Raw genomic sequence first — 42,740 nt, forward strand, 5'->3', positions numbered from 1 at the left:
CCCAGCACGAAGGTCGCGAGGAGGAAGGCCGGTCCGCCGAGTTCCGCGGGCCGCCGCTTGAGCAGGGCGCTGTAGGACGCGAAGCAGACGGCCGCCGCCACGATCCACAGGTCGTCGGCGGCGAAGTCGGCCGCCGCGGAGCCCCTGCCGACCAGCAGCACCACTCCGGCGCAGGCGATCAGCAGGCCGGCCACCCGGCGCGGGCCGAGCCGGGCGCCGCCGAGGCGCTCGTACACCGCCATGAGGACGGGCGCGGCGGCCATGACCATGCCCATGGTCCCGGCGGAGGTGGTCATGCCGGCCTGGTTGACGAGGGTGTTGTAGACGGTGACGCCGAGCAGCGCGGCGAGCGTCACGAAGCCGATGTGCCGGCGCAGGAGGCGGCGCTGGCGCCAGGCCGCGCCGGCGGCGAAGGGGGCGGCGGCGAGGAGGGCGACGATCCAGCGCCAGAAGGCGGCCTGGACCGGTGGCACGGAGTCGTGCAGGGCCCGGGAGGTGACGAAGCTGCCGGACCAGACGACCGTCGCGACGCCCGCGAGGAGGAGACCGAGGCCGGACACCTGCCCCGCCCTCTTCGCGGTCGCCGTCCGCGCGGAATCGGATCGGACACGGTCCACAACTGCCACGGGGATCCCTTCTCCTGCGCGCTTTCCGGCGCGTCCTGTGCGGTCGCCCTACCGTCGCACCGGCGATCCCTCCAGGTCCATCGAAACTTTCTGAGCATTCCTTTCAGCCGAGCTGAACATAGGACGGGGCCGCGGGGTCCACTGGCCGGCCAGCGTCGCACCGAAGGCGATCACCATCCCGAGCAGCTGCACCGGGCCCAGCGCCTGGCCGAGCAGCACCCAGCCGAGCACGGCGGCCGTGAGGGGCGAGAGCGGGCCGAGGAGCGTCACGGCGGTCGCCGTCAGCCGCTCGATCCCGCGGAACCACAGCCAGTACGCGACGGCGGTGTTGGCGAGTGCGAGGTAGGCGTAGCCGGCGGCGGCCCGTGCGTCGAGGGCCGGCGGCGCGCCCTCCACCAGCAGGGCGACGGGAGCGATCAGCAGACCCCCGGCACTCAGCTGCCAGCCGGTCATGGCCAGCGGGCCGACCCCCTGGGGGCGGCCCCACCGCTTGGTCAGCACCGTGCCCGCCGACATCGACGCGGCGGAGGCGAGCCCCGCGAGCACGCCGACGAGGTCGAAGGCGGCGCCGGCCTTCAGGACGACGAGGCTCACGCCGAAGGCGGCGGCGACGGCGGCGAGCAGCGACCGCACGGTGGGCCGCTCGCCCAGCAGGAGCGCGGCGAGCCCGACGACGAACAGCGGGCCGACCGAGCCGACGACGGCGGCGACCCCGCCCGGAAGGCGGTAGGCGGCGAGGAACAGCAGCGGGAAGAACGCCCCGATGTTCAGGGCCCCGAGCGCCGCCGACTTCCACCACCACACCCCGCGCGGCAGCGTCCGGGTGAGCGCCAGCAGCGCCAGACCGGCGGGCAGTGCCCGCATCAGCCCGGTGAACAGCGGCCGGTCGGGCGGCAGCAGCTCGGTGGCGACGACATAGGTGGAACCCCAGGAAACGGGGGCCAGTGCGGTCAGGGTGACGACGGCGGCCTTGCGGGACATCGGTGGTTTCCCCCCTCGATTGGCTCAGCGCTAAGTAGCTTAGTCCTAAGCTACTTACTTGCAAGCAACTTTTTTGATCCGCTCCGCCGGTGAAGGGAAACTGCGGCCATGACCTCGACACCCCGCCCCGAGCCCCGCCTCCGGGAACAGGACCCGGCCGCCCAGCACCCGGCCGCACCGGGGCCGGCCGCGCCGGATCCGGTCGACGCGATCATCGCGCAGTGGGCGGTGGTACGCCCCGACCTCGACACCGTGCCGATGGCCGTCTTCGGGCGCATCTACCGGCTCGCCCACACGATGGGGACCCGTATGGAGAAGGCGTACGCGCCCTACGGCATCGCTCGTGGCGAGTTCGACGTCCTGGGGACACTGCGACGGTCGGGAGAGCCGTACACGCTGTCGCCGCGGGAGCTGTCGGCGACGCTGATGCTGACGACCGGAGGCATGACCGGTCGCCTGGACAAACTGGAGCGGGCCGGACTGCTGTTCCGCAGCCCCGACCCCCACGACCGCCGCGGGCTGCGGGTGACGCTCACCGAGCGGGGCCGCGAGCTGGTGGACGAGGCCGTGGCGGCCGGGCTCGCGGTGCAGCGTGCGGCCCTGGAGGCGGCGGCCCTGGACGAGACGGAGGCGCAGCAGTTGTCGGCCCTGCTGCGCAAGCTCCTCACGGCCACCGGCGCGTAGCCCCCCCGGCGTGCGGCCTGCGGCGTGGGGCGCCCGGTGTGCAGCACCCGGGGGGGCGCCCGGCGTGCGGCCTGCGGCGTGCGGCGCCCGGCATGGGGCGCCCGGCGTGGAGTCCGGACGGACGCCGCGAGGGGTGGAACGCACATAGGCGCCGCACAGCGGCATCCCGCTGTGCAGCGCCTACGGAAGAGAAGGCGGTGCGGTCCCTAGCTCTGCTTCCTCGACTTGTCGAGCACCATCACGAGCCCGGCGATGACCAGGAACAGCAGGATGGGGGCACCCACGAACAGGCCCAGCGTGTCGATCACGCTCAGGCCGCTGCCCGGGTCGTCACCGTCGTCCCGGACGAGCGCGAGCGCGGGGGACGACATGAGCAGCATCATCAGCGTCGTACCGGCCGCGACGGCGCCGGCGCGCAGGGCGTTCTTCTTGTCCACGGTGCCAACCTAGCGAACGCCTAACGACGCCGCGCGCCCGGGGGTCCCATAGGGGGCTCCGCCTCCGGTGCCGCCGCCGGTGCCGGTGCCGGTTCGGCCGGCCCCGCGGGGGCCCGCATCTCCGCCATCAGGGCGTGCAGCCGGGGCGAGGAGGCCAGTTCCTCCAGGCTGACCGGCCGGCCCTCGGCGTCGGCGACGGGCAGCCGCCAGTTCGGGTACTGGTCCCAGGTGCCGGGCAGGTTCTGCGGGCGGCGGTCGCCCACCGCGTCGGGCAGCCACACCCCGGCCATCCGCGCGGGCGTGCGCCGCAGGAAGCGGTAGAAGGCGCGGATCTCCGCCTCCTCGTCGCGCGGGCCACCGGCCGGCAGGAGCCGCAGCTCCTCCAGGTAGGCCAGCCACTCGGCGGCGTCCGTCGCGTCCTCGGCCCGCTCCTGCTCCAGCGGCCGGGTGAGCAGGCCCAGCCGGTGGCGCAGCTCGACGTGCTCCCCGGTCAGACGGGCGGCCGTGGACGGCAGGTCGTGCGTCGTGGCGGTGGCCACGCAGTCGGCGCGCCAGGTCTCCGGGGGCAGCGGCCTGCGGTCGCCCTCCCAGTCGCGTTCGAACCACAGCACGGACGTGCCGAGGACACCGCGGCGCTGGAGGGCCTCCCGCACGCCGGGCTCCACCGTCCCGAGGTCCTCGCCGATCACCACGGCACCGGCGCGGTGGGCCTCCAGGGCGAGGACGGCGAGCATGGCGTCGGCGTCGTACCGGACGTAGGTCCCCTCGGTGGGCTCACGGCCCTCGGGCACCCACCACAGCCGGAACAGGCCCATCACGTGGTCGATGCGCAGGGCGCCCGCGTGCCGCAGCAGCCCGCGCAGCACGTCCCGGTAGGGGGTGTAGCCGGAGGCGGCGAGCGCGTCGGGCCGCCAGGGCGGCAGGCCCCAGTCCTGGCCGCGCGCGTTGAACGCGTCCGGCGGGGCGCCCACCGACATGCCGGCGGCGAACGCGTCCGCCTGCGCCCAGGCGTCCGCGCCGTCCGGGTGCACGCCGACCGCGAGGTCGTGGACGATCCCGACGTCCATGCCCGCCTCCCGGGCGGCCCGCGCGGCGGCGCCGAGCTGCTCGTCGGTGAGCCAGGCGAGCCGGCAGTGGAAGTCGATCCGGTCGGCGAGCTCCTCGCGCTCGCGCGCGGTGGCGGCGGACCGCGGGTCGCGCAGGTCCCGGGGCCACTGGGAGCGGTCGGAGCCGTACCGCTCGACCAGGGCGCACCAGGTGGCGTGGTCCTCCAGCGCCTGCCCCTGCGCGGCGCGGAAGCCCCGCAGGGAGGCGTGGCGGCCGGGGCCGAGCGGCACGGCGCACAGCAGCTCCAGGGCGCGGCGCTTGAGCACCCACACCGCGTCCCGGTCGATCAGCTCACCCTTGCGGAGCACCTTCTCGCGCAGCTCGCCGGCGCGGGCGACGAGCGCGTCGAGCTCGGCGCGGCCCTCGGCCGTCAGGTGGGCGGGCGCGTACGCGTACTCGGGGACGTCCTCGACGCGCAGGTGCACGGGGTCGGGGAAGCGCCGGGAGGAGGGCCGGTACGGGGAGGGGTCGGTGGGGGTGCCGGGCACGGCCGCGTGCAGCGGGTTGACCTGCACGAACCCGGCGCCGAGCGCCCGCCCGGCCCAGTCCGCCAGCTCGCGCAGGTCGCCCAGGTCGCCCATGCCCCAGGAGCGGGAGGACAGCAGCGAGTACAGCTGCACCAGGAGGCCGAAGCCGCGCGCGGGGGGCTGCGGCACGCGCGCGGGGGCCACGACGAGCGTGCAGTGCGCGGTGCGCCCGTCGCCCGCCCGCGCCTGCAGCCGGTGGACCCCGAGCGGCAGCGCCCCCCAGTCGCCCGGCTCCCGGGTGGTGCCGTCCTCGGTGGTGAGCCGCAGGGCGGTGCCCGGCGGGAGGGCCACGAGGGGGCGCGGCAGGCGCGGTGCGGCGTCCTTCCACAGCACCAGCGTCGGCGGGAGCAGCCGCCGTGCGCACGTCTCCTCGACGGCCGCCAGGGAGGCGCGGATCGCCTCCGGGGTGGTGGCATCGACGTCCAGGGCGGCGAGCACCTCGACCACCGTGGCGTCGGGGACCGGGACGGTGACGCCCGCGGACGGGGAGTACGCGGTGGCGACACCGTGCAGCGCGGCGAGCCGGGCAAGGGTCATTCAGGCTCCTGGGGACTCCGGTCCGCCGGCCGTGCGGTGCGCGGTCGGCTCGCTGGTGAGGGGGGTGAAGTCGGTGAGGGCGGGTTCGCTGGTCAGCGGGGTGGCGTCGGCGAGCGGCGGCTCGCTGGTGAGGGGCGTGGAGCCGGCGAACGGCGGCTCGCTCATGAGGGGACCGGCGGGAGCGGGTGCCGGGCCCGGGACCTGTTTGGAGAGGGCGGACATCAGGAGCTGGGCGGACGCGGCCACGGTGGCCTCCTCGGGGGGTGCGTGCGGTGCGGGCACGGGGCACCGCTGAACAGGGGACACAGCAGCCCTACCCAGCGCACGCCGTCGCATCCGTCCTACGTGGCGTGCGTCACAGGGCGCGTGGGGGGCGGGAGTTGGGCCTCCGCTCGTACCCCGGTAGGCAAATACGACACAACGGCCACGCACATTGACACCTCCGGCGAGGGGGTGGTGGGCTCGAAACCGTCCGGTTCAGCCACCGGCCAAGCTACTCGCGGAACGACGAAAGACGAGGGGAGACGCGCGTGCAGTTCGGGCGCAGGAAGCGGACCGCCACCGCCGTCGCGGTCGCCGTGATCAGTGGCCTGCTGGGCGGCGCCCCGGGTGCGCTCGCCGCCCCCGGCGACCCCGGCTCCCCCTCCGCCGCCGTGCCCGACCCCGGCCGCACGGGCGCGCGGCCGCCCGCCGTGTGGCCGCGCCCCCAGTCCCTGCGCCCGGCCGGCGCCGCGATACCGCTCGGCGAGGACGTGACCGTCGTCGTGGGCGAGGGCGCGGATCCGTACGCCGTGCGGGCCGTCGAGGACGTGCTGCGCGGGGCGGGCGTGCGGACGGTCCGCACCGGGCCGGACGTCGCCGGCCCCGGACCGGTTGTGCTGATGGGCGGACCCGGCGCGCAGAACGCGCTGCGCGCCCTGCGCGCGCCCGAACGCGCCGACCTGCCGTCCGGCGGCTACCGCATCGCGACCGGCCGCCACGGCGGCCGGGACACCGTCGCCCTGGACGGCGTCGGCGAGGACGGCCTCTTCCACGCCGTCCAGACGCTGCGGCAGCTGGTGACGACGACCGCGGCAGGCCGCCGGGCCGTGCCGGGCGTCATGGTGCGCGACTGGCCGGGCACCGCCGTACGCGGCATGGCGGAAGGTTTCTACGGACAGCCCTGGAGCCACGCGCAGCGCCTCGCGCAGCTCGACTTCATGGGCCGCACCAAGCAGAACCGGTACCTCTACGCGCCCGGCGACGACCCGTACCGCCAGGCGCAGTGGCGCGACGCCTACCCCGCGGCGCAGCGCGCCGAGTTCCGCGAGCTGGCCGAGCGCGCCCGCCGCAACCACGTGACGCTGGCCTGGGCGGTGGCTCCCGCGCAGTCGATGTGCCTGGCCTCCGAGGACGACGTCAAGGCGCTCAAGCGCAAGGTCGACGCGATGTACGCGCTCGGGGTGCGCGCCTTCCAGCTCCAGTTCCAGGACGCCAGTTACGACGAGTGGCACTGCTCCCGGGACGCCGACACCTTCGGCTCCGGCCCCGCGTCCGCCGCCCGGGCGCACGCGCGCGTGGCGACCGAACTGGCGCGCCACCTCGCCGTCCGGCACCCGGACGCCGAGCCGCTGTCGCTGATGCCGACCGAGTACTACCAGGACGGCGCCACCGAGTACCGCTCGGCCCTCGCCGCCGAGCTGGACCCGCGCGTGCAGGTCGCGTGGACGGGCGTCGGGGTCGTGCCGCGCACCATCACCGGCGGCGAACTGGCCGGTGCGCGCGACGCGTTCAAGCACCACCCGCTGGTCACCATGGACAACTACCCGGTCAACGACTACGCGCAGGACCGTATCTTCCTCGGCCCGTACACCGGGCGGGAGCCGGCCGTCGCGGCCGGGTCGGCGGTGCTGCTGGCCAACGCCATGGAGCAGGCCGCCGCCTCCCGCATCCCGCTCTTCACCGCCGCCGACTTCGCCTGGAACCCCAAGGGCTACCGCGCCCAGGAGTCGTGGCGGGCGGCGATCGACGACCTGGCGGGCGGTGACGCGCGCACCCGCGAGGCGCTCGCCGCCCTCGCCGGGAACGACGCCTCCTCCATCCTCAGCCCGGAGGAGTCCGCCTACCTGCGCCCGCTGCTCAGCGCCTTCTGGCGTACGCGCGCCACCCCGGACGCGGCGGCCCGGGACCGGGCCGCCCGGGAGCTGCGCGCCGCCTTCACGGTGATGCGCGAGGCCCCGCAGCGGCTGGCGGGCGCGGCGGAGGGCCGGCTGGACGACGAGGTACGGCCCTGGCTGGAGCAGCTCGCGCGCTACGGCCGCGCCGGAGAGGCCGCCGTGGATATGCTCCAGGCCCAGTCGCGGGGCGACGGCGCGGCCGCGTGGCGCGCCTCCCTGGAGCTGGAACCGCTGCGCACGGCGCTGCGGGCCGGTGGCGTGAAGGTGGGCCGCGGGGTGCTGGACCCGTTCCTGGAGCGGGCCGTCACGGAAGGGGCGGCGTGGACGGGGGCGTCACGCGACGCGGGCGGCGCCCGGCGCGCGCCGACGGCGTACACGGTGCAGTTGGACCGGCCGCGGCCCCTGGAGGCGGTGACCGCGATGGCGGTGCCCGCGACGGGCGGGCCGGCGGACGGCAGCGTCGAGGTGCACGTACCGGGCGAGGGCTGGCGGCGGCTGGGCGCCCTGTCCCCCACGGGCTGGACGCAGGCCGCGGCACGGGGCCTGCGCGCGGACGCCGTCCGCGTCACCTGGACCGGCGCTCCCGTGGACGTCCGGGCCCTGGTTCCGTGGTTCGCCGACGAGCCGCAGGCCCGGCTGGAGCTCGGGCGCACGGAGACGGACGCGGTGATCGGCGGCGCGCCGCAGCGGGTGGACGTCGTGCTGTCGGCGCAGCGCCCGGGCGAGGTGCGCGGCGCGCTCACGGCCAGGGCCCCCAAGGGCCTGAAGGTCACCGTCCCTAAGCGGACGACCGTCCCGCGCGGTACGGCGGCCACCGTCCCGGTCGCGATCACCGTCCCGAAGGGCACCCCCGCGGGCGAGTACCGCGTAACGCTGGCCTTCGCCGGCGAGGAGCGCACCCTGACCGTGCGCGCCTACCCGGCGACCGGCGGTCCCGACCTGGCCCGTACGGCGACGGCGTCCTCCTCCGGCGACGAGACCCCCGACTTCCCGGCGGCGGCCGCGAACGACGGCGACCCGGCGAGCCGCTGGTCGTCGCCCGCGGAGGACGGCGCCTGGTGGCAGGCGGAGCTGCCGCGGCCCGCCCGCCTCGGCCAGGTGGTGCTGCACTGGCAGGACGCGTACGCGGCGAAGTACCGCATCCAGGTGTCGGCGGACGGCCGCACCTGGCGCACGGCGGCGACGGTGCGGGACGGCAAGGGAGGTCGCGAGGCGGTCCGCATGGACGCCCCGGCCACCCGGTTCCTGCGCGTGCAGGGCGACGAGCGCGCGACGCGGTTCGGCATCTCGCTCCACGGGGTGGAGGCGTACGCGGTCGCTCCGTAGCCGCGGATACGGCGTGGGGCCCGGGTCACGGGCCCGTCCGCCGGAGCGAGCACGGCCGGGACCACGGCGGGCGGTCCCGTGCGGGGTCCGGGCCCGGGGCAACGCAAAGGCCCGGACCGTGGGCATCAGGCGGAGATGCCGTCGATCCGGGCCATGGCGTCGTCCGCGCCGTACGGCTGCAGGTAGGGCAGCCAGCGCGGGTCCCTATGACCGGTCCCGATGATGCGCCAGGCCAGGCCGGAGGGCGGGGCGGGTTGCTGGTGGAGCCGCCAGCCGAGCTCCCGCAGGTGCCGGTCGGCCTTGACGTGGTTGCAGCGCCGGCAGGCGGCCACCACGTTCTCCCAGGCGTGCTGTCCGCCGCGGCTGCGCGGGATGACGTGGTCGACGCTGGTTGCGACGCCACCGCAGTACATGCAACGCCCTCCGTCGCGGGCGAAGAGGGCCTTGCGGGTCAGAGGAACGGGCCCCCGGTAGGGGACCCGAACGAACCGCTTGAGGCGGACGACGCTGGGTGCCGCGATGGCACGGGTCGCGCTGTGCATGAAGGCGCCGGACTCCTCGAGGCATATGGCCTTGTTCTCGAGGACGAGGACGAGCGCGCGGCGGAGCGGTACGACGCCGAGGGGCTCGTACGACGCGTTGAGGACCAGGACATGCGGCACGGATGCCTCCTTGTACGCCGGCGGCGCGTGGCTCGCGCCGGGACGATCTGCTCTCAGTCTCTCCTCATGCCAGGTCGAAGCGCCACCACGTACCGGTAACGGGCTCGGAGTGTTTTCGACCACACCCTCTTGTCATCCCCAGGTGAGACGTACCTCTCCCTCGAACATGGCAACGAACCCCCCTCGTTGTCCCGTTAGATTGTTTTGTCTGCTCTTCACGCCTGGAGGTACCCCACCGTGCACTGGTCCGCCGTACTGGCTGCCGACCCCACCCCCGCGCCGGTGTCGCTCGACGAGGCTGCGAAGCAGGCCAACGAGGCCGCGGGCTGGGTCGAGGAGAATTGGTCCACCTGGCTGAACACCGGACTGCGCATCCTGCTGATCCTGGTGGTCGCCTTCGTCCTGCGGATGCTGGTCCGCCGGGCGCTGACGAAGCTCATAGAGCGCATGAACCGCAGCGCCCAGGCGGTCGAGGGCACGGCCCTCGGCGGCCTGCTGGTCAACGCGGAGCGCCGCCGGCAGCGCTCGGAGGCGATCGGCTCGGTCCTGAGGTCGGTGGCGTCGTTCCTGATCCTCGGCACGGCGGGGCTGATGATCCTCGGGGCCTTCAACATCGATCTGGCCCCGCTGCTCGCCTCGGCGGGTGTGGCGGGTGTCGCGATCGGCTTCGGCGCGCGGAACCTGGTCACGGACTTCCTGTCCGGCGTCTTCATGATCCTGGAGGACCAGTACGGCGTCGGGGACTCCGTCGACGCGGGCGTCGCCTCCGGCGAGGTGATCGAGGTGGGCCTGCGGGTGACGAAGCTGCGCGGCGACAACGGTGAGATCTGGTACGTCCGCAACGGCGAGATCAAGCGGATCGGCAACCTGAGCCAGGGCTGGTCGACGGCGACGGTCGACGTCACGGTGCGCCCCTCGGAGGACCTGGACCACATCCGCGCGGTGATCACCGCGGCGGGCGAGGCCATGGCCAAGGAGGAGCCCTGGAACGAGCGCCTGTGGGGCCCGGTCGAGGTCCTGGGCCTCAACGAGGTGCTGCTCGACTCGATGACGGTCCGGCTCTCGGCCAAGACCATGCCGGGCAAGTCCCTGGGCGTGGAGCGCGAGCTGCGCTGGCGCATCAAGCGGGCCTTCGACGAGGAGGGCATCCGGATCGTGGGCGGCCTGCCGCAGCAGGCCGACGACGAGCCGAAGCCGGACCCGACGGCGGGCATGGCGGCGCCGTCGGCCTTCGCCAGCACGACCTCGCCGCAGTCGGCGGCGGCGACCCCCCTGACCCCGACGGCCCCGGCCCCGGCCCCGGCTCCGGCTCAGCAGCCGGCGCCGAACCTGACGAAGTGAACCAGTGCCCCCGCCGTGACGGCGGGGGCACCGCCGTGTCAGGCCTCGGGAGTCACGACCTGCTGGAACACCTCGTTGGCGGTCATCGCTCCGGTCCACACGCGCAGCGACTTCAGCGCGCCGGGGAGGAAGCCGCCGGAGGCGACGCCGCCGGCGGTCAGTTCGCCGGTGCCCTGCCGCGACCGGTTTACACCGGACCAGCCGTGGGTGACGTCCCAGAAGCCGGCGTACAGCGCGAGCTGTCCCGTGCCGGATCCCTTCTCCTGGCTGCTCCACGGCTGGTGGGCGTCGAAGACGCCGGTGAGGTCCACCCAGGCGTCGGTCCGGGCCGGCTCGCTGCCGGAGACGGTCACCTCGACCGGTGTGCCGTCCCCTGCGAGGGCCGCTCGGGAGAACTCCCACACGTAGGCACCGGGGCCGTGCTTGCGGATCCACAGCGCCCACGAGTGACCGGCCCCCGCGCGCTGCCCGGCGACCAGCGCCCGGTAGCCGTCCGGCTTGGCCTCCAGCGCGGCGCCGTCCACCCGCACGCGTGCGGAGACGGTGAACGAGCCGGTCTCGTCCACGACCGGGCCGCTGCCCGCCGCGTGACCGCTCGTACCGTCCAGGGCGAGTGAGCCGTCCTCCGCCCGGAAGGCCGCACCCGTCGGCGAGAGCCTCATGTCGCGGGCCGGGTAGGGGGACACCTCCCGGAGCCGTGAGCCGCCGGACGCGGCCGCGTCCCAGTGGGCCACCAGCGGGGTGGCCGGGCTCCCGCTGTCGGTGACCTGCGCTTCGGCGCGGACGCCGCGCTCGGTGCGCGCCCACTGGGTGACGGCCACCTCGTCGACGCGCCCGCGGAAGTGGTCACGGAACGCGCCGGCGGTGCGGGACCGCCCGAACTGGAGTCCCCCCGTGGCGCGCCACGGCCGGTACGACGGCGCGGCCTCCGCGGCGACCACCGGCCGCCCCTGGGGCCGGCCGTTGACGAACAGCTGCACGGTGTCGTTGGACGGGTCGCTGTCGTACTTGGTGTCGAACACCCCCGCGAGATGGGTCCAGACGCGGACCGGCGGGCTCGACGCCTCACCCAGCGACCGGATGTGCGCGGTGCCGGCCTCGTCCCGGGCGCCGCGCCGGAAGGCCCACTTCTTCTCCGCCGCGGAGTAGTGGAGGGCGAAGGCGGCCTCCTGCTCACCCGGCGCGGACAGCACGACCCGGTCGGCGCGGGTGTCGGTGAGGTAGGCCCACGCGGAGACGGTGAACGACTCGGCGGTGTCGAGCACGGGCCGTTCGGTGGCCGCGTACTCCTGCGGCTTGCGGGGGTCCCTGCTGTCGAGCAGCAGCGACCTGTCCTGCTCGCCGCCGCGTGCGAGCGGCGACCAACCGCTGCCGTCGGTGTGCAGCGTTGCGTCGTCGGGTTCGCCGACGGGCGCGGAGTCCTTGGCCACGGTGGCGGCCGGGTCGGCCAGGCCGTCGTCGAAGCGCCATCGGCCGGCGTCCTCGATCCGGTTCACCTTGAACCGGAACTCGGCCGGTGCGCTCCAGCGGTCGCCCCGGTCCTTGGCCCGCACGGACAGGATGTGCACGCCGTCGGTCTCCGGGATCACCTCGGACGAGACGGCCTCCGCCGCACCGATGTCCCGGGCCGGCGCTCCGAGGAGCTGGAACCGGTAACCGGTGACGTCCGTGTCGGCCGGGTCCGGCGCGAAGGAGAAGCGGCCGGGCATCCCGGGCCCGCCCGCTCCGGCGCACGGGTCGGCGGCACATTCGCCGTACGGCCCCAAGGACGTGATCCGCGGTGCCTTGGGCACGGGATCGTCCCCGCTCTCCGCGTACACCGGGCCCGCCCCGCCGGCGATCAGCGCCATGCTCGTCACGCCGACCGTCAGCCGACGTCTGCCTCGTGCCCCGCTGCCTGGTGTGCCGCTTCCGCGGCCGTACGACATGCCGAACGGCATGGATACCCCCCACGTTTGCTGCATGTCTGATGGGCGGAACGTACACAAGTTCAAGACCCGGGGGCCATCGAGATCCACACCCGGGTGACCGGCGATGGCTTGTTCTCGGCCACCCGGCCGGCGACAGGCCACGGCTGGCGCACCACCCTTGACGCCCACCCCGCCTCCCCCATACCTTCTGCCCACCACAACTGGAAACTTTCCTAACAGTGCCTCACAGCCCCGGACCGGAAGGCAGGTGCACCCCATCGTGGTCGGAGCCGGCGGGACGACGCCCCCCAGCGGCGGGAGTGCGGGCGGGAGCAGCAGGGGTCCCGTCGGCGGCACCCCCGGGACCCCCCGCGTCCTGCGGGCCATGAACGACCGGGCCGCGCTCGATCTGCTGCTGGAGCACGGGCCCCTCTCCCGCACCCGGATCGGCAAGCTCACCGGGCTGTCGAAGCCCACCGCCTCGCAGTTGCTCGCGCGGCTGGAGGCGGCCGGGCTGGTCGTGGCCACCGGGACCACCGAGGGGCGGCCCGGGCCCAACGCGCAGTTGTACGCCGTCGACGCGCGGGCCGCGTACGCCGCCGGGATGGACGTGGACCCGCGCCGCATCCGCGCCGCCGTCGCCGATGTGACCGGGGCGGTCGTCGGTGAGTTCGAGCTGGCCACCCCCAAGCGGCCCGCCGGGGACGTGGTGCGCCAGGTGAGCGAGGCGCTCGACGGGGCCGTGAAGGCGGCCGGTCTCACCCGGGCGGACGTCCACCGGCTGGTGATCGGGACGCCCGGCGCCTTCGACCCCGGCACGGGACGGCTCCGGTACGCGAGCCACCTGCCCGGCTGGCACTCCCCCACCCTCCTGGAGGAACTGGCCGCCGCGCTGCCGATGCCGGTCGAGTACGAGAACGACGTCAACCTCGTCGCGGTGGCCGAGCAGCGCCTCGGAGCCGCCCGCGGGCACGGCGACTTCGTCCTGCTGTGGAACGAGGAGGGCCTCGGCGCCGCGCTCGTGCTGGGCGGGCGGCTGCACCGCGGGTTCACCGGCGGCGCGGGCGAGGTCGGCTTCCTGCCCGTCCCCGGCGCCCCCCTGGTGCGCCAGGTCACCAAGGCGAACAGCGGTGGCTTCCAGGAGCTCGCCGGCGCCCAGGTGCTGCCCCGCCTCGCCCGCGCCTGCGGCATCGAGGACGTGCCGCGCGGCACGTACGCGGAGGTCGCCGCCGCCCTGCTGGAGCGCGCCGCGCACCGCGACGACGCCCCGTACACCCGGCTCCTCGACGCCTACGCGACCGCCCTCGCCACCGGTCTCGCCTCGCTCGTCGCGGTCCTCGACCCCGAACTCGTGGTGCTGTCCGGCGCGCTGATCACTGCCGGCGGCGAGGCGCTGCGCGAGCGCGTGCAGGCCGAGCTGGGCGAGCTGGCCGCCGCCCGGCCGCGGCTCGTCGTCGGCGGCGTACGGCACCACCCCGTGCTCCGCGGTGCGCTGGAGAGCGCGCTGGCCGCGACCCGGGACGAAGTCTTCGACACCTCTCGTTGAGCCCACACCCAGGGAGACGCCCCATGGCCCGCACAGCCGCCGCGCTCGCCGCGGCCGCCGCCTTAGCCCTGCTCACCTCCGCCTGTACCGGTTCCGCCGGGGCCGGGGCCGACGACGATCCGAACGCCCGGGTGACGCTGACCTTCTGGCACGGCTGGTCGGCGCCGAACGAGGTGAAGGCGGTCGACGCCGCCGTCGAGCGGTTCGAGGACGCCCACCCGAACATCACGGTGAGGGCCGTCCCGAACATCACCGACGACAAGATCCAGCAGGCGCTGCGGGCCGGCGGCTCCGGCGCCCCGGACGTCGTGTCGTCGTTCACCACGGACAACGTGGGCAAGTTCTGCTCCTCGGGCGCCTTCGCCGACCTGAAGCCGTTCATCGGCACGTCGGGGATCGACCTGGAGAAGACGTTCGCCAAGCCCCGCCTGGACTACACGCAGTTCGAGGGCAAGCGCTGCGCGCTGCCGCTGCTGGGGGACGCGTACGGGCTCTACTACAACAAGGACGCCTTCGCGGAAGCGGGCATCGAGGCGCCGCCGCGGACCTGGAGCGAGTTCGACGAGGCGGCCGAGAGGCTGACGAAGGAGAAGGGCGACTCCTACGAGCAGCTCGGCTTCATGCCGAACTTCCACGGCTACGAGTCGACGCCGGGGCACCTGGTCGCCCAGTGGAGCCCGGCGTACTTCGACCGGGACGGGAAGTCGAACATCGCGAAGGACCCCGCCTTCGCCGCCATGTTCACCTGGCAGAAGAAGCTGATCGACAGGCTGGGCGGCTTCGAGAAGCTGGAGAGGTACCGCAGCACCTTCGGTGACGAGTGGGGCGCCAAGCACCCCTTCCACACGGGCCAGGTGGCGATGCAGCTCGACGGCGAGTGGCGGCTCGGCATGACCGCCGACGCCAAGGTGCCCTTCGAGGTCGGCGTCGCCCCGCTGCCCGTCCCCGACGACCAGGCCGCCGAGTACGGCAAGGGCTACCTGTCGGGCACGATCGTCGGCATCGCCTCCACCAGCAGGAAGCAGAACGCGGCGTGGGAGCTGGTGAAGTACCTGACGACCGACACGGACGCGGTCGTCGACTTCGCCAACGAGCTGCGCAACGTGCCGTCCACGCACGACGCGCTCGCCTCGCCGGAGCTCAGGCTGGACCCGCGCTTCAAGACCTTCCTGGACATCGCCCGGCACCCGGGGTCCAACACCACCCCGGCCTCCGTCAACGGCGGCGCGTACCAGGTGACGCTGCAGGAGTTCGGCTACCTGTACGAGTCCGGCCGGGAGAAGGACCTGAAGGCGGGGCTGGAGCGGACCGCCCGGCAGATCGACACGGACATCGAGAAGGCCGGGTGACCACGCGCACGCTGCGGGCGAAGCGCACGCGCGGGGCGCTGCGCACCGTCGCCTTCCTCTCCCCCTGGCTGGTCGGCTTCGGCGTCCTCTTCGCGTATCCGCTGGTGTCGACCGTGTACTTCTCCTTCATGAGGTACGACGGGTTCCGGGCGCCCGTGTTCGCCGGGCTGGAGAACTGGACGTACGTCTTCTCCGGCTATCCGGCCTTCTGGCCGGCCCTGCGGAACACGCTGTGGCTGGTGGTCGTCATGGTCGCCTGCCGGGTGGTGTTCGGCCTCGGGGTCGGGCTCCTCGTCACGAGGATCAAGGCGGGCGCCGGCGTCTTCCGGACGCTGTTCTACCTGCCGTACCTGGCCCCGCCCGTCGCCGCCACGCTCGGCTTCGTCTTCCTCCTCAACCCCGGTACGGGCCCGGTGAACGCGATCCTCGCCGACGTGGGCCTGCCGGCTCCCGGCTGGTTCACCGATCCCGCGTGGTCCAAGCCCGCGCTGACGGTGCTCGCGGTGTGGGGCGTCGGCGACCTGATGGTGATCTTCATGGCCGCCCTGCTCGACGTACCGAAGGAGCAGTACGAGGCCGCGGAGCTGGACGGTGCCTCGGCCGTGCAGCGCTTCCGGTACGTGACCCTGCCCAACATCGCGCCGATCGTGATGTTCGCCGTGGTCACCGGGGTCATCCAGACCATGCAGTACTACACGCAGCCCCTGGTGGCCGGGAAGGTCGCCTCCGGCATCATCGGCAACAGCGGCCAGCAGTTCGAGCCGGGGTACCCGGAGAAGTCGACGCTGACCCTGCCGCAGCTCGTGTACAACCTGGGCTTCCAGCGCTTCGACTACGGATCGGCGTGCGTCGTCGCCCTGGTGCTGTTCGCCCTCGCCATGGCCTGCACGGCGCTGCTGATGCGGCGGCGCGGCGGGCTCGTACGGGCAGGTGACTGACCGCCATGACGTACCTGCGGGACACCCCGCCGAAAGCCGGACCGCCGGGCGCCGCACGGCCGAAGGCCGCGCACACCGCGCGCGGCGCCCGCCGCAGAGCGGTGCTGCACTGGATCGGTGTGCACGCGCTGGGTGTCGCGGCCGCGCTGTTCTTCGTGCTGCCGTTCGTCTTCCTCTTCCTCACCTCGCTGATGAGCGACAGCCAAGCGCTCACCCGCGACCTCGTCCCGGACACCTGGGAGTGGGGCAACTACGCACGGGTGTGGGAGACGCCCGGGTTCCTGACCTGGTGGCGCAACACCCTGCTGTACGCCGGGCTGGGGACGGTGCTGACGGTCGTCTCGTCCGTCCCCGTCGCGTACGCGCTCGCCAAGTTCCGCTTCCGGGGACAGCGGCTGGCGCTGATGCTGGTGATCTCGATGATGATGCTGCCGCCGCAGGTGGTCGTCATCCCGATGTACCTGTTCTGGGCCCGGCAGATGGACCTGTCGGGCAGTCTGTGGCCGCTGATCGTCCCGATGGCGTTCGGGGACGCCTTCTCCGTCTTCCTGCTGCGGCAGTTCCTGCTCACCATCCCGGACGAGTACCTGGACGCGGCGCGGGTCGACGGCTGCGGCGAACTGCGGACACTCGTCCGGGTGGTTCTTCCGATGGCGAAGCCGGGTATCGCCGCGGTCGCGCTGTTCCAGTTCTTCTACGCCTGGAACGACTACTTCGGGCCGCAGATCTACGCGTCGGAGAATTCGGCCGCCTGGACGCTGAGTTACGGCCTGGAGTCCTTCAAGGGGGCGCACCACACCGACTGGAACCTGACCATGGCCGCGACCGTCCTGGTGATGGCCCCGGTCATCCTCGTCTTCTTCTTCGCCCAGAAGGCATTCGTCGAGGGCGTCACGCTGACCGGAGTGAAGGGCTGAGCCGATCATGAAACTGGCCGTAGTGGGGGGCGGGTCGACGTACACGCCCGAGCTGGTCGACGGGTTCGCGCGGCTGCGCGACACCCTTCCGATCAGCGAACTGGTGCTCGTCGACCCCGGGGCCGAGCGCCTGGAGGCCGTCGGCGGGCTGGCCCGCCGGATCTTCGCCAGGCAGGGGCACGACGGGGTCATCACGACCACCTCCGACCTGGACGCGGGCGTCGACGGCGCCGGCGCCGTCCTGCTGCAGCTGCGCGTCGGCGGCCAGGCGGCCCGGGAGCGGGACGAGACCTGGCCGCTGGAGTGCGGCTGCGTCGGGCAGGAGACGACGGGCGCCGGCGGTCTCGCGAAGGCGCTGCGCACGGTCCCGGTGGTGCTGGACATCGCCGAGCGCGTACGCCGCGCCAGCCCGGAGGCGTGGATCGTCGACTTCACCAATCCGGTCGGGATCGTGACGCGGGCGCTGCTCCGGGCCGGACACAAGGCGGTGGGCCTGTGCAACGTGGCCATCGGCTTCCAGCGGAGGTTCGCCGCGCTGCTCGGCGTCGCCCCCGGGGCCGTGCACCTGGACCACGTGGGGCTGAACCACCTGACCTGGGAGCGCGCGGTGCGGCTCGGCGGGCCGGACGGCGAGGACGTGCTGCCCGAGCTGCTCGCCCGGCACGGGGACGCCATCGCCGGCGACCTGCGGCTGCCACGGGCCGTGCTGGACCGGCTGGGGGTCGTGCCCTCCTACTACCTGCGCTACTTCTACGCACACGACGAGGTCGTGCGGGAGCTGGGCACCAAGCCCTCGCGGGCGGCGGAGGTCGCCGCGATGGAGCGGGAGCTGCTGGAGATGTACCGCGACCCGGCGCTGGACGAGAAGCCGGAGCTGCTGGCCCGGCGCGGCGGGGCCTTCTACTCGGAGGCGGCGGTGGACCTGGCGGCGGCGCTGCTCGGGTCCGGTGCCGGCTCGGGAGCCGGGGCCGGGGCAGGCTCCGGCGGACCGCGGGTGCAGGTGGTCAACACGTACAACGACGGGACGCTGCCGTTCCTGCCGGACGACGCGGTCGTCGAGGTGCAGGCGGCGGTGGACGGCGGCGGCCCGGTGCCGCTGGCGGTGCGGGAACCGGACCCGCTGTACGCCGGGCTGATCGCGCACGTCGCGGCGTACGAGGACCTGGCGCTCCAGGCCGCCCTGCACGGGGGCCGCGACCGGGTGTTCAAGGCGCTGCTCGCCCACCCCCTGGTGGGGCAGTACGCGCTCGCCGAGGGGCTGACGGACCGGCTGATCGCGCACAACCGGGAGCACCTGGCGTGGGCGTGAACCCCGGCGCCGCGCTCGTGCTGGCCATCGACGCGGGCAACAGCAAGACGGACGTCGCCGTGGTCCGGGCGCACGACGGGGCGGTGCTCGGCGCGGCGCGCGGCGGGGGTTTCCAGCCCCCGGTGACCGGGGTGGAGGCCGCGGTCGACGTGCTGGCGGCGGCGGTCGCCGCGGCGGCCGCCGCCGCGGGGCTGGACGGACCGCCGTACGCCGCGCACGTGTCCGCCTGCCTCGCCAACGCCGACCTGCCCGTGGAGGAGCGGGAGCTGGCGGACGCGGTACGGGCGCGGGGCTGGGCCGGCTCCGTCGCGGTCCGCAACGACACCTTCGCCCTCCTGCGGGCGGGGGTGGAGGAGCCCCGGGGCGTGGCCGTGGTCTGCGGGGCCGGCATCAACTGCGTGGGCATGCGGCCGGACGGGCGCACCGCGCGCTTCCCCGCGCTCGGCAGGATCTCCGGGGACTGGGGCGGCGGCAGCGGTCTCGCCGAGGAGGCGCTGTGGTGGGCGGCCCGCGCGGAGGACGGGCGCGGGGAGCCGACGGAGCTGGCGCGCACGCTGCCCGCGCACTTCGGGCTCGACTCGATGTACGCCCTCATCGAGGCGCTGCACCGGGGGCGCATCCCGGCCGGGCGGCGCCACGAGCTGACGCCGGTGCTGTTCGCGACGAGCGCGGCGGGGGACCCCGTCGCCGGCGCGCTGGTGGAGCGGCTCGCACAGGAGGTCGTCGCGATGGCGTCGGTGGCGCTGTCCCGGCTGGACCTGCTCGACGAGGAGGTGCCGGTGGTGCTGGGCGGCAGCGTGCTGGCGGCCCGGCACGACCAGCTGAACCCCCTGATCGCCGAACTGCTCGCGGCCCGGGCCCCGAAGGCGGTCACGGCCGTCGTGGCCGAACCGCCGGTGCTGGGCGCCGGTCTGCTGGGGCTGGACGACCTGGGCGCGCCGGCCCGCGCCCGGACGGGACTGCGGGCGTACTACGCGGGGAGGTGACCGGCGGGGCGCGGTGCCGGAACGGGAACCGCAGCGGGCCGGGCGGCGTATTCAGAGGGGGATCGAATGCGGGTACGACCGGGCGTTCAGCACGATAGGAACAAGATCGAGTCAAGCCTGGTGTGAATGTCGGCCCCTCCGGCCATACTGCGGGCAGCGACCGAGGGGGAGGTCACGTGACATACGCACCGGATGTGCCGAACGGGCCGCCGAACGGGCCGGGCGGGGCGCCGTCGCCGGCGGGACCGCCGCCCGTGCCGTCGCAGTCCGTTCCGCCGGTGTCCGTGCTGCCGCCGTCCGCTCCGCCGGTGGCGGTCGCGCCCGCGGCACCGGTGCCGGTGCCCGTGCCCTCCGCGCGCGGCGCGTGGGCCGAGGGGCGGGCCCGGCTGCGCGCCGCCGCCACGACCGAGCCGGGCCGGCTCCAGATCATCGGGGCCGTACTGGCGCTGCTGGTCGTGGTGTTCGGTGCCGTCACCGCCCTGGAGGTGGCGGACCGGGCCGCCGCGGCCGACGACGTGGTGAGCCGCAGCCAGCCGCTGAGCGCCGACGCCGCGGACATCTACCGCTCGCTCGCCGACGCCGACACGGCGGCCGCCAGCGGCTTCCTGGCGGGCGCCCAGGAGCCGACCGGGGTGCGCGAGCGGTACGCGTCGGACATCGCGACGGCGTCGAGGCTGCTCGTCAAGGCCGCGGCGAACACCGAGGGTTCGAGCCGGTCGGCGCGCGAGATCGCCGCCCTCAACGAGGCGCTGCCGCGCTACACGGGTCTGGTGGAGCGCGCCCGCGCCGCGAACCGGCAGGGCCTGCCGCTCGGCGGCGCGTACCTGCGGTACGCCAACCAGCAGATGACGTCCGAGATGCTGCCCGCCGCCGAGCGCCTGTACGCGGCCGAGACGGCGCGGCTCGCGCAGGACGACCGGGACGCCCGTGCCTGGCCGTTGATCTCCCTCACGGTGGGCATCCTGGTCATCGGGGCGCTCGCCTGGGCGCAGCGGCGCACCTACCTGCGGACGAACCGGGTCTTCAACCACGGCCTGCTCGCCGCGACCGCCGCGTCCGTGGTGGTCCTGCTGTGGCTGGCGGCGGGGCACACGCTGGCACGCGGTCAGCTCGCGGACGCCACCCGCCACGGCCAGGATTCGCTCCAGGTGCTGAACGAGGCGCGGATCAACTCCCTCAAGGCGCGCGCCAACGAGAACCTGACCCTGGTCGCGCGGGGCGCCGTGCTGACCGAGGACGGCAAGGACAAGTACGAGACCGACTACGGAACGGGCATGGACCGGCTCGGCTCGGCGCTCGCCCGGGCCGGCCGGCTCGCCGACGACACCGCGGGCCGCAAGCCGGTCCAGGACGCGGTGCAGCGGGTCGGGGAGTGGCGGGAGCGGCACGCGGCGGCACGCGCGACGGACGACGCCGGCGACTACGAAGGCGCGCTGGCCGGGGTCATCGGCGACGAGGGCTCGACCGGCCGGTCCTTCGACGAGGTGGACGCGGCGCTGAAGCAGGCGCTGGACCACGAGCAGGGCGAGTTCACCCGCGCCGCCGAGGACGGCCGCGGCGCGCTGGCCGGACTGCCGGCCGGAGCGGCGGCGCTGGCCGTCCTCGGGGCGGTGGGGGCCATCATGGGCATCAACCGCAGGCTGTCGGAGTACCGGTGAGGGTGAGGGGAGGCAGGATGAGGAACCTCGGCGAGGGGGCGGCCCGCACCCCGGGCGGGCCGGCGGCCGGCGGACCGGCCGCGGACGCCACCGCCACCGCCACCGCCGGCACTTCCGGCGCACGGCACGCGGACACGGACGCCGCCGCTACCGCTTCCGGCGCACGGCACGCGGCCGCGGCCGCGGCCGACGGCGCGGGGCACGGCCCCCCGGGGGCGCGCGGGCGCGGACCGGGGCGCAGGGCTCACGGTGGTGTGCGAGCCGTCGGCCGGCGGGCCGCAGGCCGGCTGCGCGGCTGGGGCGGTGTCGCCGCGATGGCCGCCGCGTGCGGTCTGACCGCCGCGCTCACCCTGGTGCCGCTGTCGCGGGGCACCGGCCTCGGCTCCTCCGCGGTGTCCGGTGCGAGCGGGGCCCTGACGGCCCGGGCGGACACCTGCAAGGACCCGGAGGCCTCCCTGCGGCCGTCGCCGGCCGGCGGGCCCTCCATCGACGCCATCAAGGCGCGCGGCAAGCTCGTCGTCGGCGTCGACCAGAACAGCTACCGGTGGGGCTACCGCAACCCCGCCACCGGCACGCTGGAAGGCTTCGACATCGACCTCGCCCGCGCGATCGCCGCCGACATCCTGGGCAGCCGGGACGCGGTCATCTTCCGGGCGATCCCCACCAACCAGCGGATCGCCGCGCTGGAGAGCGAGAAGGTCGACCTCGTCGTCCGCACGATGACGATCAACTGCAAGCGCATCCAGCAGGTGGCCTTCTCCACCGCCTACTTCCAGGCCGGCCAGCAGGTCCTCGCTCCGAAGGACTCCCCGGTCACCGGCTACAACGCCACCCTGTCCGGCAAGCGGGTCTGCTCGGCGGAGGGCTCCACGGCCTACGAGGCACTGGCGAAGAAGTCGTACGGCGCCACGTTCCGGGACGAGGACGACGGCAGAGCGGACGACAAGGACCGGTACACCGTGCCCAACCAGCTGGACTGCCTGGTCCGGCTGCAGATGGGCGAGGTGGACGCGATCGTGACGGACAACGCCCTGGCGGCCGGGCAGGCCGCGCAGGACCCGGCCGTCGAGCTGAAGGGCCGGCCGTTCACCACCGAGTACTACGGCGTGGCCGCCAAGCTCGGCAAGGACGACCTGGTGCGGCGGGTCAACCAGGTGCTCGTCGAGTACCGCAAGGGCGCCTGGACGCAGGCGTACGAGAAGTGGCTGAGCGCCGACCTGCCCGGGATAGCCGGGCCCCCGGCACCGAAGTACCGGGCGAGCTGACCGACATGGGCACGAGGCGGAGAGGTGATCGATGGGCGTCACGGGACCCCCTGGTCCGGTGATGGACCGGGACGAGGTGGACCGTGCGCTGGCGCGGCTCGGGGCGGAGCACAAGGCGGTCGAGGACTCGCTGCTCGCCCTGCAGGACCACGCGGGCCGCAGGCTCCTCGAAGGCGCCGAGCTGACCGGCACGACCAAGGACCGCTGGGCCGACACCGAGCGGACGATCAGCCTGCTGTGGACGTACTTCGACGCGTACACCGCCGCCCTGGAGGAGGCGCGTGAGGTACGGGCGCGGCGGCGCTGGCCCGGCCGGGACGAGCTGGCCGAGCTGACGGAGCGGCTGCGCGGCGAGAGCGTGACGGTCTCCGGCACCACCACGCTCGCCGAGCGCTTCACGCTCGCGGGACTGCTCGACCGGATGAACGAGCTGTACGCGCGGTCGCTCGACATGGTGGTGACGGCGGACGCGGTGTGGTCCGCGCTGCCCGCGCGGATAGACCTCCTGGCGGCCGAGCTGAACCGCACCCGGTCGCTGGCCCACTCGGTGGGCGTACGGCCCGGCGAGCACCCGGCCGGTGACGACCTGGAGGCCATCACGCACGAGCTGACCGTGCTGCGGTCCCAGGTCGTGACGGACCCGCTGGCGTTCTGGCGGCCGGCCGCGGGCAGTTCGGCCCCCGGGGGCGGACGGCCGGACACCGACCGGTACGACCGGGCGGCCAGGGCGCTGGAGGACGTACGGCGGGAGATCGAGGCGGTGCTCCAGGTCCGGCAGGACTCGGAGGCGCGGCTGCTGCGGCTGCGGGACGTGCTGTCGCGCGCGGACCGCACGCTCGCGGAGGCGCGGGCGGCGCGGGGCGAGGTGCTGGCGAAGATCGCCGCCTCGGAGGTGCCGGCGGTCAGCGGCCCGCCGACGGCGCTGCAGGAGCGGCTGGCGACGGCCGCCGAGTACCGGCGCCACGCCCGGTGGCACCGGCTGTCGCCGCTGCTGGAGGCGCTGGAGCAGGAGGCCGAGGAGGAACTGCTGCGGGCGCGCGAGTCGTTGACGGCCGTCACCGCGCCGCTCGCGGTCCGCGCGGAGCTGCGCGGCCGGCTGGACGCGTACAAGGCCAAGGTCGCCCGGCACGGCATGGCGGAGGACCCGCTGCTGATCGAGCGGTACGACGCGGCGCGCCGGATGCTGTGGAGCGCGCCGTGCGACCTGCGGGCCGCCGAGCAGGCGGTCCTGCGCTACCAGCAGGCCGCCGCCGAAGTCCTGTCGGGGGCCGGTCCGGTGGACCGTAGGGGGAGCCAGTGAAGGCGTGTCAGCGGCCCGGCTGCGAGGGCTCGTACGAGGATGTGGGCGGCGGCCGGCTGTACTGCGACACCTGCGGGCTCGCGCCCGTGGTCTCCCCGTCGGGTTCCGCCCCGTCCGGGCGGGGCCGGGAGTCCGGGGACGGTTCGGTGTCGTCGCCGCCGACCGGCGTGGCAGCCGGTGGCAGGGGCTCCGGCAGCAGCTCCCGCTCGTCGTCCCGGTCGTCGCGGTCCTCCCGCTCGTCGCGGCGGTCGGTGTCGGGACGGCTGTCGCGTTCGCTGTCGGGCGGTGCGGAGTCGACCGGCCGGTCGGTGTCGGTGCGCAGCTCCGGCTCGTCCACGGGCGGGTCCGGGCGCAACAGGCTGGGTGCGGGACTGGTCTCGGTCCCGGCCGTGCCGCGCCCCGACCCGCGCTCGGTGGTGATGGAGAGCCCGGAGGTCCCGGAGCGCAAGCGGTTCTGCTCGCGGTCGGACTGCGGGGCGCCGGTGGGGCGGGCGCGCGGCGACCGGCCGGGGCGTACGGAGGGCTTCTGCACCAAGTGCGGTCACCCGTACTCGTTCGTACCGAAGCTGCGGGCCGGTGACGTCGTGCACGGGCAGTACGAGGTGGCGGGCTGCCTGGCCCACGGCGGTCTGGGCTGGATCTACCTGGCCGTGGACCGGGCGGTCTCCGACCGGTGGGTGGTGCTCAAGGGCCTGCTGGACACCGGTGACCAGGACGCGATGGCCGCGGCGATATCGGAGCGGCGGTTCCTCGCGGAGATCGAGCACTCCAACATCGTCCGCATCTACAACTTCGTGGAGCACCTGGACCAGCGCACGGGTTCGCTGGACGGGTACATCGTCATGGAGTACGTGGGCGGCAAGTCGCTCAAGGACATCGCCAACGAGCGGCGCGGCCCCGACGGCAGGCGGGACCCGCTGCCGGTGGAGCAGGCGTGCGCGTACGGCATCGAGGCGCTGGAGGCGCTGGGGCACCTGCACAGCCGGAACCTGCTGTACTGCGACTTCAAGGTCGACAACGCGATCCAGACCGAGGACCAGCTCAAGCTCATAGACATGGGCGCGGTGCGCCGGATGGACGACGGGGAGTCGGCCATCTACGGCACGGTCGGCTACCAGGCGCCGGAGGTCGCGGAGGCCGGCCCGTCGGTGGCGTCCGACCTGTACACGGTGGCGCGGACGCTGGCGGTGCTGACGTTCGACTTCCAGGGCTACACGAACGTGTTCGTGGACGCGCTGCCGGACCCGGACCACATCGAGGTGTTCCGGCGGTACGAGTCCTTCTACCGGCTGCTGGTGCGGGCGACCGACCCGGACCCGGCGCGCCGGTTCGCCTCCGCGCAGGAGATGGCGGAGCAGCTGACCGGTGTGCTGCGCGAGGTCGTCGCGCTCCAGACGGGCCGGCCGCGGCCCGCGCTGTCGACGCTGTTCGGCCCGGAGCTGCGGGTGACGGACACGGAGCTGTTCGCGGAACCGGACGGCGAGGTGTCGGCGCTGGGTGTACGGGAGGCGCCCCGCGGCCTGTTCGGCGGTCGCAAGCGGCCGGCGGCGCAGGCCGCGGCGCCGGCGCAGGTCCCGCCGCAGGCCGCGGCCCGGGCTGCGGTGCCGGCGCACATCCCGGCGCAGGCGGCCGCGGTGCCGGCGCAGTGGGCCGGGCCCGGGGCGGATCCTGGCGCGGGCCGTCCCGACGCGCCCCTGCTCGGCGCGCTGGACGTGCGGGCCACCGCGCTCGCGCTGCCCGTGCCGCACGTGGACCCCGGCGACCCGAACGCCGGTTTCCTGGCCGGTCTGATGGCCGCCGGGCCGGCCGAGCTGATCGCCGCCCTGCGCACCGCCCCCGCGACCTCGGTGGAACTGCGGTTGCGGGAGTTGCGGGCGCTGCTGGAGACGGACCGGCCGGACGCGGCACGCCGCGCCCTGGAGGAGCTGGAGGGCCGCCACCCGGACGACTGGCGGGTGGTCTGGTACCGCGGCGTCGCCTCGCTCGCGACGGGGGACGACGCGAACGCGGCGCTGTCCTTCGACGCGGTCTACGACGCGTTCCCCGGCGAGCCGGCGCCCAAGCTGGCGCTGGGCGTGTGCGCCGAGGTCCTGGGCCAGCTGGACAACGCCGCCGAGTACTACCGCCTGGTGTGGACGACCGACCCGAGCTACGTGAGCGCCGCGTTCGGCCTGGCCAGGGTGCAACTGGCCACGGGCGACCGCGTGGGGGCCGTACGGACCCTGGAATCCGTGCCGGAGGCGTCCATCCACTACACGGCGGCGCGTGTCGCGGCCGTACGGGCCCGTCTGCGCCGCCGGTCCCCCCGTGACGCGCTGCTCGGCGACCTGGCGGCGGCGGCCGAGCAGGTGTCCGCGCTGCGGCAGTTCGGGCTGGACGCGGTGCGCCGGGAGCGGTTGGCTACGGAGGTGCTGGGTACGGCGCTGGACTGGGTGCTCTCCGGGAGCCCCGGTGCCGGCCCCGCACCGACGTCGTTGCTGGGCAGCGAACTGGACGAGCGCGGGCTGCGCTTCGGACTGGAACGCTCGTACCGGGTGCTGGCCCGGCTCGCTCAGCGCGGCGAGGAAAGGATCGAGATGGTGGAGCGGGCGAACCGCTTCCGCCCCCGGACATGGGTGTGATTGATGTCGCAGATGCACCAGCTGTCCGCCTGCCCCGGCTGCGAGGAGCCGCTGGAGTCGGGTGACCTGTTCTGCGGGGCGTGCGGGTACGACCTGTCCGCCGTCCCGGAACCGCCCCAGGACGAGCCGACCATGGTGATGGGTTCACCGGTGGCGGGCACGGCCTGGCCGGCGGAGCCGCAGGAGGCCGGGCAGCCGCCGATACGGTTCGACGAACGCGTCCGGGACGACGCGGACTTCCCGCTGCCGGCCCCGGCGCCGCCCTCCGCGCCGCCCTCGGCACCGCCCGTCGCGGCGCAGCCGCCCGTGCCGCCGCCCGCCGCGCAGCCGCCCGTGCCCCCGCCGCCCACCGTGCCGCCGGTCGCGAGCGGGGCCCCGGAGGCGCCCGCACCGCCTGCCGCACCTGCCGCGCCCGCGCCGCCCGCCGCGCCCGATCCGCGGACCGTCGACCACGCCCACACCTCGCCCGCCGGCACCAAGGTGTGCGTCGCATGCCGCGCCGGGCACGTCGACCCCGACGGCTACTGCGAGAACTGCGGCCATGCTCAGCCGCGGGAGCGCGACCACATGGAGGAGGAGCTCGGGGCGGTGGCCGCCGTGAGCGACCGCGGGCTGCGCCACCACCGCAACGAGGACGCGTTCGCCGTGTCGTCGACGGCGCTGCCGGACGGCTCCCCCGCCGTCGTCGCGATCGTGTGCGACGGCGTGTCCTCCGCGACCCGCCCCGACGAGGCGTCGGCGGCCGCGGCGGCCGCCGCCAACGAGGCGTTGCTCCGGTCGCTGCCCCGCGGTACGCAGCCCCAGCAGGCGATGCACGACGCGATCGTCGCGGCCTCCGACGCGGTCAACGCCCTCGCGGAGAGCGACGGCGGGCCCGGTGGCATGGAGCACGACCCGCACCGCCACCGCAACGCCCCGGCGTGCACGCTGGTCGGCGCGGTCGTGGCCGGCGGCCTGCTCGTCGTGGGCTGGGTCGGGGACAGCCGCGCCTACTGGGTCCCCGATGACCGCACCGGCCCCCCGGCCCGGCTCACCGAGGACGACTCGTGGGCCGCCCAGATGGTGGCGGCGGGCCTGATGAACGAAGCGGAGGCCTACGCGGACGAGCGGGCGCACGCCATCACCGGCTGGCTGGGCGCGGACGCGTACGAACTGGAGCCGCACACCGCCGCCTTCAAGCCGGACCGGCCCGGAGTGGTCGTGGTCTGCACGGACGGGCTGTGGAACTACGCGGAGGCGGCGGAGGAGATGGCCCGGGCCGTGCCGCCGGACGCGGCTCGGCGCCCGCTGCACGGCGCGCAGGTCCTGGTCGGTCATGCGCTCGACGGCGGCGGCCACGACAACGTAACAGTGGCGGTACTGCCGTTCGCCGTGGCACCGCAAGGGGCAGGATCGGCCTGAATCGACCCGCCTGTCCCATCCGTCTGATGTCAGTGGTGGCCCAAGGAGCCGATGGAATGGCGAACTTCTCCAAGTCGAACGTGCCGCAGTTCTCGGTGGACGTCTACCAGAACGAGTACCTGCCGGAGGGCGGGCGTGAGGTGAACGCGATCGTCACGGTCACCTCGACCGGCGGCGGCACCAGCGGCGGCGTGCCGCTGGGCGGGGCGCCGGCGTCGCCCGCGTCCGTACCGGGAGGGCCCACGGCCGCGGCCGTGGTGGTGATGGTCGACTGCTCGGGGTCGATGGACTATCCGCCGACGAAGATGCGCAACGCGCGCGATGCCACGGCCGCCGCGATCGACACGCTGCGCGACGGGGTCGCCTTCGCGGTCGTCGCCGGTACGCATGTGGCGGACGAGGTGTATCCGGGCGGCGGTCGGCTGGCCACCGCCGACGCCCGGACCCGCGCGGAGGCCAAGCAGGCGCTGCGCAGACTGAGCGCCGGCGGCGGCACGGCCATCGGCACCTGGCTGAAACTGGCCGACCGGCTGCTCGGCTCGGCCGAGGTGCCGATCCGCCACGGCATCCTGCTGACGGACGGCCGCAACGAACACGAGTCGCCCGAGGACCTGCGCGCCGCTCTCGACGCCTGTGCCGGCCGCTTCACCTGCGACGCCCGCGGCGTGGGTACCGACTGGGAGGTCAAGGAGGTCACCGGCATCGCGTCGGCGCTGCTCGGCACGGCCGACATCGTCGCCGATCCGGCGGGCCTGGCCGCCGACTTCACGCGGATGATGGAGAACGCGATGGGCAAGGAGGTCGCGGACGTCAGCCTGCGGCTGTGGACGCCCGTCGGCACGGAGATCGTCTTCGTGAAGCAGGTGGCGCCGACCGTGGAGGACCTGACGGACCGGCGTACGGAGGCGGGGCCGCGCGCCGGGGACTACCCCACCGGCTCATGGGGGGACGAGTCCCGCGACTACCACGTATGCGTGCGCGTGCCGGAGGCCGGAATCGGACAGGAGATGCTGGCGGCCCGGGTCTCGCTGATCCTGCCGGACCCGGCGGGCGGCGCACCGCGGACCCTGTCGCAGGGGCTGGTACGGGCCGTGTGGACGGACGACATGGCGGCGTCGACGTCGATCAACCCGCAGGTGGCGCACTACACGGGACAGGCGGAACTGGCACAGGTCATCCAGCAGGGGTTGAATGCCCGCAAGTCTGGAGATTTCGACGGCGCGACGGCGAAACTCGGCCGTGCCGTACAGCTGGCGGCGGCCTCCGGCAACGCGGACACTGCGAAACTGCTTGCGAAGGTGGTGGACGTGGTCGATGCGGCGACGGGTACTGTGCGACTGAAGGCGAAGGTCGCGGAGGCGGACGAGATGACGCTCGAGACGCGCTCCACCAAGACGGTTCGCGTGAAGAAGTAGGTCACGATCTGCACGGCCTGCGGGCCGGATGAGGAGAGGGGGAAGCGCCGACATGCCGACCTGCCCGAACGGACACCAGTCGGGTTCCGACGACTGGTGCGAGGTCTGCGGCCACCGCATGTCCGGGGCGGGCGCACCTGCGGGTGCCGTTCCGCCGCCTCCCCCGCCCCCGCCGCCCGGCTACGGCTATCCGGGGCCGGGCGGACCCGGGCGCCCCGGGGGGCCCGCCGGTGACCCGAACGCCACCGCCCAGGCGGAGCTGTGCCCGCAGTGCCGTACTCCGCGCGAGCACATGGCCCCGTTCTGCGAGGAGTGCCGCTGGAACTTCCTCACCAACACGGCGACCTCGTACACGCCGGTCGCCCCGCCGCCGGGACCGGGCCGCTCCGGTGGTCCGGGCGGTCCTGGTGGACCCGGTGCTCCCGGTGGGCCCGGCAGCTTCGGCGGTCCGGGTGGTCCCGGCGGTCCGGCCGGTCCGGCCGGTCCCCAGGGGCCCGTCGCCCCGCCGCCGGGGCTCAACCTGCCGCCCGGCTTCCAGTCCCAGCAGCCTCCCCGGCCGCCGGACGCGTTCGAGTACCAGAGCTCCCGCCCGTCGCAGGTGAACCGCCCGGCCGAACCGCTCACGCCCGAGCCGCAGGGCCACCAGGGTCCGCCGCCGGCTCCGCAGGCGTTCCAGCCGGGTCCGCCGCCGCCCCCGCAGGCGTTCCGGCAGCCCGGCCCCCCGCCGCCCGCGCCGCAGCCGCCGGCACCGGGAACGGGGCCGCAGCCGACCGGTGGTGGCGACGACTGGATGCTGCCGCCGCCCTCGCAGACGCACTCCGCGCCTGCGCAGGCTCCGCAGCACCCCCAGCACCCGCAGTCACACCAGCCGCCTCAGCAGCGCCAGCCCGGCCCGCCGCCGCAGCACCATCAGCCCGGCCCGCCGCAGCAGCACCATCAGCAGCCGCAGGCGCCCGCGAGCTGGACGGCCACGGTCGGCCCCGACCGCGAGTACTTCATGGCGATGATGCAGCGCAGCGGCCCCGAGGCCGCGGGTCTCAACCTGCCCGCGTACTCGCCGGAGCAGCGGCTGACGCTGTCCGGCAACCAGATCACCATCGGCCGTCGCCGGCACTCCACGGGCGAGTCCCCCGACATCGACCTCTCGGTCCCGCCGGAGGACCCGGGCGTGTCGCACCAGCACGCGGTGCTGGTGCAGCAGCCGGACGGCTCCTGGGCCGTGGTCGACCAGAACTCGACCAACGGCACCACGCTCAACGGCGGCGAGGACCCGATCCAGCCCTACGTGCCGGTCCCCCTGAAGGACGGGGACCGGGTGCACGTCGGCGCCTGGACGACGATCACGGTCCGGCGCGGCTAGGGTCTTCCGTTCGGATCAGGCCGGCCGCGGGCCCGGCAGGATCCGGGCGAGAGGTCCTCGGGACCGGCCGGGCCGGTCATGACCGCTGCTCGTGAGGCGCAAGCGATCCGAGGGGCCAGAGGTAGGGCCCCTCGGGTTCGTCCAGCCACGCCCACTGCCGCTCGCCGCTGACCGTCACCCCGTAGCGCTCCCGTGCGGGCCGCTCCTCCCGCTGCCAGAGCGCGTACGCCTCCTGCGGCTCCAGGGTGCCCGCCGTCAGCGCCAGCAGGAAGCGGAAGAGGTCGTCCTCGGCCGCGCGCCGGGGCAGCCCGCCGGTGTGCACCGGCATCCGGCCGGCGCCCACCGCGCCGCGCAGCGGTACGAAGTACGCCGAGGTGTGCAGGAACCGTCCCTCGGCGTGCCCGGCGTCCCGTACCCGCAGCGCGATCACGCCGGTGGCCAGCGGCGTCAGGATGCGCGCTCCCGGACGGCATTGTTCGAGCCACGCGGGCGGTACGGACGGCACGGCGCAGGTCGCGATGATCCGGTCGAACGGTGCCCGCCGCGGGCAGCCCCGGGCCCCGTCGTTCGTCACCACGGTGGGGCGGCGGCCGGCCGCCGCGAGATGGGCGCGGGCGGCCTCGGTGATGTCCTCGTCCAGGTCGACGGTGGTCACCCGCTCGTCGCCCAGCCGGTGCGCGAGCAGCGCCGCGTTGTAACCCGTGCCGGCCCCGATCTCCAGGACGCGGTCCCCGTCCCGGACGTCCAGGGCCTCCAGCATGGAGGCCATCAGCGAGGGCTGGCTGGCCGACGAGACCAGGTCCCCGTTGCGCACCCGGGTGGCGAGCGGCCGGTCCTCGTACGCCCCCGCCAGCCAGCGCTCGCGCCGGGCGGGGTCGGGGTCCTCCCGCCACAGGCGCTCGTAGCCGCCCATGACCCCGACGTAGTAGTACGGCACGAACAGGTGCCGGGGCACCTCCTCGAACGCCGCCCGCCAGGCCGGGTCCGTCAGCTCCCCGGCCGCGACGATCCCGCGGACCATCGCGCGGCGCGCCACGGCGGCCCGTGCGGCGAACGGGTCCTCTCGCTCTGTCCCCATGCCTCCACTGTGCTGCGCACGGGTCGCGCACGCGAGGACGCCCGGCCGGGGTCAGGCGGAGGCGGAGGGGGCGGGGGTCCTAGGGCCCGGGTCCTCGGCCGGTCGGTCTGAGACCATGGACGGGTGAATGAGATTCCGCAGGGCACGCTTCAGGAGCAGACCTTCTACGAGCAGGTCGGCGGCGAGGAGACCTTCCGGCGCCTCGTCCGCCGTTTCTACGAGGGTGTCGCCGATGACCCGCTGCTGCGGCCGATGTACCCGGAGGGGGACCTGGGCCCGGCCGAGGAGCGGCTCGCGCTCTTCCTGATGCAGTACTGGGGCGGCCCGCGCACCTACAGCGACCACCGCGGCCACCCCCGGCTGCGGATGCGCCACGCCCCCTTCACCGTCGACAAGGCGGCGCACGACGCATGGCTGAAGCACATGCGCGTCGCCGTCGACGAGCTGGGGCTGTCGGAGGAGCACGAGCGGCAGCTGTGGAACTACCTCACGTACGCGGCGGCGTCGATGGTGAACACCGCGGACTGACCCCTCCCGGCGTGCACGGGGGTGCCGCTCACCACGGGGGTGCTCACCGCCTGGGGGCTCACCACTGGAAGGTGCCGCTCACCGCTGGAAGGTTCGCTCACCGCTGGTGCGGGACGGCGGTCACGCTCAGCCCGCCCAGTCCGCCCCCGGTGCGTACGGCGACGGAGCCGTAGGGGGTGCGCAGCCGCAGCCAGGAGCCGGTGCCGAGCAGGGCCACCGGCACCCCGGGGGCCGGCAGGAAGCCCAGCGACTGGGCGGCGTGGACGGCCCGCAGCGGCAGGCCGGTCGGGCCGATGGTGCGCGACCATATCTCGCGGCCGATGCGGTCGCGCTCCGCGCGGGTGCGGCGCTCGGCGGGCAACTCCTCGTCCCGCGCCCGGAATTCGGCGATCGCCGCGGCGACCGCGCCGCGCAGCTCGGCGGCGTCCGGCAGGCCGGGCACCTCCTGCCAGCCGCCGCGCGGGGGCAGGACACCGGTCCAGGGCGGTCCGGTGACGGCCGCGGGGATCATCGCCTTGCCCGCCGACTCCTCGATGCCCTCCAGGAGCTGACCGGCCGAGACGGTGATGTCCAGCGGGGCCTCGTCCACGAGCGTGGCCGTGCGGATGGCCAGCACCTCGAAGGACGGGGGCCGGCCGAACACGGCCAGGGCGCCGCCGCCCGCCTGGAGGCGGACGACGGCGGCCCGGTCGTAGTGGATCAGCCGGGCCAGGAAGGCGGCGAGGTCGGCCGCCTCCCTGGCGTCGGCGAAGTGGAGGGGCGCGGTCATGCGACCGCTGCCTCCCCCTGCGCCTCGGGGGCGTGCATGCCGTCGTCCACGTACTCCTCCAGGAACGACCGCTCCTCCGCGGTGATGCGGCGCGGGCGCTGCGCTTCGAGGTCGAACGGCACGACGACCGTCGAGGCCCGTACGTACACCTGGTCGTGGTCCTTGATCTCGTACGCGATCGTCAGGGACGCCGCGCCGATCTTGGTGACCCACGACTCGACGGTGACCGGCTCGTGCCGGTGGACCAGCGGCCGTACGTAGTCGATCTCGTGCCGGGCGACGACGGAGCCGCCCGAGAACGACGGTGAGCCGTTGCCCGGCGCCAGCCGGAACATGAAGTCGATGCGGGCCTCCTCCAGGTAGCGGAGGAAGACCACGTTGTTGACGTGCCCGAAGGCGTCCATGTCCGACCAGCGCAACGGGCACCGGTAGATGTGACGAGCCACTGCGCTGCCTCAGCCCCGGGTGAGCTTCTTGTGGGTGGCGCGGTGCGGACGGGCCGCGTCCGGGCCGAGCCGCTCGATCTTGTTCTTCTCGTACGACTCGAAGTTGCCCTCGAACCAGAACCACTTGGAGTCGCCCTCGTACGCCAGGATGTGCGTGGCGACCCGGTCGAGGAACCAGCGGTCGTGGGAGACGACCACGGCCGCACCGGGGAACTCCAGCAGGGCGTTCTCCAGCGACGACAGGGTCTCGACGTCGAGGTCGTTGGTCGGCTCGTCGAGGAGCAGCAGGTTGCCGCCCTGCTTGAGGGTGAGCGCCAGGTTGAGGCGGTTGCGCTCACCGCCGGACAGGACACCGGCGGGCTTCTGCTGGTCCGGGCCCTTGAAGCCGAAGGCGCTCACGTACGCGCGGGACGGCATCTCGACCTGGCCGACGTTGATGTAGTCGAGCTCGTCGGAGACGACGGCCCACAGCGTCTTCTTCGGGTCGATGTTGGCGCGGCTCTGGTCGACGTAGGAGATCTTGACCGTGTCGCCGACCTTGATCGAGCCGGTGTCCGGCTGCTCCAGGCCCTGGATCATCTTGAACAGCGTGGTCTTGCCGGCGCCGTTCGGGCCGATGACGCCGACGATGCCGTTGCGCGGGAGGCTGAAGCTGAGGTCGTCGATGAGGACCTTCTCGCCGAACGCCTTGCTGAGGTTCTCGACCTCCACGACGACGCTGCCCAGACGCGGGCCCGGCGGGATCTGGATCTCCTCGAAGTCCAGCTTCCGGGTCTTCTCGGCCTCCGCGGCCATCTCCTCGTACCGGGCGAGACGGGCCTTGGACTTGGCCTGGCGTCCCTTGGCGTTGGAGCGGACCCACTCCAGCTCTTCCTTGAGCCGCTTGGCGCGCTTGGCGTCCTTCTGGCCCTCGACCTTGAGACGGGCCTGCTTGGTCTCCAGGTACTTGGAGTAGTTGCCCTCGTAGGGGTAGGCGCGGCCGCGGTCGAGCTCGAGGATCCACTCGGCGACGTTGTCGAGGAAGTACCGGTCGTGGGTGATGGCGACGACGGTGCCGGCGTACTTGGCGAGGTGCTGCTCCAGCCACTGCACGGACTCGGCGTCCAGGTGGTTGGTGGGCTCGTCGAGCAGCAGCAGGTCGGGGGCCTCCAGCAGCAGCTTGCAGAGCGCGACGCGGCGCTTCTCGCCACCGGAGAGGTTGGTGACCGGCCAGTCCCCGGGCGGGCAGCCGAGCGCGTCCATGGCCTGCTCGAGCTGGGCGTCGAGGTCCCACGCGTTGGCGTGGTCCAGGTCCTCCTGGAGCTTGCCCATCTCCTCCATCAGCTCGTCGGTGTAGTTCGTGGCCATCTCCTCGGCGATGGCGTTGAACCGGTCGAGCTTGCCCTTGATCTCGGAGACGCCCTCCTGGACGTTCTCCAGGACGGTCTTGTCCTCGTTCAGCGGCGGCTCCTGCAGGAGGATGCCGACGGTGTAGCCGGGCGAGAGGAACGCGTCGCCGTTGGAGGGCTGCTCCAGACCGGCCATGATCTTGAGCACGGTGGACTTACCGGCGCCGTTCGGGCCGACCACACCGATCTTCGCACCGGGCAGGAAGCTCAGCGTCACGTCATCGAGAATGACCTTGTCGCCGTGCGCCTTGCGCGTCTTGCGCATCGTGTAGATGTACTCAGCCAAGAGAAACCGTCCGGCAATCCGAGAGTGGGCAGATACACCCCATCTTGCCTGACGTCCATCCCTCGATGGAAACCAGTAGGGGCGCGTACGTGGGGGCTGATGCGCCAGTGGCCCCGGTCCGCGTGTCCGTGCACGCCCCGGGGCCACCGCCGTCACGAACGGAGGGTCACCGTCCGGTCACTCGACGGACTCCCCGTCCGATCCCGCCGTCCCGGCCGGGGCGTCCTTCTTCCTGCGGAGGAAGAAGACCGCCGCGCCGCCGATCAGGACGAACGCGATGGCGGTTCCGGCGATCATCGGCGTGGCGTTGGACGCGCCGGTCTCGGCGAGGTCGAGGCCGGCGCCGGCGGTGACGCCGCCGGACAGGGGGCTGGGCTGGGAGGCGGGCTGCCCGGTCATGGTGGCGGTGCTGCCGGTGGTCCGGCAGTCCAGGAGGCCCTTGAACGTCCTGGTGAAACCGGCGGGCCCGGTGACCTCGAGGTGGTACGCCTGGTCCTCGGCGACGGGGACCGTCACCGTCCGGGACTCGCCCGCCGGGACGGTGTGCTGGGCACCCATGAGCTCGAAGGTGAACGCGGCGTCACCCTTGTTGGTGGCCGTGATGTCCACGCCGCCCTCGGCGCAGTTCTTCCTCGCGGACAGCGCCGGTACGGCGCCCGTCGTGGCCCAGGTGGCGGTGGCCACCGCCGAGACGGTGGAGTCGCTGGACCCGGCCAGGATCTGCGTCTGGCTCCTGGTGACGCCCGCGAAGGCGCGGCCGACCGGTACGGAGGTGGTGGCCTGCACGCTCAGTGCGGCGGTGCCGTCGGCGGCTCCTGCGGGCACGTCGAACCAGAGCCTGCTGCCGTTGACGGCCGCGTCGACGGGCTTGCCGGCCGCGTCGGTGATCCTGATGCCGCTGGCGGCGGCGTCGGCGGGCGGGTTCACCGTCACCCGGCCGGCGCCGGTGCGCACGGTGACCGGCCCGAGCCGGGTGCCGGCGGGGCCGGAGACCGCGCCGGGCTCCAGGCTCAGCGAAGCCCTGGGCTCGGCGACGCTGCCGGCCTCCTCCTCCAGCCAGTCGGCGAGCTTCTCGGCGGCCGGGTCGAGCGCCTCGACCTCGGCGCCGTCCGAGTACCGCCAGATCGCCACCTGGGTGCCGGCGGCCGCCGTCTCCGGCGTGAGCGGGCCGGTGCCGGCTTCCTCGGCGAGGCCCACGAGGTCGTCGACCTGCGGGTAGGAGTGCTGGAGGATCCACCGGATCCGGCCGGCGTCCTTGTTGCTCCCGAGCGAGGTCTGGTCCCAGGAGGTCTCCAGGTACCTGGCCTTCTCCTGGGTGGGGTTGTGCAGGTCGACGCAGTACGTCTTGAGGGTGCCGCCGCCGTCGACGGTCATCTCGAACAGGCCGGCGGGGAGCTGCTGTTCCTGGTTGCCGACGTGGAGGACGGCCTGGTGGAAGGTGGTCAGTCCGTTGAGGGTGGCGGCGGCACCGCCCTGGTGCTGGGGCGCCTCGTCGGCGGCGGCCGGCGTCGCACCGCCGAGGGCGCCTGCCGTGATCAGCCCGGAGGCGACGGCCGCGGCGGCGAGACGGGTGGCGCGACCGAACCGCCTCCGTACAGAAAACGCAGCAAACACAGAATTCCCCTCTGGGCGAGGTGTTGTCGCGTGGGACGCGTGGGGGGAGTGCCTCGCCAGCCGACTCAAGTGCCCCGTGAGTACCCGGGAATCCTAAAGAGGCGGCCCAGCACAGTCCCCTGTCATACCGTCAGATAACCATTCCGACTCAGAATCGTTATCGCGCGCGCTTGCACGGACGGCCGGCGGGCCCGTCACCCCACGAACTCCGCCGCGCCCTCCGCACCGTGCCGCATTTCACCATGCGCGGCGGGCTCTTGATCGCCGGCCGGCTTCGGCTCGGCCCTCACCGGCCGTCTGAACGCCGAGGTCCCGCGCGTCAGATCGTGTCCCGCCGCCACCGCGTCGATGTCCACGAACGTCCTGCGCTGCCCCTCCCAGTCCTCCTCGCGGACCTTCAGCCGGCCGTGCACGACCAGCGGATCGCCGACCGCGACCGACGCGGCGAGGTTCGCCCCGAGCGTGCGCCACGCGCAGACCGTGTAGAAGCTGGTGGGCCCGTCGACCCAGCCCGCCCGCTCCCGGTCCCACCGGCGCGCCCGCGCCGCGAACCGGAACTTGGCCACTCCCCCGGCCGCCGTGTCCCGGTAGTCCACGCTGGTCGCCACATTGCCCACGACGGTCACCATGGTCTCGTTCACCGTGTCCACCCCTTCCGTCCGCCGGACCCGCGCCGGCCGTCGACGGATCCCATGCTGACCGCCCCGCCGAATTCCCGCGGATGGGTGTGGACAAGTCAGCTCATGTGCACAACTCGGTCACCCACATGGGGTAACGGGCCGCGTTCCACCGCGCCCGCGCCGCGACCGCCGCACCCCGACCGGCCCCGATCGGCCCCGACCGCCGCACCCCGACCGGCCCCGACCGGCGCGCCCCGCAGCTCATCCCACCCGCCGCCCCGCCTCCACCGTCGCGTACTGCTCGCGGACCTCGCGATAGCGCATGAGCTCGGCCGCGATCGGGTCGAGGACCATCGCCCGGCCGCACCCCGCCGCCGCCTCCCGCAGCCGGCGCTCCGTCTCCTGCCCGTACCGGCGCGCGGGCCCCCGGGCGGCCGCCGCGCACGCCCACTCCACCAGCGGGCCGCCGACGACACCCGCCAGCATGATCAGCGCGGGGACCATGAGGCCCGGTTCCAGCACGCCGACGATCTGGCCCGCCAGCCACAGGCCGCCGTAGAACTGGAGCAGCGTCATGGCCGCCTGGGCCAGCACCGCGGCCGGCCACCATGCGGGGCGCGGCGGGCGCCCGTCCTTGCCCGTCCGCCCCTCCTTGCCCGCGCGCGTGTCCGCGCCCGTGCGCCCGTCCCGGTCCTCCCGCACCGGGCGCCCGTCCTCCCCGTGCCCCCTCCCCCTGCCCGAGCGGCCCTTCCACCCGCGCCGGCCCTGCTTGCCCGGCCGGCCTTCCCCGCCCGGCTGCGCCTCCTCGCCGGGCCGCGTCTCCCTGCCCGGCCGGCCGACCGTCACGGCCAGCTCGTCCAGGGCTTCGGGGAGCCCCTGCGCCCCCCGTACCGCCGCCTCGCGCACCGCCTGGGCCCAGGGCGCCGGCAGTCCGCGTGCCGCCTCGTCCGCGACCACCCGCACCGCCTGCTCGACGCGCTGGCGGGCGGTGAGCTCGTCCTCCATGGGCACCTCGGCCTGCGGCTCCGCGCCGGCTCCGGGCGTCCGCAGGCGTTCGTACCACCGCCACAGCCGCAGCCACGGCGTGCCGCACGCCCGTCCCGCGTTGCGCCGCCACTCGCGCTCCGCGGCCTCGCCCGCCGCCCGGGCGCCGACGGCGACCGCGAGCCGCGCCCCGAAATCCTCGCGGGACCGCTCGTCGAGCCCGGTCCGGCTGTGCGCCACGTACACGGGGCGCAGCCGCCGTGCCGTCGCGTCCACGTCCGCCGACAGCCTCCGCTGGGCGGCGTTGCGCTGCTGGACGAACGCCCCCAGCATCTCGCGCAGTTCGCCGACGCCCTCCCCGGTGAGCGCGGACAGGGCCATGACCGTGGCGCCGGGTTCGCCGTGTTCGCCGAGGGCCATGCCGTCCTCGTCCAGCAGCCGCCGCAGGTCGTCGAGGACCTGGTCGGCGGCCTCGCCCGGCAGCCGGTCCACCTGGTTGAGGACCACGAACGTCACCTCCGCGTGCCCGGCCAGTGGCCGCAGGTATCGCTCGTGGAGCGCGGCGTCGGCGTACTTCTCCGGGTCGACCACCCAGATCACCGCGTCCACCAGAGCCAGCAGCCGGTCCACCTGCTCGCGGTGGGCGGTGACCGCCGAATCGTGGTCGGGCAGGTCCACCAGGACCAGGCCCTGCAGCGCCTCGTCCCCGACCCCTCCGGCCAGGGGCCTGCGGCGCAGCCGCCCCGGGATGGCGAGCCGGTCCAGCAGCCCGCCGGCGCCCTCGGACCAGGCGCACGCGATGGGCGCGGAGGTGGTGGGCCGGCGCAGTCCCGTCTCGGAGACCGGCACCCCCGCGAGGGCGTTGATCAGGGTCGACTTGCCGCTGCCGGTCGCGCCGGCGATGGCGACCACCGTGTGCCGGGAGGACAGCCGCTGCCGGGCGGCCGCCTCCTCCAGGACGCGCCCCGCCTCGGCGAGCGTCGCGCCGTCGAGCCGGGTCGCCGAGAGCCCGACGAGCTTGCGCAGGGCGTCGAGGCGGCCGCGCAGGGCGGTCGCGTAGGGGCCGGCCGGCATCTGCGGTTCCTCGGGGGCGGGCTCCTCGTTCGCCGCCTCCTCCTGTACGCGGCGGGCGATGAGCCCGTCGTCCCAGTGTTCGTCCACGGCACTCACCGCAGTCACCTCTCCCTCTGCAGTACGGACAGCGCAGCGATCAGCTCGGCCTGCGGCTCGGGCGTGATGTCGAGCCGGTCGAGCGGCGCGAGGCGCCGGTCCCTCTCTTCGTGCAGGACGCGGTCGATGTACGTCTCCACCAGTTCACCGCCCCGGTCACGCAGCCTCAGGGCGCTCTGTGCGCCGAGGAGTTCGGCGAGCCGCTCCCCGGCGTTGCGGGTGCGGCGCCCGCCGAGCAGCGCGGCCGCCAGGAGGGCGGCCACGGTGTCGGCGTCCGGTGCGGCGTTGCGCTCCATGCGCCGCACCTCGTCCTCGGCGAGCTCCTCCAGGACGCGCCGCCAGCGCCGTACGGCCATGCCGATGCGCTCGGCCGACTCGGCGTCGGGTGGCGCCTGCCCGCCGCCGAGCGCCCTGGACGCCGGTTCGCGTCCCCACGCTTCCTGTACGTGTTCGTCGGCGGCGGCGACGGCGCACTGGAACAGCGCGCCGAGCGACTCGGTGAGCGAGTCGAGCAGTTCGGTGGCCGAGCAGTCGCGCGGGTAGCCGCGCCAGCGGGTGCGGGCGTCGCCGGCCAGGACGGCGCCGCGCCGCAGCTCCCGGCGTACCCGCTCGGCCTCCTTCTCGTACGCCGCGTCGACGGCTCCGGAGAGGCGTACGGCGGCGGCGTACTGGGCCGCGACGGCTCCGGCGAGCTCGGGCATGCGCACCCGCAGCGAGTCGATGACGCCCTGGGCGGTGCGCCCGACGGCCTGCCGGCGGGCGGCGGGCTCCTGGGCGTGGTGGTTCAGCCAGGCGCGCAGGGCGGCCACGGCGCTCTCCGGCAGCAGTCCGCTGCCGCCGCCGGCCGACTCGGGCAGTTCGGGGATGGTGAAGCGCGGTAGGTCGCCCAGCCCGGCCCGTACGAGCAGCGCCTCGTACTGTCGCGACACCTCGCCGATGACCTGGTGCGGCACCCGGTCGAGGACGGTGACCAGGGAGACGTCGTACTCCTTGGCGGTGCGCAGCAGGTGCCAGGGCACGGCGTCGGCGTACCGGGAGGCGGTGGTGACCATGACCCATACGTCGGCGGCGCAGAGCAGCTCGGCGGCGAGCTCGCGGCTCTCCACGACGAGGGAGTCGATGTCGGGCGCGTCGAGCAGCGCGAGCCCGCGCGGCAGGCTGTGCGCGGTCTCGACCCGCAGCGCCTTGCCGCCCGCGGGCTCCGGTTGCCCTTCCTCGGGCCCCCAGACGCGCGCCAGCTGGGGCAGTACCCGCATGCCGGCGAACCAGTGGTGGTCCTCGGGGTGGCAGACGAGGACGGGCGTCCGGGTGGTGGGCCGCAGGACGCCGGCCTCACTGACGCGTCGCCCGACCAGGGAATTGACGAGGGTGGACTTGCCCGCACCGGTGGAGCCCCCGACCACGGCCAGCAGGGGCGCTTCGGGTTCCTTCAGCCGTGGCACCAGGTAGTCGTCGAGCTGCGCGAGCAGCTCGGCACGCGTCTGCCGCGCCCTGGGTGCCCCTGGAAGGGGGAGGGGGAGACGCACGGCGGCGACACGGTCGCGCAGGGCGGAGAGTGCGTCGATGAGCTGAGGCCGTACGTCCAAGGTCACCACATGCGAAGAATGCCCAATTTCGGCATCGTTTTGAAGCGTATGGGGGTCTCTGCGCGCCGATCAAGCACAATCCGGGGCGGGGGACACAGGGGACGAGTGGGACGCAGGCATAACGAGTGCACAACACCCGGGGCGTGTGGCGCGAAAAGCGCTGCGAGAATCGCACCTGCCTGCGATTATCGGTTCGCTTCACCGAACCTCCACATCGTGCCACGCAGGTGAAGCGACCGGGTCAAGGCGATCGGAGCCCTATCCTTGTCCCCGGCAAGGTCACGGACAACCCACCAGGGGCTCCAGGCCACAAGGCCACCACCGGCCCCCGTAGCTCAGTGGATAGAGCAGGCGCCTTCTAAGCGCTTGGCCGCAGGTTCGAGTCCTGCCGGGGGCGCGCACATCGCCTCACCAGCGGAAACGCGGGTGAGGCTCTTTTGTGCCGTACCGCACATCGCCGTGACGCCAAGCGCTTCGCGGTGCCCGCGATCGTGGGCACACCACCTTTCGGTCATGAAGCGCTGCACAGCGCCGCGCCTCGACCGGCGCCAGCATGCAGGCCGGGCCGCCCGAGCCGGAACAGTGCGACCAAGTCGGACTGCCGCGCCGGCGGGCGGCGGACGGCCACACCGGCGACCGTGACGTGCAGGTGCGTTCGGTGCAGTACCCGCGGGTGAACGCCGGGCCCTCCCCCGTCGATGGTGGGGGAGGGCCCGGGCGGCGGCATGGGGGCAGGCGGTCAGGGCGTGGTGCGGGCCGTCGGGCGGGGTGCCGGGGTGGCCGAGCGGGTGGCCGTGGCCAGGAGGCGGAGTGCCGCCTCCGACGGGGTTCCCGGCTCCGCGCTGTAGGCGAGCACGCGCTGGCCCGAGGGGTCCGACAGCTGCATGCTCTCGAAACCGAGCTCCATGGGGCCCACCAGCGGGTGGTGGAAGCGCTTGGCGCCCGAGGTGCAGTTGCGCACGGGGTGGCGGGACCACAGGGCGGCGAATTCCGTGCTCTTCATGGCGAGTTGGCCGATCAGCTCGGCGAGGTGGCGGTCGTCCGGGTGGCGGCCGGCCGTCAGGCGCAGGGCGGCGAGCGCCGTCCGCGCCTCCTCCTCCCACTCCGTGTACAGCTCGCGGGTGTGCGCGTCGAGGAAGAGCATGCGCGTCAGGTTCGGGCGCTGCGCGGGGCTGTCCGGGCTCTCGGGGTCGATGTGGCCGGCGAGCAGGGCGTGTCCCAGCGGGTTCCAGGCCAGCACGTCGTTGCGCCGGTCCAGGACGACGGCCGGCACGTCGGCCATCGCGTTGATGAGGTTGCGCAGGTTGGCGCGGGCGTGTTCGGGGCGCGCGGCCTGCGGGCGGCGGGGCCGGGAGGGGCGGGCCAGGTCCCGCAGGTGGGCGCACTCGTCCTCGCTCAGCCGCAGCGCCCGGGCGATGGCGTCCAGGACCGCCTCGGAGGCGTTGGTGCTCTGCCCCTGTTCGAGCCGCGTGTAGTGGGTGACGCTGACACCGGCGAGCAGGGCCAGCTCCTCGCGGCGCAGGCCCGGCACCCGCCTGCGGGTGCCGTGCGGCGGCAGGCCGACGTCCTCGGGCCGCAGCCTGGCCCGCCGGCTGCGCAGGAAGTCTCCGAGCTCCGATTGAGTACCCATGCCGTCCAGTGTCCCCGGCGGGCGGCCCGGGTGCGAGCGCTCAGCCTGGTCCTGTCATGGGTAGTCTCCGGGCTCGTGGCCTTCCGGCGCCTAGCCAGAACAGAGGTCTGGGCACCCTCCGGCCGTGGCGCCAAGGTTCCTTCGTACCCCCGTTGCGGAGCGATACGAAGCGAATGGAGCCCGAAGACCATGTCCGTTGTTGATGGTGTGCAGTCGGTGAGTGAGGGGACGTCGGGTCCGCCTCGGATGACGGGCCGGCAGCGGCTGGTCCTGGTGGTGTTG

At 74.2% G+C, this 42,740-nt stretch carries 33 protein-coding genes and 1 tRNA gene (1 of these 34 cut by a window edge); 18 read left to right on the forward strand and 16 right to left on the reverse strand.

The genetic code is table 11. The features are described 5' to 3' along the window. Window positions 1-560: the 5' portion of a DMT family transporter gene (locus ACIA79_RS02400; RefSeq protein ID WP_399426191.1), read on the reverse strand. It extends 307 nt beyond the left edge of the window; only the first 560 of its 867 coding nucleotides appear in the window; its start codon is at window positions 558-560; its stop codon lies off the left edge, out of view. A gap of 114 nt (window positions 561-674) precedes the next feature. After that, a complete protein-coding gene (locus ACIA79_RS02405; RefSeq protein WP_399426193.1) occupies window positions 675-1,607 on the reverse strand; it encodes an EamA family transporter in 933 nt (310 codons plus the stop codon). Window positions 1,608-1,715: 108 nt separating this feature from the next. On the opposite strand from ACIA79_RS02405, the gene ACIA79_RS02410 reads away from it, so the two are divergent. Beyond that, a complete protein-coding gene (locus ACIA79_RS02410) occupies window positions 1,716-2,291 on the forward strand; it encodes a MarR family winged helix-turn-helix transcriptional regulator (RefSeq protein ID WP_399426195.1) in 576 nt (191 codons plus the stop codon). A gap of 206 nt (window positions 2,292-2,497) precedes the next feature. Here the strand turns inward: ACIA79_RS02410 and ACIA79_RS02415 are convergent, their stop codons facing one another. Genes ACIA79_RS02415 through ACIA79_RS02425 form a run of 3 tightly spaced genes read right to left on the reverse strand, consistent with a single transcriptional unit; the run spans window position 2,498 to window position 5,145 of the window. Then, entirely contained in the window at window positions 2,498-2,728 is a 231-nt protein-coding gene (locus ACIA79_RS02415; RefSeq protein WP_399426197.1) for a hypothetical protein, read from the reverse strand. 20 nt (window positions 2,729-2,748) lie between these two features. Continuing rightward, window positions 2,749-4,899: a 4-alpha-glucanotransferase gene (gene malQ / locus ACIA79_RS02420; RefSeq protein ID WP_399426199.1), complete on the reverse strand. Its 2,151-nt coding sequence runs from the start codon at window positions 4,897-4,899 to the stop codon at window positions 2,749-2,751. Further along, a complete protein-coding gene (locus ACIA79_RS02425) occupies window positions 4,900-5,145 on the reverse strand; it encodes a hypothetical protein (RefSeq protein WP_031070542.1) in 246 nt (81 codons plus the stop codon). Window positions 5,146-5,429: 284 nt separating this feature from the next. Here ACIA79_RS02425 and ACIA79_RS02430 point away from each other — a divergent pair, with 284 nt between their 5' ends. After that, entirely contained in the window at window positions 5,430-8,381 is a 2,952-nt protein-coding gene (locus tag ACIA79_RS02430) for a beta-N-acetylglucosaminidase domain-containing protein (RefSeq protein ID WP_399426201.1), read from the forward strand. Between the two features lie 125 nt (window positions 8,382-8,506). On the opposite strand, the gene ACIA79_RS02435 is transcribed toward ACIA79_RS02430, so the two are convergent. Then, window positions 8,507-9,043 (reverse strand): HNH endonuclease, encoded by a 537-nt coding sequence (locus ACIA79_RS02435; RefSeq protein ID WP_399426203.1) that lies wholly within the window; start codon window positions 9,041-9,043, stop codon window positions 8,507-8,509. Between the two features lie 237 nt (window positions 9,044-9,280). Between ACIA79_RS02435 and ACIA79_RS02440 the strand changes: the two genes are divergently transcribed. Then, window positions 9,281-10,384, forward strand: coding sequence for a mechanosensitive ion channel family protein (locus tag ACIA79_RS02440; RefSeq protein ID WP_399426204.1), 1,104 nt, complete (start codon window positions 9,281-9,283; stop codon window positions 10,382-10,384). A gap of 38 nt (window positions 10,385-10,422) precedes the next feature. Here ACIA79_RS02440 and ACIA79_RS02445 read toward each other — a convergent pair whose 3' ends face one another. Further along, window positions 10,423-12,234, reverse strand: coding sequence for a LamG-like jellyroll fold domain-containing protein (locus tag ACIA79_RS02445; protein ID WP_399426276.1), 1,812 nt, complete (start codon window positions 12,232-12,234; stop codon window positions 10,423-10,425). A gap of 445 nt (window positions 12,235-12,679) precedes the next feature. Here ACIA79_RS02445 and ACIA79_RS02450 point away from each other — a divergent pair, with 445 nt between their 5' ends. The 13 genes from ACIA79_RS02450 (at window position 12,680) to ACIA79_RS02510 (ending at window position 30,359) form a co-directional block, all read left to right on the forward strand. Next, window positions 12,680-13,840: an ROK family protein gene (locus ACIA79_RS02450; protein WP_399426206.1), complete on the forward strand. Its 1,161-nt coding sequence runs from the start codon at window positions 12,680-12,682 to the stop codon at window positions 13,838-13,840. A gap of 23 nt (window positions 13,841-13,863) precedes the next feature. Continuing rightward, entirely contained in the window at window positions 13,864-15,189 is a 1,326-nt protein-coding gene (locus ACIA79_RS02455) for an ABC transporter substrate-binding protein (protein WP_399426208.1), read from the forward strand. Next, window positions 15,186-16,127 (forward strand): carbohydrate ABC transporter permease, encoded by a 942-nt coding sequence (locus ACIA79_RS02460; RefSeq protein ID WP_399426209.1) that lies wholly within the window; start codon window positions 15,186-15,188, stop codon window positions 16,125-16,127. Before ACIA79_RS02455 ends, ACIA79_RS02460 begins: the two co-directional genes overlap by 4 nt. A gap of 5 nt (window positions 16,128-16,132) precedes the next feature. Then, the gene (locus tag ACIA79_RS02465; protein ID WP_399426211.1) at window positions 16,133-17,044 is read left to right on the forward strand and encodes a carbohydrate ABC transporter permease; all 912 of its coding nucleotides are present in this window, start codon (window positions 16,133-16,135) and stop codon (window positions 17,042-17,044) included. Window positions 17,045-17,051: 7 nt separating this feature from the next. Then, on the forward strand, window positions 17,052-18,353 hold the full coding sequence (locus ACIA79_RS02470) for a 6-phospho-beta-glucosidase (RefSeq protein WP_399426212.1): 1,302 nt from the start codon (window positions 17,052-17,054) through the stop codon (window positions 18,351-18,353). Further along, the gene (locus ACIA79_RS02475) at window positions 18,344-19,339 is read left to right on the forward strand and encodes an N-acetylglucosamine kinase (RefSeq protein WP_399426215.1); all 996 of its coding nucleotides are present in this window, start codon (window positions 18,344-18,346) and stop codon (window positions 19,337-19,339) included. The genes ACIA79_RS02470 and ACIA79_RS02475 overlap by 10 nt, the downstream gene beginning before the upstream one ends. 254 nt (window positions 19,340-19,593) lie before the next feature. Then, a complete protein-coding gene (locus tag ACIA79_RS02480; RefSeq protein ID WP_399426216.1) occupies window positions 19,594-20,997 on the forward strand; it encodes a hypothetical protein in 1,404 nt (467 codons plus the stop codon). A gap of 17 nt (window positions 20,998-21,014) precedes the next feature. Beyond that, on the forward strand, window positions 21,015-22,262 hold the full coding sequence (locus tag ACIA79_RS02485; protein WP_399426218.1) for a glutamate ABC transporter substrate-binding protein: 1,248 nt from the start codon (window positions 21,015-21,017) through the stop codon (window positions 22,260-22,262). Between the two features lie 31 nt (window positions 22,263-22,293). Beyond that, a complete protein-coding gene (locus ACIA79_RS02490) occupies window positions 22,294-23,562 on the forward strand; it encodes a hypothetical protein (RefSeq protein ID WP_399426220.1) in 1,269 nt (422 codons plus the stop codon). After that, entirely contained in the window at window positions 23,559-26,183 is a 2,625-nt protein-coding gene (locus ACIA79_RS02495) for a tetratricopeptide repeat protein (RefSeq protein WP_399426222.1), read from the forward strand. Before ACIA79_RS02490 ends, ACIA79_RS02495 begins: the two co-directional genes overlap by 4 nt. A 3-nt stretch (window positions 26,184-26,186) precedes the next feature. Then, window positions 26,187-27,584, forward strand: a complete 1,398-nt coding sequence (locus ACIA79_RS02500; RefSeq protein WP_399426224.1) for a PP2C family protein-serine/threonine phosphatase — start codon at window positions 26,187-26,189, stop codon at window positions 27,582-27,584. 56 nt (window positions 27,585-27,640) lie between these two features. Next, window positions 27,641-28,999, forward strand: a complete 1,359-nt coding sequence (locus tag ACIA79_RS02505) for a VWA domain-containing protein (protein ID WP_399426226.1) — start codon at window positions 27,641-27,643, stop codon at window positions 28,997-28,999. Between the two features lie 52 nt (window positions 29,000-29,051). After that, entirely contained in the window at window positions 29,052-30,359 is a 1,308-nt protein-coding gene (locus ACIA79_RS02510; RefSeq protein ID WP_399426228.1) for an FHA domain-containing protein, read from the forward strand. Window positions 30,360-30,435: 76 nt separating this feature from the next. Here the strand turns inward: ACIA79_RS02510 and ACIA79_RS02515 are convergent, their stop codons facing one another. Then, window positions 30,436-31,437, reverse strand: a complete 1,002-nt coding sequence (locus tag ACIA79_RS02515; RefSeq protein ID WP_399426230.1) for a methyltransferase domain-containing protein — start codon at window positions 31,435-31,437, stop codon at window positions 30,436-30,438. Window positions 31,438-31,560: 123 nt separating this feature from the next. On the opposite strand from ACIA79_RS02515, the gene ACIA79_RS02520 reads away from it, so the two are divergent. After that, window positions 31,561-31,965: a globin gene (locus ACIA79_RS02520; RefSeq protein WP_399426232.1), complete on the forward strand. Its 405-nt coding sequence runs from the start codon at window positions 31,561-31,563 to the stop codon at window positions 31,963-31,965. A gap of 97 nt (window positions 31,966-32,062) precedes the next feature. Here ACIA79_RS02520 and ACIA79_RS02525 read toward each other — a convergent pair whose 3' ends face one another. The 7 genes from ACIA79_RS02525 to ACIA79_RS02555 all read right to left on the reverse strand — a co-directional run bounded on the left by ACIA79_RS02525 (window position 32,063) and on the right by ACIA79_RS02555 (window position 40,828). Continuing rightward, window positions 32,063-32,734 (reverse strand): hypothetical protein, encoded by a 672-nt coding sequence (locus ACIA79_RS02525; protein ID WP_399426234.1) that lies wholly within the window; start codon window positions 32,732-32,734, stop codon window positions 32,063-32,065. Further along, entirely contained in the window at window positions 32,731-33,180 is a 450-nt protein-coding gene (locus ACIA79_RS02530; RefSeq protein ID WP_399426236.1) for an acyl-CoA thioesterase, read from the reverse strand. Before ACIA79_RS02530 ends, ACIA79_RS02525 begins: the two co-directional genes overlap by 4 nt. 9 nt (window positions 33,181-33,189) lie before the next feature. Further along, entirely contained in the window at window positions 33,190-34,854 is a 1,665-nt protein-coding gene (gene ettA, locus ACIA79_RS02535; RefSeq protein WP_399426237.1) for an energy-dependent translational throttle protein EttA, read from the reverse strand. A 177-nt stretch (window positions 34,855-35,031) separates the two neighbouring features. Next, complete coding sequence (locus ACIA79_RS02540; protein ID WP_399426239.1) at window positions 35,032-36,468, reverse strand: Cys-Gln thioester bond-forming surface protein; 1,437 nt, start codon at window positions 36,466-36,468, stop codon at window positions 35,032-35,034. 194 nt (window positions 36,469-36,662) lie between these two features. Then, window positions 36,663-37,109, reverse strand: coding sequence for a single-stranded DNA-binding protein (locus ACIA79_RS02545; protein WP_399426241.1), 447 nt, complete (start codon window positions 37,107-37,109; stop codon window positions 36,663-36,665). Between the two features lie 240 nt (window positions 37,110-37,349). Continuing rightward, the gene (locus tag ACIA79_RS02550; RefSeq protein WP_399426243.1) at window positions 37,350-39,242 is read right to left on the reverse strand and encodes a GTPase; all 1,893 of its coding nucleotides are present in this window, start codon (window positions 39,240-39,242) and stop codon (window positions 37,350-37,352) included. A 5-nt stretch (window positions 39,243-39,247) separates the two neighbouring features. Continuing rightward, the gene (locus ACIA79_RS02555; protein ID WP_399426278.1) at window positions 39,248-40,828 is read right to left on the reverse strand and encodes a dynamin family protein; all 1,581 of its coding nucleotides are present in this window, start codon (window positions 40,826-40,828) and stop codon (window positions 39,248-39,250) included. A 324-nt stretch (window positions 40,829-41,152) separates the two neighbouring features. On the opposite strand from ACIA79_RS02555, the gene ACIA79_RS02560 reads away from it, so the two are divergent. Then, window positions 41,153-41,225, forward strand: a tRNA-Arg gene (locus ACIA79_RS02560). Between the two features lie 342 nt (window positions 41,226-41,567). On the opposite strand, the gene ACIA79_RS02565 is transcribed toward ACIA79_RS02560, so the two are convergent. After that, window positions 41,568-42,458: a helix-turn-helix domain-containing protein gene (locus ACIA79_RS02565; RefSeq protein ID WP_399426245.1), complete on the reverse strand. Its 891-nt coding sequence runs from the start codon at window positions 42,456-42,458 to the stop codon at window positions 41,568-41,570. Window positions 42,459-42,740 lie beyond the last annotated feature (282 nt).

The sequence above is a fragment of the Streptomyces sp. NPDC051310 genome (assembly GCF_044455245.1).
Classification (GTDB): domain Bacteria; phylum Actinomycetota; class Actinomycetes; order Streptomycetales; family Streptomycetaceae; genus Streptomyces.

What these genes read in the sequence shown, in the direction of transcription:
- ACIA79_RS02405 (WP_399426193.1), bottom strand. Translation starts at nt 1,607, where the DNA reads ATGTCCCGCAAGGCCGCCGTCGTCACCCTGACCGCACTGGCCCCCGTT.
- ACIA79_RS02410 (WP_399426195.1), top strand. Translation starts at nt 1,716, where the DNA reads ATGACCTCGACACCCCGCCCCGAGCCCCGCCTCCGGGAACAGGACCCG.
- malQ (WP_399426199.1), bottom strand. Translation starts at nt 4,899, where the DNA reads ATGACCCTTGCCCGGCTCGCCGCGCTGCACGGTGTCGCCACCGCGTAC.
- ACIA79_RS02445 (WP_399426276.1), bottom strand. Translation starts at nt 12,234, where the DNA reads ATGGCGCTGATCGCCGGCGGGGCGGGCCCGGTGTACGCGGAGAGCGGG.
- ACIA79_RS02450 (WP_399426206.1), top strand. Translation starts at nt 12,680, where the DNA reads ATGAACGACCGGGCCGCGCTCGATCTGCTGCTGGAGCACGGGCCCCTC.
- ACIA79_RS02455 (WP_399426208.1), top strand. Translation starts at nt 13,864, where the DNA reads ATGGCCCGCACAGCCGCCGCGCTCGCCGCGGCCGCCGCCTTAGCCCTG.
- ACIA79_RS02465 (WP_399426211.1), top strand. Translation starts at nt 16,133, where the DNA reads ATGACGTACCTGCGGGACACCCCGCCGAAAGCCGGACCGCCGGGCGCC.
- ACIA79_RS02470 (WP_399426212.1), top strand. Translation starts at nt 17,052, where the DNA reads ATGAAACTGGCCGTAGTGGGGGGCGGGTCGACGTACACGCCCGAGCTG.
- ACIA79_RS02485 (WP_399426218.1), top strand. Translation starts at nt 21,015, where the DNA reads ATGAGGAACCTCGGCGAGGGGGCGGCCCGCACCCCGGGCGGGCCGGCG.
- ACIA79_RS02490 (WP_399426220.1), top strand. Translation starts at nt 22,294, where the DNA reads ATGGGCGTCACGGGACCCCCTGGTCCGGTGATGGACCGGGACGAGGTG.
- ACIA79_RS02500 (WP_399426224.1), top strand. Translation starts at nt 26,187, where the DNA reads ATGTCGCAGATGCACCAGCTGTCCGCCTGCCCCGGCTGCGAGGAGCCG.
- ACIA79_RS02505 (WP_399426226.1), top strand. Translation starts at nt 27,641, where the DNA reads ATGGCGAACTTCTCCAAGTCGAACGTGCCGCAGTTCTCGGTGGACGTC.
- ACIA79_RS02510 (WP_399426228.1), top strand. Translation starts at nt 29,052, where the DNA reads ATGCCGACCTGCCCGAACGGACACCAGTCGGGTTCCGACGACTGGTGC.
- ACIA79_RS02515 (WP_399426230.1), bottom strand. Translation starts at nt 31,437, where the DNA reads ATGGGGACAGAGCGAGAGGACCCGTTCGCCGCACGGGCCGCCGTGGCG.
- ACIA79_RS02525 (WP_399426234.1), bottom strand. Translation starts at nt 32,734, where the DNA reads ATGACCGCGCCCCTCCACTTCGCCGACGCCAGGGAGGCGGCCGACCTC.
- ACIA79_RS02565 (WP_399426245.1), bottom strand. Translation starts at nt 42,458, where the DNA reads ATGGGTACTCAATCGGAGCTCGGAGACTTCCTGCGCAGCCGGCGGGCC.